The organism is Actinomadura kijaniata NBRC 14229 (assembly GCF_001552175.1).
In the GTDB taxonomy this organism is placed as follows: Bacteria; Actinomycetota; Actinomycetes; order Streptosporangiales; family Streptosporangiaceae; genus Spirillospora; species Spirillospora kijaniata.
Genome location: NZ_BCQR01000045.1, coordinates 1 through 55,147, shown reverse-complemented (window position 1 = coordinate 55,147; position 55,147 = coordinate 1). Strand labels below are relative to the sequence as shown.

The window sequence follows — 55,147 nt, the reverse complement described above, 5'->3', positions numbered from 1 at the left end:
CGCGTCCGGTGCCCGGCGCAGTCCGCGTGGTCGGCGTCGGTGCACCTGCCGCGCGGCCACAGCATCACCGGAACGGCCAGGTCGAGCGCGGCTTTCAGGTGCGCGCGGCCCGGCGACGACCCGTACACCAGCAGGCCCAGGTGGTCATGGGCCTCCAGCAGGTCGCGGAAGGCGCCCGGCGCGGGCGGGCGGCAGTCCACCTGGTAGGGGTTGCCGGGGTCGCGCAGCCGCTTCCAGCGGCGCCGCGCCTGGTCGCGCAGGAACGGCTCGGGCCGCAGCCGCGTCACGTCCCGCACGACCACCGGGTAGCCGCGCATCCGCAGCCGCCGGCCCCGGTTGAGGTACCAGTCCTCGAACGGCTTGCCCAGCCAGTTCGCCGGGACCGCGAACTCGATCATCCAGTCGAGGTCGGGCCGGTCGTCGACGACGGGGCCGATGGCCTCGACGCTCCGCTCGACCGCCTGCCGCACGTCCTTCTCGGCGGAGACCCGCACGGTGTCCCCGGAGGGGCCGGGCGCGCCGTCGATCCAGGTCTGCACGGTGACGTCGTGGCCGTGGGTCATGCGCTCCAGCCGCACGATGATCGAGGCGGGCTCGGCGCGGCCGGTGCGCTCCGGCGCGGGCAGGTGCCGTCGCCGCCATCCGGCCAGCCGTGGGACGTCCGGGGACAACGCCGCCAGGTAACGCGCGAGGCGTTCCTCGTCGAACCCCTCGGCGATGTACCGGGCGGCGTCCCACGCCGACCGCAGCGGCCGGGTCGGCGGCAGGTCCAGCACGCGCGCGGCGGCGGCCGGGTCGGCGGGCAGCCCGGCCAGGGCCCGGCGCAGCTCGCGGCGGGCCGTCGCGTCCAGCCATGTCAGCGGCAGGTGGTCGTCGAGCTCCTCCCAGTACCGGCGCAGCGTCCCGATCGGCAGCATGCGGCCGACGGCGCCGCGCCTGCGCTCGTCGTCGGGATCGTCGGGGTCGGCGTCGGTGAGCATCCCGACGACCCGGCCGCTGTAGGGGTCGTAGACCGCGCCGCCGCTGTAACCGGCCTCGAGCCGGTCGCCGTACTGGGCACGGACCTGCCACCACTCCCGGTGCTGCACCATGTCGGAGGCGGTCCGCACGGTCGCGTACCGGATCTGCCGGTCGGAGCCGGGGAACCCGTAGACGCGCAGGTCGCTGTGCCAGGTTCGCGGGTCGAGCAGCGCGTCGGGCGCGGCCATCTCCGCCGGGTCCGGCCCCACCTCGTGGGGGAGCTCCAGGACCGCCACGTCGCCGGGGTCGTTCTGCCGCGTCCAGTCGCCGCACCGGCGGACCCGGGCCGTCAGCGGCGGCAGATCGGCGAGGCCGACCCGGGCCTCCGCACATCCCTGCACGACATGAGCGCAGGTCAGCAGCTTGCTCGGGGTGACCAGGAACGCGGCCCCCCGGCTGGGACCGGCCTCGACCCAGGCGTGCCATTCCCCTCCGCCCATGCGCGGTCAGGCCCCGTTCCCGGCCTCATTCCCGGTGGCCCCGGCGCCGCTGCCGGTCTCGACCTCGACCTGCTGGACGGGCGCGCCCCAGGTGAGCTTCACCTTCATCTGCCCCTCCATGGAGGTCTTGGCGATGACGGCCCCGGCGGCGGCGTTGAACTTCACGCCGAACTCCAGCTCGATCTGGTCGGGCCGGTCCATCCCCTCGCGCAGCCCCAGCAACGCGGTCTGGGCGGCGGCGCGCACGCCCCGCATGGCGTCCTCGAGCCTGCCCTTGGCCTCGAACAGGACGTCGTCGATCCGGGAGACCCCCACGAACCCCGGCTCGTTCGCCGACAACTCGACGACGACCGGCCCCTGGTCGGTCTCCCAGCGCACCAGCTTGCCCACGCGGCCCCCTCCCGTTCCGCAGCAATCTAACAAGATCGCCAACAACGCGGGTGACAACGGTCGCGCTGGCCGTTGACGGTCAGTCGCGGACGGAGCGGGGCAATACCCTCGGGCGAGGGCGCGCGAGATCCGCACGCCCTCCCCGTGCTCGGAGACCGGGATGGACGACGCCTACCGCGAACTGGACGGCCACGACGCCTACGAACTGCTCGGCGTTCCCGACGACGCCGACGAACGGGCGATCCGCCGGGCGTTCGCCCTCCGGGTCCGCGCCGTCCACCCCGACGCCAGCCCGGAACCGGCGGCCCACACCGAGGCGGGCCGCCGCCTCCACCTGCTGAAGACCGCCCGCGACGTCCTGCTGCGGGACCGCGAGGCCTACGACCGGCAGCGCGCCGTCCGCCCCGCCGCCGGCGCGGCCGCCCCCAAGCCCTCGGGGACGTTCCGGCCCAGCAAGGGCGGGGGAGTGCTGCTGGTCGTGCTCGTCGGGTACCTGTTCGCGCTGGCCGCCTGCGTGTCGGCGGTCACCGCCTACGCGTGGAAGCAGGAGCCTTCGATCCCCCGGGGCCTGGTCGGGACGTGGGAGGGCAGGCTGGAAGACGCGGGCGCCGCGACCGGCGGCCGGGTCCGCTTCACGTTCAAGGCCGGTGAGGGGCACGGCACCGCCGTCTACCTGGACGCCGGCTGCACCAGCACCCTGACCCCGCGCGACGGGGACGACTCCTACGTGGAGTTCCGCGAGGTCGTCAACGCGCCCGCCCGCGGCTGCCGGGGCGACACCGTCGGGATCACCATCGGGGCCGAGTCCCTGGGGGTGATGTTCGGCCCCGAAGACCCCAGGGCGCGCGCGACCCTGGGCCGCGCAGTCCCGTGACCGCGCCGTCCCGTGACCGCGCGCGGAACGCCGGGTCAGGAGCCCGCGCGGTCGGCGTTCGCCAGGATCGCGTCGCGGAGCCAGGCCGACAGGCCCGCGGCCGCGCGGTCGATCGTCTCGGTGAAGCGCTCGTCGGTCACGTACAGCTCCGCCAGACCCCGGTGGATCTCGTAGGTGCAGTCGTAGAACCAGGTCGAGATGTGCCGGCGGTGCTCCTCGGCCAGGTCCATCGCGGCCGGGTCGCCCGGCGCGACGCCCGACCGCATGGCCTCGACCATCCGCCCGGTCAGCCCGGCGGCCTCGTCCTTGAAGCGCACCCAGTCCCGCTTGGTGTAGGAGGAGACGCGGCGCTGCGACTCGGCCCAGCCGTCGCCGCCGCCCCAGCGCCGTTCGGCCTCCTCGGCGTGGCGGGACGGGTCGTCGTCGCCGAAGACCTCGAATCTCTCCTCCGGCGTGAGGGTGATGCCCATGAGGTGTGCCTCCATGGTGTGTTCCAGTGTGGTGACCATCCGCTGGAGCCGTGCGATCCGTTCGGTCAGCAGCGCGTGCTGGTGCCGGAACAGCGTCAGGGTGTCGCCACCCCGGGCGTCGAGGATGGTCCTGATCTCGTCGAGGCCGAAGCCGAGCTCCCGGTAGCCGAGGATCTGCTGCAACCGCTCCAGGTCGGCGTCGTCGTACCGGCGGTAGCCGGTGCCGGTGCGCCCGCTGGGCGCCAGCAGCCCGATCTCGTCGTAGTGGTGCAGGGTCCGAACGGTGACACCGGTCATCCGCGCCACCGTTCCCACCGAGTAGCCCTTCGTCATCGTCCTCACGACTGGAACGTATTTCCTCACGTCACGTGAGGGTCAACCCGCTTTCCCGGACCGGAGGCGCCGCGCTCAGGGGCGGTGCTTCAGGCGGCCCTCGGTGGCCAGGGCGTCGGCGCGTTCGTTGCCGGGGTCCCCGGCGTGGCCCTTCACCCAGAACCACTCGACGCGGTGCCGCCGCGTCGCCTCGTCCAGGCGCCGCCACAGGTCGTCGTTCTTGACGGGCTTGCGGTCGGCGGTCCGCCAGCCGTTGCGCTTCCAGGAGCGCATCCACTGGGTGATGCCCTGCCGCACGTAGGTGGAGTCGGTGTGGACCTGGACGAACGAGGGCCGCGTCAGGTGCTCCAGCGCCTGGATGGCGGCCATGAGCTCCATCCGGTTGTTGGTGGTGTCGGATTCCCCGCCGCACAGTTCCCTGACGTGCTCCCCGTACCGCAGCACGACGCCCCAGCCTCCGGGCCCCGGATTGGGGCTGCACCCGCCGTCGGTGTGCACGACGACCGGCGTGACCGACGCCGGGACCGACGCCGCCGGTGGCTCGTCGACCTCGAACAACCCGTTCATTGACTCTCCCGCCTCGCCCGACACCGACACCCCAGTGTGCCGAACGCCGGGACCGTGACGGACGAGGGTCTCCCCACCGGCGCGCCCCTCCCCGCGCTGGTGGGGAGACGGCCTCGCGGGCTGTGTTTTCAACCCGCGAGGCTCTGAGTAGGCGCTGTGCCCGAGCCGTTCGCTACCCGTGTTCCAGAAGAGCACGGCGGACGCGGAGGTGCCATTCGCGTGCGCTCCCTGGACAAGCCGATGCGTTCGGTGTCTACAGTGGTGGGACGGTCGCGGTTCGTGACCGGGAGGCGCGGTTCCCGGAGCCGGGGACCGCCCGGACACCAGGTGGGTGGTGTGGCACGCGCAACGGGCGGGACGCCCGACGTCCGTCGGCACGACTTCCGCAGCGGGGACCCCGAGGTCGTGCACGACCATCTGAGATCCGTCCACACCGACCACTCGTGTCTTTTCTCCGGGGAGGTCGACGGGTTCGAGTGCCGTTCCACGATGGTCGAGGAGGACCGGTTCGGCGTCGGCCTGCTGTGGCACTCGGCGGCCCGGAGGATCGTCGTCGAGCCCTATCCCCTGCTGACGGTGCTGCACTGCCTCGACGGGATGATGGGCATGTCGCCGTGGCCGGGGGACGTGGAGGTCGCCATCCGGCCCGGGCAGTCGATGCTGTGCGGCCGGGTCTCGCGCGCCGCGGTGCGCTGGAAGGCCTGCACCCTGGGGGCGGTGCTGCTGTCCCCGGCGGCGGTCGTGGCGGAGGTCGGCGCGCTCGCCGGCGTCGGCCTCGACGATCTGCGGATGGAGACGACGCGGCCGGTGTCGGCGGCCCGCGAACGCCACTGGGGCTCGGTGGTCCGGCACGTGAGCGACGGCTTCCTGCGCAACCCCGAGATCCGCGACAGCGAGCTGAGCCGCACCGCGATGTTCCACCTGCTGGCGCTGACGTTCGTGGACACGTTCCCGGTGCCCGGGCGCGAGCGGTTCGCCGACCACGGGCAGGGGCCGCTGGTGGTGCGGCGGGCGGTGGAGTTCATCGAGGAGCACGCCGGGGACGACATCACCCTGGTCGAGATCGCGGCGGCGGCCGGGGTCGGGGTGCGGGCGTTGCAGCAGGGCATGCGGCGCCACCGCGACACCACGCCGCTGGCGTTCCTGCGCGAGGTGCGGATGGGGCACGCGCACCGCGAGCTGTTGCGGGCCGTCTCCGACGACGGGAGCACGGTCGCGGGGATCGCGACGCGCTGGGGCTTCCCCCACGCCGGCCGCTTCTCCGCGCTCTACCGGGAGCGTTACGGCGCGTCACCGGGCGACACCCGGCGCGAGGAGTCGTCGGCCCCGTCCTGACGACCCGCCGCCGACGGCGCGCCGGACCCTCCTCACCGGCGGCCCGCTTCGCCGCGTACCATCGGATTGATTACTGAGAGTTGTCAATCGTGACGTATGGTGTCCGCCGCTGGCCGGAATGCGGTCGTCCGCGTCGGGGTATGCGCCCGTTCCGGCCGGAGCATCGGAGCCGGACCGTCGGAGCCGGATCGTCGGAGGGGGACACATGGACGCGCACGGGGCGACGGCGGTCTTGGCGGCCCAGGTCACCGACGTCGACCTGGGAGCCGCGCGGATGCAGATGGCGCTGTCGCTGGGCTGGCACATCGTGCTGGCCTGCCTGGGCGTCGGCATGCCGCTGATCACGCTGCTGGCGGAGTGGCGCGGGCACCGCACCGGCGACGTCCACTACCGGCTGCTGGCGCGGCGGTGGGCGCGGGCCATGGGCGTGCTGTTCGCGGTCGGGGCCGTCTCGGGGACGATCCTGTCCTTCGAGATGGGGCTGCTGTGGCCGGGCCTGATGGGAACGTACGGGGAGGTCATCGGGCTGCCGTTCGCGATGGAGGGCATCGCGTTCTTCATCGAGGCGATCTTTCTGGGGATCTACCTGTACGCCTGGGACCGGCTGCCGCCCGTCCGGCACATGCTGACCGGGGTCCCGATCGTGCTGGCGGGCGTGGCCAGCGCCTTCTTCGTCGTGACCGCCAACGCCTGGATGCAGGTGCCCACCGGCTTCGCCACCCGGGACGGCAGGGTCGTCGCCGTCGACCCGTGGGCGGCGATGTTCAACCCGGCGACGCCGCCGCAGACCGTCCACATGATCCTGGCGGCGTTCATGGTCGCCGGGTTCGCGACCGCGAGCGTGTACGCGGTGGCGTGGCTGCGCGGGCGGCGCGACCGCTACCACCGGCTGGGGTTCCTGCTGCCGTTCACCGTCGCCGCCGTGATCACGCCCGTGCAGATCGGCGTGGGGGACTGGGCCGCGCACTTCGTCGCCGACAACCAGCCGGTCAAGCTCGCCGCGATGGAGGGCGTCTTCCGCACCGGACGCGGCGTCCCGATGCACATCGGCGGCATCGCGGTGGACGGCGAGATGCGCTACGCCCTGGAGATCCCCCACGGCCTGTCGCTGCTGGCCCACTTCGATCCGAACGCTGAGGTCAAGGGCCTGGACCAGGTGCCGCCCGCCGACCGGCCGCCGGTGAACGTCGTGCACTGGGCGTTCCAGGTCATGGTCGGGATGGGGTTCGCGCTGCTGGGGCTGGTGGTGTGGCTGGCCGTGCACTGGTGGCGGCGCAGGGACCTGCCGCGCACCCCGTGGTTCTGGCGGGCGTCGGCGCTGTCGGGACTGGCGGCGGTGCTGGCGCTGGAGGCCGGGTGGGTCGTCACCGAGGTCGGGCGGCAGCCGTGGATCGTGTTCGGCGTGCTGCGCACGCGCGACGCCGTCAACCCCGCGCCCGGCCTGGTCTGGGGGTTCGTGCTGGTCAGCGCCGTGTATGCGGTGCTGACGGTCGCGACCGTGTACGTACTGCGCCGGATGGTGCGCGACAAGCCCGTTCCCGTCGCGCCGCAGGAGAGCGACGTGACCGAGTCCAAGGTGGTGTGACCGGTGGCCCTGCACGACGTCACGATGGCGGTGCTGTGGATCGGGCTGACCGCGTACGTGCTGTTCGGCGGCGCGGACTTCGGCGGCGGCATCTGGGACCTGCTCGCCGGGAACGCCGAACGCGGCCGTCCCCAGCGCGACCTGGTCGAGCACTCCATCGGCCCGGTCTGGGAGACCAACCACGTCTGGCTGATCTTCGTGATCGTGCTGACCTGGACGGGCGTGCCGTCGGTGTTCGCCGCCGTGTCCTCCACGCTCTACATCCCGCTGACCCTGGTCGCGCTGGGGATCATCGCGCGGGGGTCGGCGTTCGCGTTCCGGAAGGTCAGCACGGGGCTGTGGCGGCGTCGGCTGTTCGGGGCGGTGTTCGCGTTCTCGTCGCTGGTGACGCCGTTCTTCCTGGGGACGGTCGCGGGCGCGCTCGCGTCCGGCCGGGTGCCGCCGGGCATCGCCGCCGGGAACCTGCTCACCAGCTGGCTGAACCCGACGTCCCTGGTCAGCGGGGCCCTGGCGGTCGGCGTGTCGGCCTACCTGGCGGCGGTGTACCTGACCCGCGACGCCGAACGCGCCGGGTCCCCCGAGCTGGTGGCGCGGTTCCGCACCCGCGCGCTGGCCACCGGCGGGGTCGTCGGGGCGCTGTCGGTGCTGGGCCTGTGGGTGCTCGCCCTCGACGCCCCGGACCTGTTCCGGGAGCTGACGCGCGGGTCGGCGCTGCCGCTGCTGATCCTGTCGGTGGGGATGGGGATCGCCTCGCTGGTGCTGCTGTGGCTGCGCAGGTTCCGTTCCGTGCGGGTGACGGCGGCGCTGGCGGTCACCGGGCTGCTGTGGGGGTGGGGCCTCGGCCAGTACCCGCGCCTGCTGCCCGGCGTGGACATCGACGACGCGGCGGCCACCGACGCGGTGCTGGGCGCGTCGCTGGCCGCGCTCGCGGTGGGGGCGGTGCTGCTGCTGCCGTCGCTGTGGTGGCTGTACGCGACGTTCCAGCGTGATCACACGGGCGGCGCCAGCGCGAAGTAGCGCTCCAGCGCGGCCGGGTCCCCGCGGACCTCCATCCGCTCCGCCGGGACCCGGCCCCACAGGAACAGCGCCAGGTCCGACGCGCTCCCGACGACCTCCACGTCCCCGCCGTTCCGGTCGCCGTCCCCGGAGCCGTCCCGGCCGAGGCGCACGTCGTCGCCGTCGAAGCGCACCGTCCACGCCTCGGGCCCGTCGTTCCGCCGGAACCGGTACGTCTCGCCCTCCCCGGCCGGGGCCTTCCGCCATTCCCGCCGCGCCGGCACCATGACCTCGAACGTCTGCGGCACCATGTCGGCCGCCAGCTCGCCGTCGAGGGGAGGGGCGGCGCCGACGGCGTTCTCCGCGTCCCACCGGTGCACGGCCGCCTCGATGGCCTGCATGCGCTGCCAGAACCCGACGCTCTGCTCCTGAGACCACGTCCAGACCCGCACGTCGGGGGCGGCGCCCGCGAACAGCTCCGCCAGCTCCGCCGCGCCCTCGGCGAACCAGTCGACCACCTCGGCGAGCAGCGGGCCGTGGTTGGGGGTGTCGCGGGGGTCGGGCCAGTGCGCGTGGTCCTCGGGCAGGCCGAACAGGGCCGTGTCGGTGAACTCGGGCGGCGAGTCCCGCCGGTCCCGGACGATCGCGGCGACCCACCGGTGCACCCATCCGAGATGGACGACCAGGTCGGACACGGTCCACTCGGGACAGGAGGGGACCAGCGGCGCGTCCCCCCTCCCGGCCAGGGGCCGCACGGCGGCCTCGAACGCTTCCACTTCGCGGCGGAAATGAGCGGTGTGGTCCATGCCCCCACTGTGTCATCCGTCTCCTGACACCGTGCAAGGGGAATTGTTCAGACTGTGCCGATGAGTTCGGACGCGCGTTCCGGTCTCCATCCGGAGAGCGGTCCGACGTCTGGAGGTCCCATGTCCCTGCCCGACATCGTTTCCCGGGAGGAGTGGGTCCGGGCGCGCAAGGAGCTCCTCGCCAAGGAGAAGGAGTTCACCCGGGCCCGCGACGCGCTCAACGCCGAGCGCCGCCGCCTCCCCATGGTGAGGATCGACAAGGAGTACGTCTTCGAGGGGCCGCGCGGCAGGGCGACGCTGCTCGACCTGTTCGAGGGCCGCAGGCAGCTGTACGTCTACCACGCCATGTGGGATCCGGAGTGGGAACGCGCCTGCCGTAGCTGCTCGTCCACGCTCGCCGAGGTCTCCGTCGGGCTCCTGCGGCACCTGCGCGACCGGGCCACCACCTACGCGGTGGTCTCCCGCGCCCCGTTCGGCAGGATCGAGCCGTTCCGGGAGGAGATGGGCTGGCCGTTCCCCTGGTACTCCTCGTTCGGCGGCGACTTCAACGTCGACTTCCACGTGACGCTGGACGAGTCGGCCGCGCCGATCGAGTACAACTACCGGACCCGGGAGGAGTTCGCCGCGGCGGGCCGGGACTGGTTCACCGACCAGCCCATGGAGCTGCACGGCGCGAGCTGCTTCCTGCGCGACGGCGACACGGTGTACCACACGTACTCGGCCTACGCGCGGGGCACCGAGGCGGTCGGCGGCTCCTACTACCACCTGGACCTGACCGCGCTCGGCCGCCAGGAGCCCTGGGAGGAGCCCGAGGGCCGCGCCTCCGGCGGCATGCGGGCCGGACAGCGCCTGCCCTACCCCGACGAGTACGACGACGAGTTCGCCGGACGCTGACCGTCAGCGTTCCGGGGCGTCCGGGGCGCTGTTCTGGAGCAGGCGCGTGGCGTCGCGCTGGCGGGCGGCGGCCTCGGTGAGGAAGTCCACGATCGCGGCCAGTTCGGTGTCGCTGTACCGGGTGACCAGCTCGTTCAGCGACGCCACGTAGTGGTCGAAGAGCGGGGCGAGGTCGGCCATCCGGTCGGGGACGCCCTCGACGAGCACGCTGCGCTTGTCGGCCGGGTTGGGCGTGCGCCGCGCGAAGCCCTTGCGTTCCAGCCGGTCGACCAGCCCGGTCACCGACGCGGGCGCGAGGCCCGCGTGGGCCGCCAGCTGCCGGGCGGTCAGCGGGCCGAAGCGTTCCAGCAGGTCCAGCGCCTTCTCCTCGGTCGCGGTCAGGCCCTGGCGGGCGGCCAGCGCGGTGTGGAACATCACCGCGGCGGCGCTCAGCTCCCGGCCGGCGGTCATCAGCCGCGCGATCAGCTCTTCCCGGTCGGTCATGCGGCCAGCCTATCTATTTAGTTCGGGTGAACGAAACACTTGACGGGGGCGTGCGGTCCGCATATGTTTCGTTCGTCCGAACGAAATACTTTTCACCGGGAGGTTTCCCGATGCGCGTTCTGATCATCGGCGGCGGGGTCGCCGGCACCGTCGCCGCGCTGGCCGCCCACCGGGCGGGGCTGGAGCCCGAGCTGTTCGAGGCCTACGACCACAGCGCCGGGCTCGACCACGGCGTGTTCCTGACCGTGGCGGTCAACGGCCTGGACGCGCTGCGCGCGGTGGACGCCCACCACGTGGCGCTGGACGCGGGCTTCCCGACCGGCCGGATCCGGTTCCAGAGCGGCACCGGCAAGCACCTGGGCTCGATGGAGATCGGGCCGGTGCTGGACGACGGCACCGTCACCCACACCCTGCGCCGCTCCGACCTGTACGGCGGCCTGTACGACCTGGTGGTCAAGCGCGGCATCCCGGTCCACCACGGCAAGCGCCTCACCGGCGCGGAGAGGCTGCCCGGCGGCGGCGTCCGGGCCCGGTTCGCCGACGGCACCACCGCCGACGGCGCCGTCCTGGTCGGGGCGGACGGCGTGCACTCGGTCACCCGCGGCCTCATCGACGCCGCCAACCCCCGCCCCCGCTACAGCGGCCTCGGCAACACCGGCGGCTTCGCCCCCGCGGCCGGCGTCGACCTCGACGCCGCACCCGGGGACTACGTGATGATCTGGGGCCGCGACTGCTTCTTCGGCTACACCATCGCCCCCGACGGGCAGATCTGGTGGTTCGCCAACCCGCCCGCGCGGCGCGAGCCGTCCCGCGAGGAACTGCGCCGCCTCACCGGCCGGGAGATCAGGGACGATCTCGCCGCGCGGCTGGCCCCCGACCGCACACCCGGCGCGCGGATCGTCGCGGCCACCGCCGGCGAGATCGGCATGACCAACCAGTACGACCTGCCGACGGTCCCGACCTGGCACGACGGTTCCATGGTGGTGATCGGCGACGCGGCCCACGCGGTCTCGCCCGCCTCCGGCCAGGGCGCCTCGCTGGCGGCCGAGGACGCGGTGATCCTCGTGCGGTGCCTGCGCGACCTGCCCACCGTTCCGGCCGCCCTGGAACGCTACGAGGCCCTGCGCCGTTCCCGCGTCGAACGGATCGTGAAGTGGGGCGCGCGGATGAACAACACCAAGAAGCAGGGGGTCGTCGGGCGGACGCTGCGCGACCTGGCCCTGCCGGTCATCCTCCGCAGGGCCGACGGCCCCGACGCGATGGCGAAGATGGCCTGGATGTACCACCACCACATCGACTGGCACGCCACCGCCGCGTCCTGACCCGGGGCTCGACTGGCCCGGTCAAAGCTTGTCCGAACTGCGGTTATCCTGGCTGGCGCCCATCGCCCGCGAGCGTGCCGCCCCGAGAGTGCCAAGGAGCCTCCGCCCGGCGGCCCCGGGCGGCTCTCCGGTCCCGCGGCCTCCAGCCGCCACCGGCGAGCGAACCGACCTCCCGGCCCTCCACGCCCCTCCCACCCCCGCCCCCCAGCGCGTGCCGAGGCCCGGGCCCGCACAGGGGGACGAGCATGAGAACCAAGCCCATCGCCGCGCTCGCGACGGCGGCGCTGGCCGCCGCCGCGCTGACCGCGTGCCAGACCGCCGACGGCCGCACCACCGGGGCCGGGACCACCGGGGCCGGGACCACCGCCGGACGCGGCCTGGCCGGCGACCCCGGGCCGCGCAGGCTCCAGCCCGGCGAGAAGCCGCCGCAGTTCGTGGTGTTCTCCTGGGACGGGGCCGGGGCGGGCGACGACCGGCAGTTCCCGCGCTTCCTGGAGCTGGCCCGGAAGCACCGGGCGACGATGACGTTCTTCCTGAGCGGCCTGTACATGCTGCCCGAGTCCAAGCGGACGCTGTACAGGCCGCCGCACCGCGCGCCCGGCTCCTCGGCGATCCCGTTCCTGTCCGACAACGGCGTCCGCGCCACGATCCGGCTGGTCGACCGCGCCCACCGCGACGGCCACGAGATCGGCACCCACTTCAACGGCCACTTCTGCGGCCCCGGCGGCGTCGGGTCCTGGACGGTCGCGGACTGGCGCAGCGAGATCGCCCAGGCGGGCTCGTTCGTGCGGAACTGGAAGGCCAACACCGGCTTCACCGACCTGCCGGACCTGTCGTTCGACTACGACCGGGAGCTGGCCGGCGGCCGGACCCCCTGCCTGGAGGGCCAGCCCAACCTGCTGCGCGCCGCCGCCAAGCTCGGCTGGAAGTACGACGCCAGCTCGCCCGGCGGCCTCCAGGTGTGGCCCGGAAAGACGCGCGGTGTGTGGAACCTGCCGTTGCAGTCCCTGCCGTACCCCGGCAAGCGGTTCGGGGTGCTGTCGATGGACTACAACATCATGGCCAACCAGCCCGGCAACGTGCGGGCCGATCCCGCCCTCCAGGCCCGCTACCAGCGCGAGGCCACCAACGCCTACATGGCGGGCTTCGCCCGCGCCTACAACGGCAACCGCGCCCCGCTGTTCATCGGCAACCACTTCGAGCAGTGGAACAACGGCATCTACATGAACGCCGTCGCCGACGTCCTGGAGCGGATGGCGGCCAAGCCGGACGTGAGGCTGGTGTCGTTCAGGCAACTGGTGGAGTGGCTGGACGCCCAGGACCCGGCGGTGCTGGCGAAGCTGCGCACACTCGGCGTCGGCGCGGCCCCGGCGGGCGGCTGGAAGGCGTTCACGGCCCCCCGGTCGCAGGCGGCCCCGTGACGCGGCCGCCGCGTCAGCCGAGGTGACGGCGCGCCTCGCGGGCCCGCTCCCCGGCGTCCGGCGGGGGACGCAGCCGGACGCCCGCGTCGGTGAGCATGCTCAGGTCCAGCTCCCACACGACCGCCGACCGCTGGCTCCACAGCTCGAATGCCGCCTCCACGTGCAACCGCGCGTCCGCCTCCGACAGCCCCGTCACCTCGCACAGGTGCGCGAACGCCTCCCCGCCCCGGCCGCTGACCTCGGCGAACCCCATGTGCGTGGCCAGATGGCAGTCGCTGCACACGCACACCAGCCGCCGCAGCGCCTGCACCCGCGCCGCCGGGTCGTAGGCCCACCGTTCGTGCGCCTCCAGCCAGCGCCGGGTGGCGCGGTCCTCGCCGCGACCGCAGATCTCGCAGCGCCGCCCCGCCCGCCCGGTGATCATCCGGCGGAGGCGTTCCCAGTCGCGCTCGTCCACGCAGGACCGCACGTTCGTGAACCAGCAGCTCGCCGGGACCAGGTCCACGAACAGCCCGGACCCGAACGACCGGTCCTCGCCCGGCAGCAGCTCGGGCACCTCCGGCAGCGGCAGCCACGGCTCCAGCCCCGCCATCCCGGCGCGCGGCGCGTACCACCGGCGCGCGGCCGGATCCCACCGCGCCCCGGCCGCCTTCGCCGCGTCCTTCCGCGAGTAGGGGACATCGAGCCAGATGCGCGCGGAGACCATGCGCCCCATTCCACCAGCGCTGTCAACGCGGCGTTTTCCGCTCCCCGCCCGCGTGCCGCTACGCTCGCGCGATGCACATCGATCTTGTGACGATCGTCGTGGCGGACTACGACCCCGCCATCGCGTTCTTCACGGAGGTCCTCGGCTTCGAGCTCGCCGAGGACGTCCCCTCCCTCACCAACGACGGCCGCCCGAAGCGCTGGGTCGTGGTCCGGCCCCCGGGCGGCGGCACCGGGCTGCTGCTCGCCAAGGCCGACGGCGAACGCCAGCGGGCCGTGGTCGGCGACCAGGCGGCGGGCCGCGTCGGCTTCTTCCTGCGCGTGGACGACTTCGACAAGTCCTACGCCCGCATGCGGGAACACGGCGTCACGTTCGTCACCGAGCCCCGCGAGGAGCCCTACGGGCGCCTGGCGGTGTTCCTGGACATCGCGGGCAACCGCTGGGACCTGCTCGGCCCCCACCCCGACCACGCGCGGGGATAGCACCGTCCCCACCCCGGGGCGCGCGACGGCCCGGCCTGTGACGCGCGCCACCGGCCAGATCTCCGGGAACCCGCGCCCGGTGCCCCGCACCGGGCGCGTACGTCCCGGCCCCACGTCCTGCGGGTTCCGCCGCACGACGGGCGATGCGTCGTGTCAACGGGGGGTCAGGTGGGTGTGTCCTGCCGACACGCTGACAGAAGCGCATCTAACGCCTAAAATCGTCACTGTGACGTCAACCTGTCATCGGTGACGTCGGCGACTCGTTTCGCCGCCCCGGCTCTCGGCGGCATCCTCCGCATCGACACGCGGGGTGCGGAAGGGCCTCGGGCCCCAGAACGACCACCCGCCGCACGACCTGCGCCCGGGTGCCTCCCCCCGTACGAACCCCGAAGGGGACGACCATGACGTCATTCGACGTGACCGACCGTCCGTGGCATGAGCACCTCGTCCTGACGGTGACCGGCGAGGTGGACCTGGACACCGCCCCGGCCCTGCGCACGGCCCTGCACGGGGCCATCGCCGCCGCCCCCGCCGGGATCATCGTGGACGTGGGCGGGCTGACGTTCATCGACGCCAGCGGCCTGAACGCCCTGGCGGTCGCCGCGAACCGGAGCGCCCACCTGCCGGGCCGCCTGAAGCTGGCCGCCCCGCCGCCGAGGCTGGACACGCTGCTGAAGGTGACGGGCCTGAGCGACCACCTCCCGGTCCACCCGACCTACCCGCTGCGCCCGGTCTGATCACGCGTACCGGGACCCGCCGACCGGACCGCACCCGGTGCCCCGGGGAGGGCCGCCGGACGCGCGGTCATCGCGGGCACGAAGGCACCCTCCTTCGGGGAGGACTCGTCCTCGAACCCCTCGATGTCGAAATCCACCCGCCGTGTCATGACCGGAACGGTCAGCGTCCCGCTTCCTGCGGGTTGGTGGTACGTTCGGCGTTCTGCCGGGGATTTCGGGGGAGAGCGATGCGCGGGGCGTTGGCGGCACTGGTCGTTCTGCTGCCGTTGGCGGCCGCCTGCGAGGACGGCGGCACCGGCTCCGCCCGGCCGCCGGCGCCGGTGACCCGGCCGCAGCCCACCTGCCCGCCGTCGGGCGTGGAGATCCGCAAGGGGACCGGCGACGCCGCGATGGGCCTGCGCACCCTCAACATCGACCTCGTCAACTGCGGCAACGCCCCGATCACCCTGAACGGCCACCCGCGCGTCACCCTGCTGGACGCCGTCGGGAAGCCGGTGCCCGCGACGGTCCGGAAGGGGTCGGGCGGCGTGTCGACCGTGGAGGCGTTCGACAAGCCGCCCACCGCGCTCACCGTGCGGCCCGGCGGCACGGCCACGGCGAGCATCCTGTGGCGGAACCTCGTCACCGACAGCACGCGACCCGCCGTCACCGCGCCCTCGGTGACCGTGGTCCCGAAACCGGGGATGCCCGCCGTACGGGTGGACGGCATGGCCGTGGACCTCGGCACCACCACCAAGGTCGGCGTCAGCCCCTGGCGCCTCCCCTGACCGGACCGCCCCTCACTCGCGCCGCACCAGCGCCCGCAGGCTGATCGCCACGCCGACCGCGCACCAGCAGAGCAGCACGACCAGGTCGCGGCCACCGGCCTCGTAGACCTCGGACGCCAGCCCGGCCCGCAGCAGGTCCGCCCCCGGCCGCACGGGCAGCACGTCGTGCAGCGCGCGGAACCAGTCGGGCAGCCGGCCCGCCGGGAAGGTGACCGGCGAGAAGAGCAGGACGAAGAACACCAGCACCTGGCTGACCAGCTGGGCCAGCACGGGCCGGAGCACCACGGCGACCGCGTACCCGACGGCCGTTGCGGTGACCGTCACCAGCAGCGCGGCGCCGACCAGCAGCGGCCAGCGGAACGACAGCTCCAGGTCGTAGCGCAGCCACCCCACGAGCACCGCGACCCCCACCGCGGGCACGCAGACCACGACCCACACCGTCAGGTCGGCGAGGAAGAGCAGCGGACGCGCCACCGGCAGCGCGCGCATGTAGGTGAAGGTGCCGTCGAGCCTCGCCCGCGCCACCCCCTGCGGCACGATGGCCAGGCCGACGGTCAGCAGCAGCACGGTCGGCGCCCCCGTCGCCAGGAACATCGCCGTCGAGGGATCGATGGAGGGGATGAGCAGGCCGAAACCGATGACGATGCCGACCGCCAGCAGCGCCTGCACCACCACGATGAGCGGCAGCAGCCCGCCGATCTGCGCCAGCTGCCACGACAGCAGCGTCCGGTAGGCCGCCCACGGGCCGAGGGAGGGGTCAGACACCGCCGACCACCTCGTCGGCCTCGGACCTCGGGCCCGCGGTCGCCGCGAGGTAGGCGTCCTCCAGCGTGGCCGGGGCGAGCGCGTACCCGTCGAGACCTCCCCGCTCCCGGTGCGACGCCGCCCAGGAGACCGCGGCCGCCGCGGCGTCCGGGGGGATGGTGAGCAGGACGCGCCGACCGGAACGGACACGGCGCCGCACCGGGACGGGCACCGCATCGGACGGATCCGGGCCGTCCGGCGCGAGATGCAGCTCCAGGCGCAGGCCGTCGTCACCGCGCAACCGGGCCGGCGTGCCGGCGGCCACCACCCGTCCGGCGTCGAGCACGACCAGCTCGTCGACCACCCGTTCCGCCTCCACCACGTTGTGGGTCACCAGCAGGACGCCCGAACCCTGGTCGGCGACCCGGCGCACCGCCGCCCACAGCGCACGGCGGCGCACGGCGTCGACGTCGTTGCTCGGCTCGTCGAGGATCACCAGCGGCGCGCCGCCCACGACGGCCATCGCGAACCCGACGAGCCGCCGCACGCCCCCGGACAGGCCACGCCCCTCGGGCAGCGCGCGCCGTTCCGCCCACGCCTCGATGTCGAGGTCCGCCACCAGCCGCCGGGCCGCCTCGCGAGCCCGCGCCGCGTCCAGCCCGCGCAGCCGGGCGGCCACCCTGATGGCCGCCGTCGGCGTGAGCCCGTCGATCGGCACATGGGCCTGCGGCTGCAACGCCACCATGCGGCGGGCCGCGGCCGGACGCGCCACCGTGTCGACCCCGGCGACGGTGATGCGCCCGGCGTCGGGACGCAGCAGCCCGACCACCTGCGAGACGAGCGTGGTCTTGCCCGCGCCGTTGTGGCCCAGCAGGCCGACCACCTCCCCGGACCGCACGCGCAGCGACACGTCGTCGTTCGCGACGACCGCACCGAACCGCCGCGTGAGCCGACTGACCTCCAGCACAGCAGTCATCCACACCTCCCGAAATACAACCTGTATCCAGATACTATATGCATCCAAATACAACCTGTATCCCAATACCGGCTGCATGCGCCCCTTAGAATCGGGTCGTGGACGATCACCCGGCCGGGCCGCCCTCGCGCGGCGAACGCCAGCAGCAGACGCGCGCCGCGCTCGTCGTCGCCGCCCGCGACGTGTTCGCCCGCGACGGCTACCACGGGGCCAGCCTCGGCGAGATCGCGCGCATCGCCGGGTACACCAGGGGCGCCGTCTACTCGAACTTCGCCAGCAAGGCCGAGCTCTTCCTCGCGGTGATGGACGCCAACCTCCACCTCGTCGGCCGGCGGACCTGGGACCCCTTCGACCCGGTGACCACCGGCACCGACACCGGCGTCACCGAGGTGATCCGCGGTATCGCCCTGGCCACGCTGGAGTTCATCGCGGTCGCCGCCCGCGACGACCGCCTCAGCGAGGCGCTGGCCGACCGCGTCCAGGTGCTCCTGGACCTCTACACGCGCATCGCCGCCGAGGCGCGCGCGGACGACGAGCCACTGGCCGCCGCCGAGGTGGGCGCCCTGCTCGCGGCCCTCGACCAGGGCGTGACCCTCCTGGGACTGTCCGGGATCGCGACCATCGACCAGCGGATGATGCGCATCGGCCTGCGCCGCCTGATCGACCCCGCCCGCGCGGCGACCCAGCCCCCCACCGACGAACCAGGCGGCCCGGCCGCCCTACACGACCAGGAAATCCACCACCGAATAGCCACCGCCCACCAAGACCCCGCCTAACAACAACACCCGTTGACCGCAAGGCGGGATGCGCGCCGTGCTCGCCCTTGGGGCGGTTCGGTGGCAGTGAAGCGCGCGGGGAGTGCCGGTACAGACCTGGCGGGCCCGTTCGCCCTCGCCCTGCGGCGCACCTCATCCGAACGCGCTTCCGAGCAAGCGGTCACGCGGGCGAAGACGGCGTCCGTTGAGCGGTCTGGCCGCCAGAGTCGGACTCGTCCCCGGCGACGGGGAGCCGAAGGACTGTGTGGCACCGGGGACGTCCGGGCTCGGCAGGGTCCTGCTGCCAGGCTTCACCGACGACGGACTGAGGGCGGACACCGCGACGAACGCCGGACGCCCGGCGGGTCAGCTCAGGGGGCGATCAGGAGCTGTCGCCTGCGGCCGGTGTGGCTGACCGTGAGGAACTCACGTCACTCGAGGACGGTGACGGTGGGCAGCGTTCCTTGCAGAGTGGCTCCTACGGATTCAGGTGAGATCGCCTTGCCGTCTCGCTCGACCAGAGTGAAGCGAGGCGGGTGATAGGGGGAGAGCAAGTACCGGCCGGGCCGGAGACTTCGAGAGCTTGGGACGGTGAAGGTGCGGTAGTCGGTCCACCGGCTCAGGAAGCCGCACACCTCCCTGTTGTAGGGCTGTGCTTCTCCGGTCACCTTCCTCGTCGTGGTCACAACGAGGTTCTTGTCGGACGGCGGGATCGCGGTGCTCTCTTTCGGCGCAGGGTAGAAAGCGGCCTGTCCCTGGTCCTTGGAGCCGCTGGGGCTTCTCGCCCCGCCGATGTAGTAGTTGTAGCCCCCATTGGCGTCTGGCCGGTTGTGCTTCTCTCCGAAGCACTGACGTGAGCCGCCCGGCAGATACTTCACTCCCTGGAGCGTCCTGGCCTGGAACCTGATCGTCATCTGGACCTTGGTCCCGGCACGAACGCGAGCAGGTGTGACCGCGATGTCAAGGTGGATGTAGGGCGTCTCGGAAGCGGGCATGTTGGGTTGGCCGAGGAGTGCACCGGGTTGAGTGAACGATGCCCGGACCGAACTGCGGGCTTCGCCACCGACTTCCGGAGAGGACGGCAGAAGCAGCGCGATCGCGACTACGGCGGCCGTTCCCGCGCCTGCGATCCCAGTGGCCCCCTTGGCTCCGCCGACCTTGGCCAGAACACCCTTGCCTGCGACTGCTCCTGCCTTTCCGCCTTCAAGGGCGGCCACCCCCTGGCCTGCCGACGCCGCTCCCGAACCGACCGCGGAAGATCCCGGTGTGAGGACGGAGGCACCGAGCATCACCGCAGGCGCGGCAGTGCCCAGTGCGGCTGCGATCGCACCGAGGGCGACGAGACCGCGCCGTTCCCATTCGGGGCCGTAGGTTCGAACTGCGATCGCTTCCAGCTTCGCGACGAAGTCGTTCGCGTCCCAGAGCCGTTCGCCGGGGTCTTTGGCCATCCCTCGCGCCACGAGAAGACGCAGTTGCTCAGGAATGCGGTCGAGTGGGACAGGGGCGGTCGTGTGTTGCTCGCGCAACCCTTCGAGAGTGATGCTCTGGTAGGGCTTCTGCCCGGTGACGCACTCAACGAAGACACATGTGGCCGCGTAAACGTCGGTAGCGGGCGTCGCCGGATGACCCGTCCACTGTTCGGGAGCCATGTAGGCGGGGGTGCCGACCACTCCGCCCTGGCCGCTGAGAACGGCGATGCCAAAGTCGATCAGCTTGCTCTGTCCGTCGTCCTGGACCAGCACGTTGCCCGGTTTGTAGTCGCGATGGACGATGCCGACGGCGTGCGCCGCTGCGAGGCCGAGCAGGGAGCCTTTGAGGATGCTCAGCGAGGCTTCGGGAGCGAGAGGGGCACCGCGATCGTCCAACACCCTGCGCAGTGAACGGCCAGGGACCGCCTCCATCACGATCGCCGCGCCGGCGGATGTGGTGAAGTAGCCCAGTAGGCGAGCCACATGCGGGTTGGACACACGTTCCAGCAACGCGGCTTCGTTTCGGAACGCGTCGAGTGTTCGGGGGTCGCCCATCAGCGCGGGTGACAGGTACTTGATTGCGACGTGTTGTCCAGAGCCTTCGTGGCGGGCCAGCACCACCTGGCCTTGGCCGCCTGCGCCCAACTCCTTGAGTTCGACGTAGCCGGGGAGGCGCCACTCTGCCCGCCTCATCCGAGCTTCTGAAGCTGCTTCTTCAGTACTTCGGTCGCGCGTCTGCTGGTGGGATCGCCGGATTCCTTGGGCTCTGTTCGCTCATAGTAGATCGAAGATACGAGCAGATTGCCGTACGAAGCATAGTCGTACATCAAGTGAAGGATGTTGTACTTGCTTGTGGCCGACGGGTACTGCTGTCTTTCGGTTCCTCTGCCGTGCACCCAGTTCCCGACGTTGCCGGTATCGAACTTCCAGGTGTCTTTGTGGGAGAAGAGAGTGAAGTTCTCCCGTATCCTCTTGGCGGCGACATTCCGCTTGGCCGGGCAGGATTCGGCCTTGTCCTGTAGAGCTACGTAGGCCTTCTTCGCTTCGTCTGGGCTCCCGTAGAGGGCAATCGTTTGGACGTAAGCGATCTCGCCTTTTCCTCTTGTCGCGTTGTTGAACTGGCGAGTGACCGTCTTTGGCGATCCAGGAAGCTTCGCTCCTGACAGGGAGCACATGGGGGCCCGGCCGTCTTTGGTCACATCAGCCACGGCCCGAATCTCGCGGACGTTCGGGCCGATCTCCTTCGGTGAGAGCAAGCGCTGCTCCACCTGTTCTGTCGAGTAGCTCGGCTGTGGAGCGGGCGTGGGTACGGCGGAGGTGGCTTGAGGCCGGGACGGCTTCTTCTCGTCCTTGCCGCTGCATCCGGTGAGAGCCAGGGCGGAGGTGAGCAGCGCGAGAGTCAGCTTCCGGCCCGTCGGCCCGCTGGCGAAGGAGGTCATTGCCGAGTATTGGCCTGAATTTCGCTCACGACGAGCGGGGTCGCCGCCGAGTCCATCGACAGGTCTTCGAGCGTGCCCGTGGAGGATTCGCATCCGGCGCCGTCGCAGGTCCAAGTGACTTCCCATATGATCTTCGCGGTGATCTGATAGGCGCCACCGGGCTGACCGGCGGAAGAGCGCTTGTACGTGTAGCCGCACGACCTGCCGTCCTTGCTGCCTCCGTCGTCGCACTTGAGTGACGTTTCGCCGAGTTGCCACTCGACTGACTTCGGGGTCGCCGTGGCCTGCACGACCTGGGTGCCTGCTCTGACCGGTTCGGAATGCACCGTGACGAAATTGTCGACCCAGAGCCCCGTTCTCATCCGGACATAGGTCTTCTTGTCGGGGGACGTGTGCACGACCGGCCTGGGAAGGGCGGTCAATGTGCGGGCCCACTCGGCCAGCATGCCGGTGTCCGGCTCGGGGGGCGGTTGGGCACCGTCACCTCCGCCGAGGCCCAGGCCTTGATCGTCCGTTGGGAGGGTCGGGATCTCGCCCCCTCCTCCGCCGTTGTTTCCGTTTCCGCTGCCACTTCCACCGCCGGAACCGCCACCACTCCCGACGCTGCAATCGAATTTTCCGCCGGGGAGTTTGCGGCAGGGAGCGGCGTCGGCGGGGATGGCGGTGAGAAGAGCTGCCACCAGGCCCATGGTCACCGGCAGGGCGGTTCGGGTGAGGTGGCGTCGTGCTGGGGTTCGGGAGGTTGTTGTGGGGGTGTGCGACGCGGTGGGGGTCAGCATTTCTTGTCCCGGATGGTGTCGGAGACTTTCCAGGTGCCGTTGTCGTAGCGGACGGCCGTTCGGTGGAGGTGAGCCTCGCCGGGGCCGCCCTCCACGCGCTGGCCGGTCCTGGCGTTGAAGCGGTACGCGGCCAGGGTGCGCATGCAGTCGACTACGTAGACCGTCAGGCCGTCCTTGGCTCGGGCGTAGACCTTGGCGTTCGAGATGTTCGTGAAGCGCCAGATCTGGTTCTGGGCCTTCATGCGTTCGACGTCCTTGGTGACGTGGGTCAGGAGCGGGTCCGTCGCCACCGTGGACAGTTCGGTGGGGTCGTTGCGTTCGTAGACGCGTTTGTAGACCTGCTGGTACTCGCGGTACCGCGTCAGAACGGCCTGGTCGACCTGGGGCGTGGGCAGTGCGGACGGGTGTGACGGGTCGGTGGCCGGGTCGGCGGTGCCGGCCGGGGTGGCGGGGGCTCCGTTGTCGGCGGCGTCGCGGGGGCGGAACGTGCCCGAGTTCGCGTCGGTCCCGCCGCAGGCGGTCGTCGTCGCCAGGAGGGTGCCGGTCAGGAGGCAGGCCGTCGCGCGGAGTGTCCTCGTCGTGGCAGGGCGGGGCGCGGGGTGTGGGGGGTGTACCGACCGGGCGCGCATTGCCATCCCTGACTCGTTCGGCCGACAGCGTGGCGGAGTACGCGCGAAAGCTTACAGAGGTGGATGATGCGGGAAAAGAGATTCGTTGCGGAAAGGTTCCGTCTGGCGGGGGACGGGCGGTGTCGGCGGTTTGCCGGGGCTGGGGACGGAACGCGGGCAGGTGCGGTGTCGTTGCTGGTTGCTGGCGTTATGAGCGTGGGGCGTACATGATGACCGCGACTCCGACGAGGCAGAACGCCGTGCCGACGAGGTCCCAGCGGTCGGGGCGGTAGCCGTCCAGCGCCATGCCCCACGCCAGGGAGCCCGCCACGAACACCCCGCCGTAGGCGGCCAGGATGCGGCCGAAGTGCGCGTCGGGCTGGAGGGTGGCGACGAAGCCGTAGAGGCCGAGGGCGATGATCCCGGCGCCGATCCATCCGGCGCCCCGGTGCTCGCGGACGCCCTGCCAGACCAGCCAGGCTCCGCCGATCTCGGCGAGCGCGGCCAGGGCGAACAGCAGCAGGGAACGCGCGACGGTCATGGGCGATCACGTTAGCGGCCGCCGGGGGCGCGGTTGACCTCAAGAATGGTTGAGGTTGCATGCTGGTCGTGTTGTCGATCAATGAGGAAGAGGGCGTGGCATGCGTGCGGTGTGGTTGACGAAGTTCGGCGGGCCCGAGGTGCTGGTCGCCAGGGAGACGCCGGAGCCCGAGGCCGGGCCCGGGCAGGTGCTGGTGGACGTGGCGTTCGCGAACATCACGTTCGTGGAGACGCAGTTCCGGTCCGGGAAGCCGGGGCCGTTCAAGGGGGAGCCTCCGTTGATCCCGGGGAACGGTGTCGGGGGCGTCGTCGCCGCGGTGGGCGAGGGCGTCGATCCGGGGCTGGTCGGGCGGCGGGTCGTGACCGGGACCGGCGGGTCCGGCGGGTACGCCGAGCGGGTCGCGGTGGACGCCGCGGGGCTGTTCGAGGTGCCGGAGGGGCTGGCGCTCGACACGGCCGTGGCGGTGCTGGCGGACGGGCGGACCGCGACGTGGCTGTTCGACGGTCTCGGGGTCAAGGAGGGTGAACGCGTCCTGGTCGAGGCGGCGGCCGGGGGTGTCGGGTCGCTGCTGGTGCAGATCGCCAAGAACGCCGGGGCCGTCGTGGTCGCGGCCGTCGGCGGGGAGCGCAAGGCCGGGGTCGCCCGGGAGCTGGGGGCCGACGTCGTCGTGGACTACCGGCGGCCGGGGTGGGCCGACGAGGCCGGGGACGTGGACGTGGTGTTCGACGGGGTCGGCGGAGAGATCGGGCGGGCCGCGTTCGGGACGCTGCGGCCGGGCGGACGGATGGTCAGCTACGGGCTGGCCAGCGGGGAGTGGGCCGGGATCTCCGAGGAGCGGGCCGCGGAGCGCGGGGTCGAGCTGGTCCAGCCCGCGGCCACGCCCGAGCTGATGCGGCAGGCGACCGAACGGGTCCTCGCCGACGCCGCGGGGGGCCGGGTGCGGCCGCTGGTCGGGCAGCGGTTCCCCCTGGAGCGGGCCGCCGACGCGCACGCGGCCATCGAGTCGCGGGCGACGGTGGGCAAGACGCTGCTGGAGGTCTGACCCGCGGGCCGGAGGTTTTCCCCGGCGGTCAGCGGCAACACCACCACCGCACCGCTGGAGGAGGGACCGTGATGGCGGACGGCAGGGTCGTGGTGGTGACCGGGGCCAGCGGCGGGGTCGGGCGGGCCGCGGCGCGGGAGTTCGCGCTGCGCGGGTACCGGGTCGGGCTGCTGGCCCGCGGGGAGGCCGGGCTGAAGGCCGCCGCCGAGGACGTCGCGGCGGCCGGGGGCCGGGCGCTGGCGGTGCCGGTGGACGTGGCCGACTTCGCGGCGCTGCGGGAGGCCGGGGCGCGGGTCGAACGGGAGCTCGGGCCCGTCGACGTGTGGGTGAACACCGCGTTCAGCACGGTGTTCGGGGAGTTCATGGACATCGAGCCGGAGGAGTTCCGGCGGGTCACCGAGGTGACCTACCTCGGGTTCGTGCACGGGACGCGGGTCGCGCTGGAGCTGATGGCGGAACGGGACCGGGGCGTCATCGTGCAGACGGGGTCGGCGCTGGCCAAGCGGGGGATCCCGTTGCAGTCGGCCTACTGCGGGGCCAAGCACGCGATCCAGGGGTTCCACGAGTCGGTGCGGGTCGAGCTGCTGCACCGGGGGAGCGGCGTCCGGACGACCATGGTCCAGCTTCCCGCGGTGAACACGCCGCAGTTCACGTGGGGCAAGGCGCGCATGCCGCGGCGGGCGCGGCCGGTGTCGCCGATCTACCAGCCGGAGGTCGCGGCCGGGGCGCTGGTGTACGCGGCCGAGCACCCCCACCGGCGGGAGTACTGGGTCGGCGGGAGCACGGTGGCGACGCTGGTGGGGCAGCGGCTCGCGCCCGCGCTGCTGGACCGGTACCTGGCCCGGACCGGCTACGGGTCGCAGCAGGGCGACGAGCCCGCCGACCCCGACCAGCCGGTGAACCTGTGGCGGCCCGTGGACGGCGAGGGCGGCCCGGACTTCGGGGCGCACGGGCGGTTCGACGAGAAGGCGCATCCGCGCAGCGTCCAGTGGTGGGCGTCGCGGCACCGGTGGGCGTTGACGGCGGGCGGTCTCGCGGTGGCCGCCGGATGGGCGGTGGGGGCGCGACGACGGGGAGGGTGATCCGCACCGGCGGCGGCGGTCCGCGGTTCATGCCACTGATCGCGGGCTTCTTTCGGTGTTCGCGGGGCTGAATGGTCCCGGAGCTGGTGGGTAGGCGGGGTGGACGGGCACCGCCGGACACGCAGCGCGCATGCGACGAACACGGAAAGGGGTGTTGACGATGAGCGCCACGGTCGCCGACCACCTGCTGGAACGGTTGCGCGAATGGGGGGTCGAGACGGTATTCGGCTACCCGGGGGACGGGATCAACGGTCTCCTCGCCGCCTGGGGCAGGGCCGGAGACCGGCCGCGGTTCGTGCAGGCGCGGCACGAGGAGATGAGCGCGTTCGAGGCGGTCGGGTACGCCAAGTTCACCGGGAGGGTGGGCGTGTGCGCGGCGACGTCCGGGCCCGGGGCGATCCACCTGCTGAACGGCCTCTACGACGCCAAGCTCGACCACGTCCCGGTCGTCGCGATCGTGGGCCAGACCGACCGCAGCGCGATGGGCGGCTCCTACCAGCAGGAGGTGGACCTGCTGTCGCTGTTCAAGGACGTCGCCAGTGAATACGTGCAGATGGTGACCGTTCCCGAGCAGCTGCCGAACGTCCTGGACCGCGCGATCCGGATCGCGGTCGCGCGGCGGGCCCCCACCGCCGTGATCATCCCGGCGGACGTGCAGGAGCTGGAGTACAGCCCGCCCGGGCACGCGTTCAAGATGGTGCCCTCGTCGAGGCCGGGGGTGGACTGGCCGCGGATAGCGCCGGACGGGGAGGCGGTGCGGCGGGCGGCGGAGGTCCTCAACGCCGGGCGGCGCGTCGCGATGCTGGTGGGGACCGGGGCGCGCGGCGCGCGGGCCGAGGTGGAGCGGGTCGCGGACCTGCTGGGCGCGGGCGTCGCCAAGGCGCTGCTCGGCAAGGACGCGCTGCCCGACGACCTGCCGTGGGTGACCGGGTCGATCGGGCTGCTGGGCACCCGGCCGAGCTATGAGCTGATGCGCGACTGCGACACGCTGCTGACGGTCGGGTCGAGCTTCCCGTACACGCAGTTCCTGCCGGAGCTCGACCAGGCGCGGGGCGTGCAGGTCGACATCGACCCGACGATGATCGGGATGCGGTACCCCTACGAGGTCAACCTCGTCGGGGACGCGGCGGCGACGCTGCGGGCGCTGATCCCGCTGCTGGAACGCAAGACCGACCGGGAGTGGCGGGAGACCGTCGAGTCGAACGTCGGGCGGTGGTGGGAGACCATGCGCCGGGAGGCCCTGGTGGACGCCGACCCGGTCAACCCGATGCTGCTGTTCCACGAGCTGTCGGACCGGCTGCCCGAACGGGCGATCGTCACGGCCGACTCGGGGTCGGCGGCGAACTGGTACGCGCGCAACCTCAGGTTCCGCGCCGACACGCGGGGGTCGCTGTCGGGCACGCTGGCGACGATGGGGCCGGGCATCCCGTACGGGATCGGCGCGAAGGCCGGGCTGCCGGACCGGCCGGTGATCGTGTTCGAGGGCGACGGGGCCATGCAGATGAACGGGCTGGCCGAGCTGCTCACCGTCCGGCGCCACTGGCAGGAGTGGGAGGACCCCCGGTTCGTGGTGGCGGTCCTGCACAACAACGACCTCAACCAGGTCACCTGGGAGATGCGGGCGATGCAGGGGGTGCCGAAGTTCCCGCAGTCGCAGACGCTGCCGGACATGGACTACGCGGCGTTCGCCTCGGCGATCGGACTGGAGGGGATCGTGGTGGACAAGCCGGACCAGGTGGGGCCCGCCTGGGACCGGGCGCTGGCCGCCGACCGGCCGGTGCTGCTGGACGTGCACTGCGATCCGGACGTCCCGCCGATCCCACCGCATGCGACGTTCGACCAGGTGAAGGACGCGGCGCAGGCGTTGCTGAAGGGTGACGAGGACCGCTGGGGCGTGCTCCGGGAGGGCATCCGGGCCAAGGCCCAGGAGTTCCTGCCGCACCGGGGGAAGAAGTGAGCGCTGCCGGTGACCCGCTGGTGCGGTCGGTCCAGGCGGCGGCGTACACCGTGCCGACCGACCGGCCCGAGGGGGACGGGACGCTGGAGTGGGACGCCACGGACGTGGTGGTCGTGCGGGCCGAGGCCGAGGGGACGGTCGGCCTCGGCTGGGCCTACGGGGGGTCCGCCTGCGCGGCGGTCGTGGCCACGAAGCTCGCGGACGTGGTGCGCGGGCTGCCCGCGCTGGACGTGGCGGGCGCGTGGCAGGCGATGGTGCGCGCGATGCGCGACGACGCGCGGCAGGGCATCGCCGGGTGCGCGATCTCGGCGGTGGACGTGGCGCTGTGGGACCTGAAGGCGCGGCTGCTGGAGGTGCCGCTGCACCGGCTGCTCGGCGGGGTGCGCGAGAGCGTCCCGGTGTACGGCAGCGGCGGGTTCACGACCGATGACGACCAGCGGCTCGTCGCGCAGGTCGAGGAGTGGGTCGGCGCGCTCGGCATCCCCCGCGTGAAGATCAGGGTCGGGGAGGACTGGGGGACGGCCGTCGACCGGGACCTGGAGCGCATGCGGCTGGTGCGGGAGGTCGCCGGGGACGAGGTCGCCCTGTACATGGACGCGAACGGCGCCTACTCGCGCAAGCAGGCCGTCCGGGTGGCGCGGGCGGCGTGGGACCTGGACGTCGGATGGTTCGAGGAGCCGGTGTCGTCGGACGACCTGGAGGGGCTGCGGGTCGTGCGGGACGCGGTGGACGCGGACGTGACGGCCGGGGAGCACGGGTACGACCTGGCGTACTTCCAGCGGATGTGCGAGGTCGTGGACTGCCTCCAGGCGGACGCGTCGCGGTGCGGCGGGATCAGCGAGTGGCAGCGGGTGGCGGCGGTCGCGGCGGCCCGCGGGCTGGAGGTGTCGGGGCACTGCGCGCCGCACCTGCACGCGGTGGTGGGCGCGGCGACGCCGAACCTGCGGCACCTGGAGTGGTTCCACGACCACGTGCGGGTCGAGTCGCTGTTCTTCGACGGCGTGCTGGAGCCGGAGGGCGGGGAGGTGCGGCCCCGCGGGGACGCGGTGGGGCACGGGCTGACGTTCCGGGAGGCCGACGCCGAGCGCTTCCGGGTGCGGTGAGGACGCGGCGGCCTCCGGCGCCCCGCGTGCGCCGATGACTGCGGAAGGTGACGCGGTTCATGGGCGCGACGGTGCGGGAGGTCGTCGGGGACGTGGTGGCCGAGGCGGCCCCGGAGGAGCAGCCGCTCCTGCGGGGTCTGTACGGGCTCGACGACGCGGGGGTGCGGCGGGCGCTCCGGCGGCGGACCGCGCGGCGCAGGCCGGTGGGGTTCGGGGTGACCGAGGCCGTCGTGCTGGTCACGCCCATGGTGTGGATGGTCGTGGAGGGGGCCGTCGGGCACGCGGCGGGGGAGGCCGTCGGCCGGGCCGGGCGGGCCGGGCTGCTGCGGATGCCCGAGGTCGTGCTGGACGCGTCGGCGGACACGCGGGGGGCGGTGACGTTCCGGCGCGCGAGGCGGCACACGGTCTGCCTGGACGCGGGCCTGGTGAAGACACTGCGCACGGGGTCGCCGGGCGGCGCGCCGGCGTTCTGGGGGGCGGACCCCTCCTTCCGCTGGGAGTGGGACGTGGTCGGCGGGCGCGGGGCGGGCGGCCGGGAGGACGTTCTGGGAGCCGCGCGGTTCGACGCGGTGGTGCTGCACGAGTTCGCGCACGTCCGCAACGGGGACGTGACCCTGTTCTACGCGGCCGAGGAGATCGTGATCGCCGACGGGCCGGCCGGGGCGCTGGCCGTCACGGTCATGGGCGGCGCAGCTTTTCCTGGCCGACGGCCTGTCCCGCGGCCGCGCCCACTTCTGGAACCGCCGGGAGTGACGCCGGCCGCGCCGGGGGCGGGTCGGCGGGGTTCGGGTGCGTGCGCGCGCCCGGTCGGTGCGATGATGTCGCGGGAACGAATCGATCGCGGCCGACGCTCGTGTCGGCCGTGAAGCGGGCGACGGCGGAACGAGGAAGCCGGTGGAAATCCGGCGCGGTCCCGCCACTGTGATCGGCGAGCGGATCCCGAACGCGCCACCGCCCCCGTCAGGGGGTGGGAAGGCCGGGACGAGCGACGACCCGAGAGCCAGGAGACTCACGCCGTCGCCACCTCGACGAGTCCGGGGCGGATCTCCCCGGGGAGGAGTGTGGAACGGCTGTGTCTGCTGTGCGGACGCCGGGGCGTCGCGCCCTGGCCGCGCTGGTCGCCCTGATCGCGCTGGGAACGAGCACCGGGTGCGGGGGTGGCGGCCCGGCACGGAGCGACACCGGGAGGACCGCGGCCGGGTTCCCCGTGCGGATCGACAACTGCGGCGTCACCACGACCTACCGGCGGCCGCCGACGCGCGCGGTGACGTTGAACCAGCACACCACCGAGATCATGCTCGCGCTCGGGCTGGAGCGGTCGATGGTCGGCACCGCCTACCTCGACGACCGGATCCTGCCCGAGTACCGGGGCGCCTACGGGCGGATCAAGGTGCTGGCCGGGGAGTACCCCTCCTACGAGACGCTGCTGGCGGCCGAGCCGGACTTCGTCTACGGCGGGTTCACCAGCGCGTTCGCCGACAAGGACGGGCGCGGGCGCGGGACGCTGGCCAAGGCCGGGATCAACAGCCACCTGAGCGTCGAGTCCTGCCCGAACGGGCCGGTGACCGTCGAGACGGTGGACGCCGAGATCCGCGCCATCGCCCAGATCTTCGGGGTGCGCGACCGCGGCGAGCAGGTCGTCGCGCGGATGCGCACGACGCTGGAGGGCGTGCGGAAGCGCGTCGCGGGGGTGCGCCCGCCCAAGGTGTTCGTCTACGACAGCGGCGACAAGACCGCCTTCACCGCCGGGGGCGGGGGCGTCGGCAGCGACCTGATCCGGCGGGCCGGGGGCACCAACGTCTTCGGCGACCTGCCCAAGGCGTTCGGGGACGTGTCGTTCGAGCAGGTCGCCGAGCGGGCCCCCGACGTGGTCGTCATCTACGACTACGGGAGGACGACCGTCGAGGAGAAGAAGCGGTTCCTGCTGGGGAACCCGGCGCTGAAGGACGTTCCGGCGATCCGGGACCGGCGGTTCGCGGTGCTGCCGCTGTCGTCGACCGTGCTGGGCGTCCGGGTGCCGGGGGCGGTGGAGTCGCTGGCCCGCCAGCTGCACCCCGAACGCTTCCGGTGACCGGGGCGGGGGCGCGGCGGGCGCCGTACCCGCTGGTCCTGGCCGGTCTGGCGGCGCTCGTCGTGGCCGTGGCAACGCTGGGCGTCGCGGTCGGGTCGGTCCGGATCCCGGTGGGCGACGTGTGGGGCGTCCTGCTGCACCGGCTGCACCCCGCGCTCGCCGAGCCGACCTGGCCCGCGGTGCGCGAGACGATCGTGCTGGACGTGCGGCTGCCGCGCGTGCTGATGAGCGCCGTCGTCGGGGCGGGGCTGGCGGTGTGCGGGATGGCGTTGCAGGCGCTGGTGCGCAACCCGCTGGCCGACCCGATGCTGCTGGGGATCTCCTCGGGCGCGACGGTCGGGGCCGTGCTGGTGGTGACCGCGCACGTGACGGTGCTGGGGGCGTTCTCGCTGCCGTCGGCGGCGTTCCTCGGGGCGCTGGCCGCGCTGATGCTGGTGTACTTCCTGGCGCGCGTCGGCGGGCGGATGACGACGGTGCGGCTGGTGCTGTCGGGGGTGGCGACGGCGGAGGTGCTGTCGGCGGTGACCGGGTACCTGGTGGTCACCTCCGACGACCCGCACGCGGCCGAGTCGGCGCTGCGGTGGATGCTGGGCGGGCTGGCCGGGACCACCTGGGGGATGGTCGCGGTCCCGGCGGCCGCGGTGCTGGCCGGGACGGTCGCGCTGGCCGGGACGGCGCGGTGGCTGAACCTGCTGCTGGCGGGCGAGGAGGCCGCCACCGCGCTGGGGCTGGACGTGCACCGGTTCCGGACCGTGATGTTCGTGCTGGTCGCGCTGGTGGTCGGGACGATGGTGGCGGTGAGCGGCGCCATCGGCTTCGTCGGGCTGATCATGCCGCATGTGGTGCGGCTGCTGGTGGGCGCCGACCACCGGCGGGCGCTGCCGGTGGCCGCGCTGCTGGGGGCCGCGTTCCTGATCGTCGCCGACCTGGTGGCGCGGACGGTGATCGCTCCGGAGGAGGTGCCGGTGGGGATCCTGACGGCGCTGGTCGGCGGGCCGTTCTTCCTGTGGCTGATGCGGAGGCGGACGGCGTGAGCGCGGACGCGGGGACGCTGCGGGTCGAGGACGTCTCGGTGGCCGCCGGAGGGCGGACGCTGGTGGACGGGGTGACGCTGGAGGCCGCCGCCGGGGAGGTCGTCGGGCTGGTCGGGCCGAACGGGGCGGGCAAGACGACGCTGCTGCGCACGCTGTACCGGTCGGTGCGGCCGTCGTCGGGGCGGGTGCTGCTGGACGGCGAGGACGTCCGGCGGATGCCCGGCAGGCGGCTGGCGCGGCGGCTGGCGGTGGTGGCGCAGGAGAACCCGGGCGAGTTCGCGCTCACCGTCTACGAGGTCGCGGCGATGGGGCGGACGCCGTACAAGCGGGCGTTCCAGGGCGACGACGCCGGGGACCGCGCGGCGGTGACCGAGGCGCTGGCGGAGATGGGGGTCGCGGAGCTGGCGGCGGCGCCGTTCGACCGGCTGTCGGGCGGGGAGCGGCAGCGGGTGCTGATCGCGCGGGCGCTGGCGCAGCGGACCGGGACGCTGGTGCTGGACGAGCCGACGAACCACCTGGACCCGCGGCACCGGCTGGACGCGTTGCGGCTGGTACGGCGGCGGGGCGTGACGGCGGTGGCGGCGCTGCACGACCTGAACCTGGCGGCGGCGTTCTGCGACCGGATCTGCGTGCTGGACCGGGGACGGCTGGTGGCGTCGGGGGCGCCGGGCGAGGTGCTGACGGCCGGGCTGCTGGCCGAGGTGTACGGGGTGGAGGCGGAGGTGGCCGAGCATCCGCGCCTGGGGACCGTGCAGGTGACCTTCCTGCCATGAGCGTCCCGGCGGAAGCGGCCCTGGCGGACGTCGCGGGGCTCGGGGGTTTCTTCGCGGTGACGGTCGGCGGGGACGGCGCGGGCTGGCACCCGGTGGGGGAGTCGTACGCGCGCGGGCTGGCGGACCTGGTGGCGGAGCGGCACGCCCGGTACGGGGCGGAGGAACGGGTCGCGGCGTCGATCGCGCAGCTGGGTCACGCGGCGCGGCTGTGGTCGCCGGTGCTGGCGTGCGCGCTCGCCCACGGGATCGTCCTGGACCTGGCGGACCTGGAACGCGCCGACGACGGGCCGCGGTTGCGCCTGCCGGTCGCCCGGGGACGGCCGGCCGGGGGACGCCTGGTGGAGGACCTGTACGAGCTGGTGGTGGTGCGGCACCTGGAGGCGCTGGCGGCGGGGCTGCGGGTGAAGGTCGCGCCCGGCCTGCTGCACGGGAACGCGGCGTCGGCGCTGGCGGAGGCGGGGCGCGCGTTGGCGCGGGCCCGCCCGTGGCTGCGCGCCGACGCGTCGCGGCTGGTGGGCGGGCTGCTGGAGACGGGGCGGCTGGCGGGCACCGGGCGGCTGACGGGGCCCGGTCTGGGGTTCCGGCGGCGGAGCTGCTGCCTGTACTACCGGGCGCCCGGCGGCGAGAAGTGCGGCGACTGCGGCCTGGCCAGGTAGACCAGCTGCCCGGGGACGGCGCGGTGGCGGGTCATCGCCAGCTTGCGCATGACCCGTTCGGACGCCCTGTTGGCCGGGGCGCAGCGGGCCACCACCAGGGCGATCCTGACGCGCGTGAACGCCTCGGCCAGGACCGCCCCGGCCGCCTCGGGGGCGGTGCCCCGGCCCCAGGCGTCGGCGACCGCCCACCAGCCGATCTCCAGGGCCGGGTCGTCGATGCCGGGCAGGGCGTCGTCCAGCCAGCTCAGGGAGACCACGCCCAGGAACGTCGCGTCGGCGGCGTCCAGGACCGCGCGCCAGCCGAAGCCGTGCCGGGACCAGTGGTCGAGGGCGCGGCGGTGGCGTTCGGCGGCGCGGGCGCGGGTCCAGGGGCGCTGGCCGGGATGGCGCGCGACCCGCGGGTCGCCGGTCATCGCGGCGAGGTCGGCGGCGAAGTCGTCCCGCCAGGCGGGCAGGAGCAGCCGTTCGGTGCGCAACGGGAGCGTGGCCACGTCGTTCACCCGACCGAGGCTAACCGCGTCCGGGGCCCGCTCCCGGGGATTGCGTCAGCAGACCCCGCGACGGTGGCCCCGCGCGGACCTCACGGCCTGGCGGTCTTCCGCAGGAACGTGTCCAGCGCCGCCTCGTAGCCCCGCGGGTCCACGTTCCAGCCGTCGGTGTGGTCGGACTTCATCGACACGTGCGTGACCAGCCCGCGGGGGGCCCTGCGGGCGAACTCCTCGGACGGGGCGTTGTCCACCATCTCGTCCTCGGTCACGGTGTACATCAGGACCGGGACCTTCAGGCGCGCGGCGTACCGGCGCTGGTCGAAGTCCTTCAGGTCGATGCCGGTCCGCAACTGGAGGATCTGCTTGGCGGCCCACGTGACCGGGGAGGGCAGGCCGCGGTCGGCGCCCTGCTTGTCGAGGGTGGCGCCCCAGTCCATCACCGGCGAGTCCAGCACCACGCCCTGGACGCCCTCGGGGACGGCGCGCAGGGTGCGCATCACCATCGCGCCGCCCATCGACCAGCCGTACAGGATCACGCTCGTCGCGCCCCGCGAACGCGCGTAGGCGATGGCGGAGGCCACCTCGTTCCACTCGGTGTGGCCCAGGTTGTTGCGGCCGTCGGGGCTGGCGGGGGCGCCGGTGTCGTTGCGGTAGGCGATCGACAGCATCGGCAGGCCGGTGCGCTGCACGGCCCGCATCGCGCGGAACGTCTCGGCGCGGTCGGCGTTGTGGCCGTGGACGGCGATCACCCAGGGGCGGTTCAGTCCCGCGCCGGGCAGCAGCCAGGCGGGCATCGGGCCGAGCTTGGAGGGGTAGGTGACCTGCTCGAACTCCAGGCCGAGGGCCGTTTTGGGGTCGCCCGCGTAGACCCAGTGGTCGATCACGGCGCGCGTTCCCTTGACCGGGGTGCCCTGGACGGCCCGGTCGATCCTCCGGGTGACGGTGGTGGCCGTCGCCGCGGTGACCTGGCCCAGGATCGCCCGGCCGCCGGACCACTCCAGGCCCCACACGCCGGGGCGGAGGGTGCCGGGGTCGCGGGGGAGGGTGACGGTGCCGTTCCCGGCGTCCAGGATCGTCAGGTCGTACTCGCGGCCGTGCTCCACCTCGGTCGCCACGCCCGAGAAGTACCAGCCGACGCCCGCGACCGCCGCGACGGCCAGGACGGCCAGCGCGACGACCGCCGCGACCAGTCGGCGGACCAGGCGTCGGCGGCGCGGGGCCGGCGCGGGGGCGGTGGGGGCGTCGGTTTCGGTGGCCACGGGACCTGACGTTATTCGAGGCGGGGGCGGGGCGGGTAATCGAGGGGTTATCCGGCGAGCTCGGCGCGGGCGTCCATGAGGGCGAAGCCCAGCAGGTTCAGGCCGCGCCACTGGGACGGGCGCTCGGCGCGGGGGTCGTCCTCGGCCAGGCCGATCCCCCAGACCCGGTCCACCGGGCTGGCCTCCACCAGGACCCTTCCGTCGGTGGCCACGAGGTACTCGCGCAGGTCGTCGTGGGCGGAGAACTTGGCGACGTTGCCCCGCACGACGATGTCGTAGCGGTGCTCCTCCCAGGCCCGCTCGTCGAAGCCCCTGATCTTGCGGCCGAACGCCTTGGCCCGGGCCGGGTCCGGCTTGGCGAGGATCTCGGTCAGGGCGTCCTCGTCGCCGAACAGCCGCGCCTTCTCGGCCATCATGTAGTGCTCGGCCGTGGCGTAGCGGACACCGTCGACGGTGAACGGGGAGGGCCACCACTGGCTCAGGCAGCCCTTGCGCTGCTTGCCACCCCAGAACAGGACGAACTTGGGCAGCGTGCCGCGCTTCTCCAGCGTGATCAGGTCTTCGGTGCGCATGCCTACGAGCCTGGCGAACGTTGTGCCGGTTTGGCAAAGGTATTGGTCGGTGTCATCTGTCGTGCTCTTTGGAGAGGTTCTGGTGGCTCTGCGGGTTCGAGTGGTCGCGTTTCGGGTGGATCGATAGCCTTCGGGGCGTTGCGGACGGTCCAAAAGGGGGCGACTCTCGGTGGTGGCGGAGCAGAACGGGCTCATCGAGGAGCTGGAGAGACGGATCGCGCGTCTCGTGCGTTCCGCCGCGCCCCCGGAGTGGACGCGCGCCGACCTGCACTGCCGGGCGAACGTCGCGACCCGCGAGGCGTCGCTGAGCGCGCACCTCGGGGAGTCGCGGATCGCGGTCGTGGAGGGCGTCCCGGAGGAGCTGGGCGGCCTGCTGGACGAGCTGCGGCGGGCCTGCTACCGGTCGGAGGAGGGGACCTGGTTCTCGGTCGTCTTCTTCGTGGAGCCGTCGGGGTTCCAGGTCCTCTACAACCGGCAGTTCGATCCGGGGTGGGAGCCCCCGATCCCCGAGGAGTGGTGGCGGCGGGACCAGGTCGTCATGCCCCGGGACGTCGCCCACGTGCCCGGATGGCTGCGGGACCGGATGGAGGGGCGGGAGCCGTCGCCCGGCGCCGGTGACGTCCCCGCGCTGGGACCGGTCGAGCAGGCGGAGGTGCTCTCGGAGGGGCTGGCCGGGCTGGTCGCGGACCAGGCCCCGCCGCTGTGGGAGAAGGTCTTCGGGTACTACCAGGCGGCGGGCGGGCACGTGGAGCTGCCGCCGCTAATGGTGGCCCTGGCCGGCGGGCGCATGGAGATGTGGACGCCGCCCCCGTCCGTCGCGACCCTGCTGGAACGGCTGCGGGGAGGAACGCACGCGTTCCAGGGGGACACCTGGTCGCGGATCGACTTCGAGGTCCTGTACGAGCACGGCGGCGTGCGGTGCCGGGCGGGCTTCGTCTACGACGAGGAACCCGCCTGGAGCGCGGTGCCCTCGGGGGAGGACGTCCGGCGGGAGCTGGAGCGCCATCCGCGCGAACGGGTGCCCGAGTGGATGCGGCGGGTGCTGGGGGCGGCGACGGAGCCGCCCGCCGGAGGGTTCCGGAAGGCGCGGGTCTTCGACCACAGCGATCCCGAGAGCGGGCGGCCCGTGGTGACGCGCCCCGCCGTTCCGTGGCACGAGGTCGAGGACGTGGTGGCCTACCTGCGGCACGCGCCGGTGGTGCTGGGGGCGCGGTCGCTCGCGCCCGACCGGGTCGAGCCGGAGCGGGGCGAACGCGTGCCGCTGACGTTCCACACGGACGGCACCTGGGTGTGGTCGGGGGCGGTCGGCTACTACCTGGAGCAACACGGGGTCCCACCGGAGGCGGACCTGGTGGCGCACATCCGCGCGCGGGGCTTCCGCGTCCCGGAGGTGAGCGACGCGGAACGCGAGGCGGCCCGCGCGGCGGCGACGGGCGGCCGGGACGCACCCGCGCCGATGACGATCGCGGAGCCCGTACCGTCGTTCACCTCCCCCTCCGCACCGATGACGATGATGGACTCCGCGCCCGCCGCCGGTCGTGCGCCCTCAGTGGAGTTCGCGCCTGCCCCGGAGGCCGCCGCGGAGCCGGTGCCCGCGCCGATGACGATGGTGGACTCCGCGCCTGCTGCCCGTCGTGCGCCCTCGGTGGAGTTCGCGCCGCAGGCCGTCGCGGAGCCGGTGCCCGAGGCGGGTGGGGCTTCCGACGACGTGCCAGCGCCTGGCGCGATGACGATGGTGGATTCGGTGGCCGCTGCCGGTGGTGCGCCTGGGGTGGAGTTCGCGTCCGCGCCGGAGGCTGTCGTGGAGTCGGTGCCTGCGCCGATGGCGATGGTGGATTCGGCGGCCGCTGTCGGTGGTGCGCCTGCGGGGGAGTTCGCGTCCGCGCCGGAGACCATCGCGGAGCACGTTCCTGTGCCGGAAGCCGGGGGAGAGCGTGCTGCCGGCGGCGGGCCCGCGGACGAGCCCGTGGCCGGGGAGGGACGTGGGGGCGCGGACGGTTCCGGTGGTGACTTCAAGGTCGCGCCCGTTCCCGCGCCCGCCACCACCGTCGCGGAGGGGCTGTCCACCGCCGTGTCGCTCGGCGCGGTGCCCGAGACCCTCGTCGACGACGGGGAGCCCCTGGGGAAGCCCACCCCCACCAAGGTGTGGCTGACGCGGTTGGACCGCAAGCTTGAGGAACTGGGCGTCGATCCGGCCCGCTACCGGGTCAGGGGGACCGCCGAGGACGCCTGGTGCCTGGTGGTGGAGGACGGGCGGTGGGTCGTCTTCTACCTCCAGGACGGCGAACGGCACCACGCGACGGCGTTCGAGGAGCCCGGCCAAGCCGTCTCCTACCTGCTGGGCAGCGTGTTGCTGCGGCGTCCGGGATCCCCCGAGCCGAAGGAGCCGTCGCCGGCGCCCGAGGAGGAGGAACGGATCGGGTCCCTGCCCGGAGAGCCGCCGCTCAGCCTCTTCCGGGAACGGCGGATCGTCGAGCTGCCCGCCGGAACGCGCGTGGACCGCCACGGCAGCCCCGCCGGGAACGTCGTGTACATCGCCCGCACGCCGTTCCCGCACCGCTCGCTGCCCCCGGACTGGGAGGAGCGGCCCTACCACGTGTACCGGACCGAGCAGCCGCTGCGGGTGTTGACCGGGACGGCCGTGCCCTGGTTCGGCCAGCCGGGCGGCGGCGTCGCGTACGTGCTGCCGTGTTCGGTGGCCGAGCTGCTGGCCGACGGGTTCCTCGTCGAGGGCGAGGCTCCCTGACCTCGGGCGGTGAGTTCCGGGGGCGCGCGGAGTCCATTTCGGGAGAGACCGCGAACGTGGAGGACGCATGACCCCGAATATCGGAAGCATCCTGCTGGCGAGCACCGATCCCGCCCGCCTGCGGGCCTGGTACGAGCGCGCCTTCGACGTGCGGGCGGACGGGGACGGGTTCCTGCTCCTGGGCGAGGTGGGGGTGCTCGTCGACGGCCGCGAGGACGTGGCCGAACGTGCCGCCGAGCCGGAGCGGGTGATCATCAATCTGCACGTCGCCGACGCGCGGGCCGTGGCGCGGCGGCTCGACGCGCTGGGCGTGGAGTGGGCCGCCGAGCCGGAGTACCGGGAGGGGGCCGGGGCGTGGTTCGCGACGCTGCGCGACCCCGACGGCAACCTCGTGCAGATCATCGAGCTGACGCCGGAGTACTGGACCGCCCGCCGCGCACGGCTGGGAACCGGGAGCGTCGGCCCGCTGGCCGGGGCGTCGGTCGCGGGGCGGCTTCCGGCGCAGGACCTCGACCGGGCCCGCCGGTTCTACCGGGAGAAGCTGGGGCTGGAGCCCGTCGAGACGCGGCCGGGCGGCCTGCGCTACCGGTTCCCGGGCGGCGAGTTCGCGCTGTTCGCGTCCGCCGGGAAGCCCTCCGGCGAGCACACCCAGCTGTCCTGGCACGTCGACGATCTCGACCGGACCGTCGCCGAGCTGCGCGAGCGCGGCGTGGAGTTCGAGGAGTACGACCTGCCCGGCCTGCGCACCGTCGACGGGATCGCCGAGGTCGAGGGCGACTACCCCTCACGCGGCGGGGTCGGTGAGCGTGCCGTGTGGTTCCGCGACAGCGAGGGGAACCTGCTCGGCATCGGCCAGTCGCTTCCCGCGTCCGGGCGGTGAGGGGCGAGGCGTGGGCGCGCCGGACGGCGCGCCCACGCCGGAGCGTCAGAAGCGACGCGGCTTCGCCGGGCCGCGGCTGCTGCCGCGGGCCTCGGTGAAGTCCGGGGCCACCGCCGGGCAGGTCGCCCCGAGACGCGGGGTCTTCCCGCTCAGCAGGTAGGCGTCCACCGTCTTGCGGGAGCACGGGCTCAGCATGTACGCGCCGTGGCCCGAGCCGCGGTAGGTCAGCAGCGAGGTGCGCGGGATGCGCAGCGTCGTGCTCACCGCCCACGGGTAGACCGTCACCGGGTCGGCCACGGCGTTCACGACCAGCGACGGCGGGGCGTTCCGCACCCGGTAGGGGCGCTGCGGGTCCTTCGCGGCCGGACGGCCGAGGCAGGCGGTGATCGCCTCCCAGCCCAGCGGGTTCAGCCGGACGTGCGGCGCGGCCCGGCGGGTCTCGGCGCGGACCGCCGCGAGCGCCTTGTGGTCGCGGATCGGGAACGACCAGTCCGCGCACAGGATGCCCGCGAACCTCCCGTCGACCGCGACGGCCTCGGCGGTGCCCGTCTTGATCTGGCGGACCTTCTGGCGGGACAGCTCGCGCAGCTCCTCGCCCAGCTGCGCCCAGGAGATCGGGTCGTAGGACGACACCCGGACCATCTGGGCGAGGTCGGTGGCCTCCAGGCGTTCCTTCGGGTCGCCGATCTCGTGGAGGGTGCCCTTGTCGGCGCGGGCCATCAGGCCGTCCAGGACCTTGACGGCGTCCTTGCCGCGCAGCGCGCAGTGCTTGGACGTGCGGCACCACCGCGCGAACTGGCCGTAGGCCGCCTCCAGCCCGCGCGCCTCGTCCACGGAGAAGCGGGCGGCGGTGTTCACCGTGTGGTCCATGGCGCTGTCGAGCGCCAGGCCGCGCAGGCGGGTGGGGAACAGCTCGGCGTACCGCTGGCCGAGCCACGTCCCGTAGGACACGCCGTAGAACGACACCTTCTTCGCGCCGAGCGCCGCGCGGATCGCGTCCATGTCGCGGGCGACGCTCCCGGCGCCGAGGAAGTCGTACAGCGCCCCGGTCTTCGCGCGGCACGCCTTGTACAGGGCGGCCTGGTACTTCTTCAGCTTGTCGAACTCGGCCTGGTTGCGCGGGTACGCGCGCGGGGCCTTGCCGACCTTGCCGCACTTCACCGCGCGGCTGCCGCCGGTGCCGCGCGGGTCGAAGCCCACGATGTCGTAACGCTGCCGGACCTGCTTGGACAGGCCCGCGCGGTCCAGCGCGAACTCGACGCCCGAGCCGCCGGGGCCGCCCGGGTTGACCAGCAGGACGCCGATGCGCTTCTTGGGATCGGTGGCCTTGGCGCGGGCGACGGCGAGCTTGACGCTGCCGCGCTTGGGGTTGGACCAGTCGATGGGGACGGTGAGCGTTCCGCACTGCACGGTGCGGTCGTCGGGACACCTGCGCCAGGAGATCTTCTGGGCGGCGGTGGTGACGGAGGCGGTGGCGGGGGACTGCGGCCGTTCCGGCTGGCGCGGTGCGGCCTGCGCCGGGCCCTGGACCAGGAACGCGGCGGTCAGCGCGACGCCGCCGAACAGGACTCCGGCGGTTCGGCCCATACGGGTCACGTGGGGGGACTCCCTGTTGTCGCGGGGTTCACGGGGTCAGGGGAGATTGTCGTGACGACAGATCACGAAAGCGTCATCTTCTAGGATGAATTTCCGGGTCCGCCGATCCCCGAGGAGGGCGTATGAACCGGCGCAGGATCGCCGTCCTGGCAGGCGCGGTCGCGATGGCGGCGGGCGCCGTCGTCGTGGGCCTGGCGACCGCGGGGCAGGCCGACCGCGAACGGCGCGGCTCCGACGAGCCGGCGGACGGCGCCGCCGTCGTGCACGAGGTGCGCGAGAGGCCCGAGGACGTCGCGGAGTACTGGACCGAGGAGCGCATGCGGAACGCCAAGCCCGCGGACATGCCCGAGGGGCCGACCGGCGGCGGCCGCCCCTGACCCCTTCCGAACGCGGAACGCCCCCACGGGAACCCGTCCCGTGGGGGCGTTCGCGTGCCCGGTGAGTCAGCCGGAGATCTTCTTGTAGACGCTCACCGCGGCCGAGCCGTGGTAGGGGGAGTACATGTTCAGGTTCTTCAGGTTGTGCATGCTGTTGACGCCGAAGATGAGGCCCAGGCCGTTCTTCTTCATCCCGGCGATCCACGGGCCGCCGCTGGCGCCGTTGCCCATGGTGCACTTCAGGCCGAGGCCGGTGCTGCCACCGCCGTAGTTGACGGCAAAGGTCTTGCCGGAGCAGTACCAGAGGCGGTTGCTGTTCATCGGCTTCTTGGACGGCAGGGCGCGGGCCGGGTAGCCGAAGCTGTAGGACGAGTACTTGCGGCCCTTGTAGTTGAACGCGTAGCCCTGGCTGCCGGTGTAGTACTGGATGCCCTTGCCCCGGTACTTCTTCACCGTGAAGGCCGCGATGTCGTAACGTGCGTCGCCCTTGGTCTTCCAGCCCGACAGCGCCACGATGCTGTCGGCGTACCACTTGCCGTAGGACTTGCCGTCCTTGTAGTCCGGGCGGAACAGGAAGTTGCGGTAGTAACCCTTCTCGCCGCCCTTGCCCTTGTGGACGCAGTGCCCGGCGGTCCAGACCGTCCGCTTGTTCTTGGCGGTGATGACCGCGGCGCTGCAGGAGTACTTGTTGCCCTTCTCGTCGGCGAAGAACAGCTTGCCGACCGTGCGCGCCGGGGGCTTGCCGTGCCGGGTCCACTGCCGGGCGGTGGTGACGGCCTTGGCGGAGACGCCCGCGCTCTGCGCGCTGAGCGGCTCGGCGGAGTCCTCGGGCAGCGCCGGCGCGCCCTGGAGGGACGGGCCGTCGTTCAACGCCTTGATCTGGGGTGCGGCGGCCGGGAAGGCGGCGGCCCGGGGCTGGCGGTGCTCGGCCGCGCGGATGGCGGCCGGGGTCCAGAACCTCTCCACCGCCGTGGAGTCCTGCGGGAGCTTGAAGATCTCCGCGCGGGCGTCGGGGTCGGCCGTGGTCTGCGCGCCGACGGAGGCGGCCTGCTCGGGCTTGGAGTCGGACGTGGCGGCGACGGCGACGCCGCTCGCCACCGCGACGGCGCCGAGCGCGGAACCCGCGATGAGGAGACGAGGCGAGGGGAGACGCAACCTGCTGCTGCCTTCCGGGAGGGAACGATCGGTTCTTTCGATCGGGAAAGCAAAGCAGGATGGGGCGAAAGGGGCAAGGGTGATAGATGGTGACTAATGCCTCTTAGTCCCCTTGTGTCGGATTTTGATGGTCTTTCGGGGTGTCATGGGGTCGTTCCGGTCTGGATCTCGGAGACGCGGAGGGCGACCGTTCCGGAGGCGGGCAGCGGGTCGAACGAGCCGCCGGGAGCATCGCACGCGCCACGGCAGGTCCAGGCGACGGCGTAGTGGACGGTCGCGGTGACGGTGAACGGGCCGGGCGTCGCGCGGGCGAAGGCGTGGGCGCAGGAGGCGCCGGTGGCGCGGCGGGTGTAGGGAACGCCGGGTCCGTCGCAGGTGAGGGTGGTCTCGCCGAGGTCCCAGGTGACGTGGGTGGGGCGGCCGGTGATGGTGACGGTCTGGCCGTCCACGGCGACGGAGGCGGACCGCGTCCGCCAGGAGGCCCCGTCGATCCACAGGTGGGTGGGGAACCTGACCCAGGTGCGGCCCCGCGGGCTCGTGCGGGGACGCGGGGGAGGCAGCGCGATCGCGTCGCGCGCCATCTCGGCGACCGCGGCGGTGGGGGTCCTGGCGGGGGCGGGGACGGAGACGGTGATGCAGTGGTCCGCCCCGCCGGTCGGGGCGCACATGGGCGTGATGGTGTCGCCTCGCGAACCCCCCGGGGCGGGCCGCTCGCCACGGGCCCCTCCGGCCCGCGGCGCGGCTGCCCGGCCCGGAGAGGAGGCGCTGATGCCGCACAGCCACCCCGCCCCTGGCGTGCAGGAGGCGTCGGCGGGCGCGAGCACGGCACGGGGCGCACGCCCCGCCGCGTTCCCGGACGAGGCGAGAGCCGTCGTGTGCGGCGAGGCGGACGCGGTGGCGAGGAAGGGCGTCGTCAGGAGGACGAGGGACGGCGTCAGGCGTGGTGTCGGCATCGGGGTCCTGGGGCGAGGGGCGCGGCGTGGGCGGGTGGCCGGGGTGGTCAGCAGCGGGCGTTCCGGGGGATCGTCAGGGCGGCGACCTTCCAGATGCCGTGGGCCTTGGTCAGGGTCGCGTGGACGAGGTGACGGCGCGGACGGGGCGCCGGGCCGACGCGTTCGCCGGTGCGGGCGCGGTAGGTCCAGGGGCCCGACGCGGTGACGCAGTCCACGATCTCGGCGGTGCCCGCGCCGTGGCCCGGGCCCTCGCGGAGGGCCGTCAGGGTGGGGCGGGGAACGGCGTGGCCGCGCTGGACCACGCCCGCGCGGTGGTTGCGGCGGACCCGGTCCAGGAGGCGGGCGGCGGCCGGGCCGGTGGCGACCGCGGGGACGCGGCGCGGGTCGCCGGTCTCCAGCGTGTACTCGATGACCTCGTGGAACAGGCGGTAGCGGCCCAGCGGCGAGCCGTCGCCGCGCGGGGTGGAGACCGGGGACGCCGGACGCGGCGGTGCGGTGGCCTCACCGGGACGGAACGCGCCGGACGGCGTGGCCCCCGCCATCGCGCAGCCCCCGGCCAGGAGCAGCACCGTCAGTAGAACGCCGATCTTGTGCTTCGCCATCCGTGTCCGCCCGTGTCCCGTCCGTCGTCGGTGCACGTTAGCGACGCGGAACCGGCCGGGAAGGGCGGTCGGGAGAACGTCCGGGTGTGGCCGCCGGTCGGTGGTTCGCCTGGTTGGGGGGTGTTAGGCGGTGCCGATGGCGGCGACCACGTCCAGGCCGAGGAGGAGGTCGACGTGGACGAACGTCTCCAGCTTCGCGCCCGGCGGGACGTCGCCGGACTCGGCCAGGCGGTCGAGGACCGCCAGGGCCCCGGGGGTGTCCAGATCGGCGGCCAGGGCGCTCTCCGCCTCCGCCGCCGAGGGGCGGTGCATCGGGCGGCCGGGGGAGATCGCCCAGTCGGCCACCAGGCGGCGGTACCGCGCCAGGCGGGCGGCGGCGGACCGGAGCGTCTCGGGAGTGAGGGCGACGGGGACCCGGTAGGGGGCCTCCAGGAACGCCAGGCGTGTGGCCAGGGGGTCCGGGCCCGGGGCGCCGGTCTCGTTGGGGACCAGCAGCGCGCCGGGGGCGGGGGCCGGGGAGATCAGGACGTCGGCGGTGTCCGGCGCGAGGCTCTCGGGGGCGCGGACGTTGTAGTCCGACGGGTCCGCCGGGAGGCGGGCCGCGGCGGTCAGGCGGACGCGGTGGCGGCGGCGTTCGGCCACCCGGCGCAGGACGTCGGCCACGACCAGCGGGCGCAGCCCCGCCCCCGGGGCCAGGTGCACGTGCACCGCCCGGGACGTCAGGGCGTGCGGGCCCACGCGGAGCGTCATGGGGCGCCGCCGTTGAGGGGCGGGCCCTCGGGCATCGGGGCCGTGCCGTCGGGCTTGCGGACCGCCGCGAAGCGCAGCCGGACGTAGTCGGCGACCCAGCCGGACTCGCGGCGCAGGGCCGGGGCCGCCAGCTCGTTGACCCGTTCCAGGAGGGGGTCCACCAGCTCCGGCGGGACGTCGGCCAGGGCGCTGCGGGCGTAGACGCGGACCCAGTCGGCCGCGCCGTCCGGCCCCTCGACCATGCGGGTGGGGCGGTCGGCGTGCTCCAGCAGGCGCACGGTGAACCCACCGTCCTCCAGCCGCGTGGCGTACTCGGCGGGGCTCGGGAAGTACCAGGGCAGGTCGGGTTCGCCCAGGCCGAAGACGCGCCAGGCGGTCTGCATGGCGACGATCAGCTCGGCGCAGTTGCCCGCGCCGCCGAGCTCGCCGACAAACCGGCCGCCGGGCCGCAGCGCGGCGTGCACCTGCGCGATCACCGAGTCGGGGTCGCGGGTCATCCAGTGCAGGGCGGCGTTGGAGGCCACCGCGTCGTAGGGCATCGCGGTGGTGAACGTGTGCGCGTCCCCCACCGCGAACGACAGGCCCGGGTACAGCGCCGTGGCCTGCGCGATCATCTCCGGGGCGGCGTCGATGCCCAGCACCTCGGCTCCGCGCTCGGCGATCTCCGCGGTGAACGTGCCGGTCCCGCACCCCAGGTCGATGATCTTCTCGCCGGGCTGCGGGTCGAGCAGGTCGACCAGCGGTGCGCCGTGCGCGGAGACGTACCCGAAGGCGGAGTCGTACGTCGTCACGGCCCAATTCACTGTGGCAATTTATCCGAACAAATCCCGGGGGCGTCACCGGTGTCCAGCATCTGACATCGTTAGGTGATCTGTCTCACGTCCCCGGGGCGAGGGCGCGGGCCCGGTCGGCGCGACCCGCGCCGAGTCGGTACCGTCGAGGCATGAGCGGGGAGAACACGGCGCGGACCGAGGTCCGGATCGTGGGCGCGGAGCGCCCGGACGGCCTGGAGTTGCGCACCCTCGGTCTGGCCGTGCGCGGGCTTCCCGAGCTGCGCGTCACCGGTCTGCCGCCCTACCTGGGGCAGGGCTGGGCGCGGGTGCTGGGGCTGGTCGCCCAGCGGCTGGCCGCAAGCGGCCGCCGCGCCCCCACCGAGCTGGAGCTCGCCGAGGACGTCACCGTGCTGCTGGCCGTGGACAGGAGCGGCGTGGCGGTGCTGCCCCCGCTGGGCTTCCGCGGCCCGGTGAACGACTGGCGGCGCGACCTGCTGGTCCGGCTCTTCCCGGAGGCGTCCTCCTGACCCGGACGCTGACCCCGACGCGCTGACCTCCGAGGGCCCGCGCGTCTCCCCGTGACCGGCCGCCCACGGGCCGTGACCCCGGCGCTGGGAGCACCGCGCCCCTCGACCCGGCCACCGCCGGAGGAGGTCACCCCGCGGTGAACGCCCCGGAACCCCGGGATCCACGAAGGTCGCGGTCCGGTGACGAACGGTGGCAGGGGGCGTGCGGGTGCGGGAGGATGCCGGGGCGGTCGGGCTTGATGCGGCTTGGAGAGGATCGTCCGGGATGACCACTGAGGCGGAACGGCAGGACACGACGGCGGCGTACGAGGTGCGTCCGCCGCGGGGCATGCTGTGGTGGGCGCTGCCGGGGCTGGTGGTCTCGGTCGCGCTCGCGCTGTCGTTCCTGGTCTACGACGGCTACGGCGTGATCACCATGGGGCTCGCCGGGCTGGTGGGCGTGCTGTACTTCGGGCGGCTGTGCAGCCTGCTGCTGCGCGGGCGCACCGTGGCCGACGCCAAGGGGCTGGTCCACGGCCGGCACGGCTCGCTCCAACTGATCCTCTGGAAGCAGGTCAAGGAGCTGAGGACGCTGTCCACGCCGTTCGGGCGGCGGGTCATGGTCGTCCGCAAGGGCGGGACGGCGGGCGTCGTCGCGCTGGCCGCGCCCCGCGAGGGGCTCCTCGGCCGCACTCCCGACTTCGACCGGGCCCTCGCCGACCTCACCGCGCGCTGCAGGGGCAGGAAGGTCCGGGTCCAGGCGGTCAAGGGCGTCGGGCCCGTCGGCGTGGTGGGGTGGACGCTGGGCCTGCTGCTGGCGGTGCAGCTGGTGGAGTTCCCCTGGCAGGAGACCTGGTGGCCGGGGAACAAGGAGGCGGGCACGCTGCCGCGGGCCTGCCGGGTCGTGGACGAGGGCACCGTGCGGGGCCTGGTGCCGGGGGCGGTGAACGACGACCGGTTCCACGACGACGGCGACCCGTTCCAGACGTCGGCGTGCCACTGGGGCGTCGCCGGGCGCAAGGAGGGGCTGGAGCTGCGGCTCCAGCGGTACTCGCGCGAGGGCGGCAGCGGCGGCACCGCCAACGCCCGCGACCGCATGCGGACCTTCCTGCTGCTCGCCGACTCCCGTCCGGTGCGCGGGGTGGGCGAGCAGGCCTGGCAGATCACCGAGCCCGGCGGCGCGGAGCAGGCCGCGCCCGACGGCCTGCGGCGCGTCCAGCTGCTCGGGCGCCGCCACAACGTCGTGGTGCTGGTCGACTACACCGCGCGGAACCGCCCCGCCGACGAGATGGAGCGGGCGGTGGCGGACCTGGCGCGGCGGGCGCTGGGCCAGGTGAGGTTCGGCTGAGACGGCTTCCTAGAATCGGCTTCTAAATCGCGAGTAAGGGGCCGCTGGTGTCGTACACCGAGATCGAGTACAGCGTTGCGGACGGGGTCGCCACGATCACCCTCAACCGGCCGCACCGCATGAACGCCTACACCTACACCATGCGCAACGAGATGCTCGACGCGTTCGACCGGATCGACGCCGACGACGCCGTGCGCGCGGTCGTGGTGACGGGCGCGGGCAAGGCGTTCTGCGCCGGCGCGGACCTGGGCGGGGGCGGCGCCACCTTCGACCAGGAGAAGTCGAAGGAGATGTTCGCGGGCGAGCAGGACGTGCTGGAGGACGGCACCCCGCGCGACGGCGGCGGCACCGTCGCGCTGCGCATCGCCCGCTGCCTCAAGCCGGTCATCGGGGCGTTCAACGGCGCGGCCGTCGGCGTCGGCGTGACGATGACGCTGCCGATGGACGTGCGGCTGGCCAGCGAGAAGGCGAAGTTCGGGTTCGTGTTCGCGCGCCGCGGCATCGTCACCGAGGCGGCCTCGTCGTGGTTCCTGCCGCGCCTGGTCGGGATCGCGCAGGCGATGGAGTGGGCGGCGACGGGCCGGGTGTTCGACGCGCGGGAGGCCCTGGACGGCCGCCTGGTGTCGCGCGTGTACGCCCCCGACGAGCTGCTCCCGGCCGCCTACGCGCTGGCCCGCGAGATCGCCGACAACACCTCGGCGGTGTCGGTCGCCGCCATCCGCCGCCTGATGTGGTCGGGCCTGTCGGCCCCGTCGCCGTGGGACGCGCACGTCGCCGACTCCCGGCTGATGGCCGCGCTCGGCGGCGCGCCGGACGCCAACGAGGGCGTCACGTCGTTCCTGGAGAAGCGGCCGGCGGAGTTCCCGATGCGGATCTCCACCGACCTGCCGCCCCAGGTCCCCGACTGGCCCCTGCGCTGACCGCGCCCGGTCAGGCCGCGTACCGCCAGAGGTCGCGCAGCACCGACGGCGGCGTCGGGCTCGTCAGCGCCTGCTGGGTGAGCACGATCGCCGCCGTCCCGGTCGCCGGGACGAGGTGGGCCGCCGTGCCGCTGCCGCCGACCCAGCCGTAGCGGCCCGGGACGTTCCACGGGTCGATCCGCGCGACGTCCACCGACCCGCCGAACCCCCAGCCCTGGCCCTCCAGGAACGGCTCGCCCTCCTTGCGCTGGGTCCCGGTCAGGTGGTCGGCCGTCATGAGCCGCACCGACGCGGCCGACAGGACGCGGCGGCCCCGGAAGGCGCCCTCGTCCAGCAGCATCCGGTGGAACGCCAGCAGGTCGTCGGCGGTCGAGACCAGCCCGCTCCCGCCGGAGGGGAACGCGGGCGGGCGCGCCCACCGGCCGTCGCGCGCGTCGACCACCTCGCGGCCGTCCTCGCCGGTGCCGTAGAGCACGGTGAAGCGGTCGAGCTTCGCGGCGGGCACGTCGAAACCGGTGTCGTCCATGCCGAGCGGCGCGAACAGCCGCTCGCGGAGGAACTCGGGGAACGGCCGCCCCGCCACGCGGGCGACCAGCACGCCCAGGATGTCGGAGCAGGTGTGGTACAGCCACGCCTCACCCGGCCGGCACAGCAGGGGGATCTTCGCCAGCGCCGCCGTCCACTCGTCCGGCGGCGGGTAGTCGTGCGGGAGCAGCGGGTCGCGCTGCACGGTCTGGAACAGCTCGGCCACCGCCGGGAACGCGAAGTCGGCGGCGAACCCGTACCCCGCGCGGAACGTCAGCAGGTCCTCCACCGTGATCGGCCGTTCGGCGGGGACCGTGTCGGTCACCGGAGACGACGGGGACCGGACGACCCGGGGCGCGGCCAGCTCCGGCAGCCACCGGTCCACCGGGTCGGGCAGCGCCAGCAGGCCGTCGTCGACCAGCAGCATCGTCGCGGCCGCGGTGATCGGCTTGGTGAGCGAGGCGATCCGGAAGATCGAGTCGCGGGCCATCGGGAGATCGTCCGCCAGATCGGCGTGGCCCACCGCCGCCGCCTCGGCGCGGCCCCCGCGGAACACCAGGGCCACCGCCCCGGGCACCGTGCCGTCGTCCACCCGGACCCGCAGGACGGAACGCAGATCGCTGCTCATCGACTTCCTTTCCACCGTCGTGACCACGGGGTGGACCGGCGCGGGGCCCCGAAATCATCGGCGGCTTTGCCGTTCCCGGACGTGTCCTTGGCGGGGCGGCGGCACCCGGCCGGGAATGGATCTTGTGCGAAGCCTGGGCATGCCTATACGGACCAAGGGGTACGAAGCGCGCACGGCAACACTTTCGGGGGTAAGTGGTGCGTGTGACCAGGGGGACGGTACTCGCGATGGCCGCGACGACGGCCATGGTGGCGGGCTGCGGAGGCATGCGGGCGGGGCAGATCGTCGCGGCGCGGAGCAGCGTGCCGGCGGCGGCGCGGCCGTCCACGCCGACGCCGACGCCCACCCCGCCGCCGCCCCGCGCGATCGACTGCGCGCGGACGCCGTGCGTGGCGCTGACGTTCGACGACGGGCCGGGCGAGCACACCGGGCGGCTGCTGGACGACCTGCGCGGGGAGGGGGCGCGCGCGACGTTCTTCCTGCTGGGCCAGAACGTCGGCCCCCACCGCGACCTGGTCCGGCGCATGGCCCTGGAGGGCCACGAGGTCGCCAACCACAGCTGGTCGCACCCGCAGCTCACCGGGATGTCACCGGACGCCGTGCGGTCCCAGGTCCGCCGCACCAACGAGGCGGTCCGGGAGGCGTCGGGGGTGACGCCCACCCTGTTCCGCCCGCCCTACGGGGCCACCGACGGGAAGGTCGCGCGCGCCGTCGGCATGCCGCAGATCATGTGGAGCGTCGACACGCTCGACTGGCGGGACCGCAGCGCCGCCCGCGTCGCCCGGATCGGCGTCCGCGAGCCGGGGAAGGGCGGCATCGTGCTGCTCCACGACATCCACCCGACGACCGTCGAGGCGGTGCCGCGCATGCTGGCGGGGTTGAAGAAGCGAGGGTTCACGCTCGTCACGGTGTCGGAGATGTTCCACGGCAAGCAGCTCAGGCCGGGGCACAGGTACGAGCACCGCTGAGCGTCACAGCTCCAGCTCCGGTTTGAGCCGCGCCATCGACCAGCGGCGCTGGAGATGGACCGCCAGGACCAGCAGCGCCAGCGCGCCCGCCAGGTAGCCGGTCAGCACCAGCGCGTCGGCGACGACGTGCGAGGTCTGGCCGCCGGAGATCGTCGCCCGCATCGGCGCCACGAAGTAGGTCATCGGGACCACGTCGTGGATCGCGCGGAACGGCTGCGGCAGCGTCTCCACCGGGTACAGCCCGCCGCACGACACCAGCTGCACCATCAGCATGACCAGGGCGAGCGCGTCGCCGACCGCGCCGAACGCCAGCCGCAGCACGTGCACGATCGCGCTGAACGCCGCCACGCCCAGCAGCATCAGCAGCACGGTCCCGGCCGCGTTCACCGCGTTCAGGCCGAGCGCGACGGTGAGGACGCCGAACAGCACCAGCGCCGCGAGCGCGCCCATGAACAGCACCGGCAGCCAGGCGGCGAACGCGACGGTGACCGAGCTCGCGCGCGACGCCAGCAGGCGCCCCGACACCGGCCGCAGCATCAGGAACGCCACGATCCCGAACACCCACAGCGCGATGGCGATGAAGAACGGCGCCAGCCCGCGCCCGTAGTACTTGGCGGGATGGGCGTTGGTGGTCCTCACGTCCACCGGGTTCGCGAGCTTCTCGGCGGTGTCGGCGGGGTCCTCGACGGTGGGGATGCGGTCCTCGGCCGACTTCAGGCCCGAGGCGAGGTCCTTGGACCCGCCCAGCAGCTCGGCGTTGCCGGAGTCGAGTTCCCGCGCGCCCGACAGCAGCTCGCCCGCGCCGTCGTCCACCTGGCGCGCGCCCGACAGGAGCTTGGCGTTGCCCGCGTCGAGCTCGCGCGCGCCCGCCAGGAGCTTCCCGCCGCCCGCGTTGAGGGCCCGCGCGCCGGAGAGCAGTTCGGCGTTGCCCGCGTCGAGCCGGCGGGCCCCGGCGAGCAGCCGGGTGGTGCCGGAGTGGAGCTGGTCCGCGCCGCCCACCAGCCGGGTCGCGCCCGCGTCGAGGCGGCGGGCGCCCGCCGCGACCCGCGCGGCGCCCCGGTCCAGGGTCCGCAGGTCGCGGGAGGCCTTCGCCAGCCGTTCCCGCAGGCCGGGAACCCTCCGCTGGAAGCGCCCGACGTCGGCGGCGATCCGCTGGGCGACGGCGTCGGCGCGGTCGGCGCGGCGGGCGACGCGGCGCACCCCCTCGGCGACCAGCTCGGTGATCTCCAGGGCCTCGCGGAACAGCGGGTCGTCGCGCAGCACGGGGTACCGCTCGGCCAGCAGGTTCAGACGGGCGAGCAGGGTCCGGTCCAGGCGCCGGGCGGAGGTGACGGCGGCGGGCAGGTCGCGGCGGTCGGCGGCCTCGGGGAACGCGTTCGCCAGCGCCCACACCCGCGTCTCGGTGTGCCCGTCCACCCAGGTCAGCGAGGCGTCGAGCGCCCGGTACTCGACGCTGCCGGCGATGGCGGGACGGGCGGCGACCGCGCCCCGCATCCACCGCCGGATGGCCCTGGTGTCGTGGACGGCGCGGTCGGCGACGGCGGCGGTCGTCGCGGTCACGCCGGCGGCCTCCGTGGTCAGCGCCGCCGCGAGCGCGGTCAGGTCCGGCAGCGCCCTGGAGGCCCGGTCGAGCAGCGGGACGGCGGTGCCGGTCACCCGGTGCACGCCCTGGGACACCTGCTCGGCGCCGGGCGCCAGCCGCGCGGTGCCCCGCTGGAGGGTGGTCAGCCCGTTCGCCAGCGTTCCGGCCCCCCGGTCGGCGGCGGCCAGCCCGTCCACCAGCGCGGCCGAGCCGGTCTTGGCCTGGCCGAGGCCGTCGGCGAGCGCGGTGGTGCCGGTGCGGGCCTGCTCCAGGCCGTTCACCAGCGCGGCCGAGCCGGTCTTGGCCTGGCCGAGGCCGTCGGCGAGCGCGGAAGTGCCGGTCTTGGCCTGCTCCAGGCCGGTGGCGAGCCGGGACGACCCGTCCTTGGCCCGTCCCAGCCCGTCGCGCAGTTTCCCGGCCCCGTCGGCCGCCTCGGTGATGCCCTGGTGCAGCTCGTCGAGCTGGCCGAACGCCGCCTGGAAGTACGCCGACACCGCCGCCGCCGAGATCTGCCGCTGCAACTCCGACTGGATGGTCTCGGCCATGATCCCGACAAGGAAGTTGTTGGCGTCGTCGAGCCGGATCTCCATCGCGGCCCGCCGCGGGCTGCCGGTCGCGCCGCTGGTCAGCTTGGCGGAGAAGTCGCGCGGCACGGTGATCACCGCGTAGTAGCGGCCGTCGCGCAGCCCGTCGGCGGCCTCCGGGGCGGTCGTGAACCGCCAGCCGAGCAGCGGCTCGCGCTTCAGCTCGGTCACGAAGTCGCCGCCGGCGTGGATGGTGCGGTCCTCCACCTCGACCGGCTCGTCCTGGTTGACCACCGCCACCGGCACCTGGTCGATCTTGGAGTAGGGGTCCCAGTTGGACCACAGGTAGATCCCGCCGTACAGCAGCGGCACCAGCAGCAGGAACCCCAGCCCCGCCCGCTGCATCGGCGTCCGGAACCGCAGCAGCTCGTAGGCCGCCAGCCGCAGCGCGCGCATCAGCCCCGTCCCCCCAACGCGACCAGCCGGTCGGCCAGACCGGCGGCGGGGGAGGGCTCGGTGGCGGCGGCCAGCACGACCGGGCCGCTGTCGGCGGCGCTCCGGGCGGCCTCCCACAGCGCGCGCTGCGCGGCCAGGTCCGCGCCGTCGTCCAGGTCGTCCAGCACCAGCGCCTCCGGCGCCTCCAGCAGCGCCAGCGCCAGCGCCAGCCGGGTCGCGTCGGCCGCGGCAAGCTCCGCCACGACCGTCGCGCCCGGCACGTCCAGGCCCACGGTCCCGGCGGCCTCGTCGAACGCCGCCGCCGGGCTCCCGGCCGCCAGGGCGCGTTCCCGCACGTGGTCGCGGACGCGCAGGTCGGGTTCCAGCTCGGCGGCTCCGGTGGCCCGCGCGACCGCCACCCGGCCGCGCACCCGCGCCGCGCCGCCCGGCAGCGCGATCCCGCACACCCGCAGCGTTCCCGACGAGGGCCTCATCCGCCCCGCCACCGTCAGCAGCAGCGAGGTGCGGCCGCTGCCGCCCGGACCGGTGACCGCGACCAGTTCCCCCGGCGCGGCCCGCAGCGTCACCCCGGCGAAGACCGGACCCCGCCGGGTGCGCAGCCCCAGGTCCTCGGCCTCGACCACCGGCTCGACCTCAGGTTCGGTCGTCGGCTCGTCCCGCGTCGGCTCCATCGCCACCCCCCAGGACACACTGGGGAGGAGCGGGCGGATTCCGGCGGCGGCGCGGGCGGGGCCACCGCACTCATCGCCAAGCCTTTAACCGGGACTGGAAACGACCCCGGTCCGCTCCGGCGGTCGGGTGCGGCTCGCCCGGAGAACCGCGGTGAGCTGGGCGGACGCCCCCACGGGAACGAGCCGCACCCCCGGCGCCGGTCAGCCGACGCCGTAGGCGCGGATCACCGTCTGGTCGACGACACCGGGCACCCGGACGCGCAGCGACACATGACCCGACGGCGGGTTGGGGAAGGACGCCCGCCAGCCGTCGTCGTGCGCGGTCAGCGCGACCGGCCGCCAGCTCTTCCCGTCGTCGGCGGAGGTCCACAGGGACGGCGCGGCGCCGGCCCGCCCCAGCGGGCCGTCGGGGACCAGCGACAGGACCTGGGTGCTTCCCGGCCGGGCGCGGTTGCTCGCGTCCAGGTCCGTGCGGTACCGGATCACGGGCAGCGGAACGTCGGCCTTCGGGTCGGTGACGGTGACGTTCCAGGCGATGTGCTGCCGGATCCCCAGGTCCGACCAGGACGCCGCCCGCCTGCCGTCCACCGTGACGGTGTGCGGACCGGGCCGGGCCGGTTCCCAGCCGTCCAGCAGGCCCGGGATGGTGCTGGTGGCGACGACCTCTCCGGCCGCGTTCCGCACCGTGGTGTCGCCGGTGGTGGCCGACACGCCGAGCGGCCCGTCGGCGTCCCAGGAGGTCAGGACCGGCACCTCGACGAGGTTCTGGCCGTCGCGGTCGGCGACGAACCTGCCCGCCGCGGGTCCCTGCGGAGCGGTGTGCCAGCTCATCGCGTGGGTCCCCGCCCGGAACCGCTCGCCCGTCCGGAACTGGAGGTCGTACTCCTCGAAGGAGCAGTCCGGGGTGGTGACGGCCGCGTCCAGGTTCCAGGCCACGTCGGGGGAGTAGTACTCGGTCCGCTCGGCGGGGACCCGACCGGGCGACTCGTACAGGCCCACCTCGGTGCCGATGCCCCAGTCGACCGCCGCGTGGGTCCCCGTGCAGCCCGGTCTCCCCTGCGCGGTGTAGCGGGTGCGCACGGCGGCCAGGTCACCGGCACGGACCCGCACGCTCGGATCGGCCGGAATCCCCTGGGCCCTGGACGCGATGTTGTAGACGTAGGGGCTTCCCTGCTCCTGCCCGTTCCGGGTGAGCCGTGCCTGCACGTGGTAGCCCAGGTCCCCGCCGGGGGCGGCCGGGGACACGTGGACCTCGTCGCCGTCCGCGATGGTCATCCCTCGGACGTCCGCCCCGACGCGCTGCGAGATCAGGACGGCGGTGCTCCTCGCGGCGGCGTCCGCGCGGTCCGCGGTCACCCGGGCCGGCCGCGTCCGGCGGCCGTCCAGCGTCAGCGACAGGTCGCCGGTCACCGACACCTTCGGCAGGTAGATCAGCGTGGTCGACGCCCGGCCGTCGGCCCTCCTGTCGTAGATCTTGGTGTAGACGATGTGGTCGCCCTTCGGCAGCGAGCCCTCGGCGTGCCCGTTCTCCACGTCGAACCCGAACGGCATGCTCCCGTCCAGCGGCCAGATGTACAGGCGGCTGTTCCGCTCGGTCGTCGGCGTGGACCCGTCGCGGTCGAGCACCTTCACCTTGAGGGTGGGCTCGCCGTCGGCCCGCGCCGTGCGGGGCCGACGCAGTTTGGACTCGTGCGGCAGTCCGGTGCGGACCGTGCCCCGCCGGAACGTCCCGCGGCCGCCGTCCCCGGCCTTCGGCGGGTTCGCCGACGGGTTCGCCGACGGGGCCGGTCGCGGGGGCCGTTCGGGCGGCGCGGCCTGCGCCTGCTGTGCCGTTCCCGCCATCACCAGGGCCGCCGCCCCGATACCGGCCACCATCCTTCTGATGGTCATGCCACTCCTTGGTCTCCGGAGGATCCGCGGCCGGCGCGGTGAGACGGCCGGCCGCTCGCCGGTACTTCACCGGAGCCCCCGTCCGCTTTCCCGGCACGACCGCCGACGCGGGGTTCCGGGAGCGGGGACGGGCAGGAGATCGTCGCGTGCGTCGATCCGGGGTGGTCAGGCGCTGTCGCGGCCACGGCGCCGAGCCGCCGGAAGCCGTCCTGGCGCTGGTGGGGGCGGCCCGGAGGTGGCGCCCGGACGCTCGCCGTGACCCCAGGGCCTGTTCCAAGTGGACCCCGGCCACGCACGCGAGCGCGTGACCTGGCCTGCGGG

54 protein-coding genes and 1 riboswitch (1 of these 55 cut by a window edge) are annotated in these 55,147 nt (G+C 73.7%); of the genes, 27 read left to right on the top strand and 27 right to left on the bottom strand.

The genetic code is table 11. The annotated features are described in order from the left end of the window. Both AKI01S_RS16310 and AKI01S_RS16305 read right to left on the bottom strand, forming a co-directional pair. Window positions 1-1,460 carry the 5' portion of a VMAP-C domain-containing protein gene (locus tag AKI01S_RS16310; protein ID WP_067817610.1) on the bottom strand. It extends 187 nt beyond the left edge of the window, so the window shows 1,460 of its 1,647 coding nt (coding positions 1-1,460); the start codon lies at window positions 1,458-1,460; the stop codon falls past the left edge of the window. A gap of 6 nt (window positions 1,461-1,466) precedes the next feature. Continuing rightward, window positions 1,467-1,850: a CU044_2847 family protein gene (locus AKI01S_RS16305; RefSeq protein ID WP_067817607.1), complete on the bottom strand. Its 384-nt coding sequence runs from the start codon at window positions 1,848-1,850 to the stop codon at window positions 1,467-1,469. Between the two features lie 160 nt (window positions 1,851-2,010). Here AKI01S_RS16305 and AKI01S_RS16300 point away from each other — a divergent pair, with 160 nt between their 5' ends. Continuing rightward, window positions 2,011-2,724 carry a J domain-containing protein gene (locus AKI01S_RS16300; protein WP_067817605.1) on the top strand — a complete coding sequence of 238 codons (714 nt, stop codon included), beginning with the start codon at window positions 2,011-2,013 and terminating at the stop codon, window positions 2,722-2,724. Between the two features lie 35 nt (window positions 2,725-2,759). Here AKI01S_RS16300 and AKI01S_RS16295 read toward each other — a convergent pair whose 3' ends face one another. Continuing rightward, on the bottom strand, window positions 2,760-3,527 hold the full coding sequence (locus tag AKI01S_RS16295) for a MerR family transcriptional regulator (RefSeq protein WP_067817602.1): 768 nt from the start codon (window positions 3,525-3,527) through the stop codon (window positions 2,760-2,762). Window positions 3,528-3,602: 75 nt separating this feature from the next. Further along, a complete protein-coding gene (rnhA, locus tag AKI01S_RS16290) occupies window positions 3,603-4,094 on the bottom strand; it encodes a ribonuclease HI (protein ID WP_067817599.1) in 492 nt (163 codons plus the stop codon). 336 nt (window positions 4,095-4,430) lie between these two features. Here rnhA and AKI01S_RS16285 point away from each other — a divergent pair, with 336 nt between their 5' ends. The 3 genes from AKI01S_RS16285 to AKI01S_RS16275 all read left to right on the top strand — a co-directional run bounded on the left by AKI01S_RS16285 (window position 4,431) and on the right by AKI01S_RS16275 (window position 8,031). Then, window positions 4,431-5,429 (top strand): AraC family transcriptional regulator, encoded by a 999-nt coding sequence (locus tag AKI01S_RS16285; protein ID WP_067817596.1) that lies wholly within the window; start codon window positions 4,431-4,433, stop codon window positions 5,427-5,429. A gap of 205 nt (window positions 5,430-5,634) precedes the next feature. Beyond that, window positions 5,635-7,014, top strand: coding sequence for a cytochrome ubiquinol oxidase subunit I (locus AKI01S_RS16280; RefSeq protein ID WP_067817593.1), 1,380 nt, complete (start codon window positions 5,635-5,637; stop codon window positions 7,012-7,014). Window positions 7,015-7,017: 3 nt separating this feature from the next. Further along, window positions 7,018-8,031, top strand: a complete 1,014-nt coding sequence (locus AKI01S_RS16275) for a cytochrome d ubiquinol oxidase subunit II (RefSeq protein ID WP_245681644.1) — start codon at window positions 7,018-7,020, stop codon at window positions 8,029-8,031. Here the strand turns inward: AKI01S_RS16275 and AKI01S_RS16270 are convergent. Beyond that, on the bottom strand, window positions 8,004-8,816 hold the full coding sequence (locus AKI01S_RS16270; protein WP_067817590.1) for a maleylpyruvate isomerase family mycothiol-dependent enzyme: 813 nt from the start codon (window positions 8,814-8,816) through the stop codon (window positions 8,004-8,006). The genes AKI01S_RS16275 and AKI01S_RS16270 overlap by 28 nt on opposite strands. 120 nt (window positions 8,817-8,936) lie before the next feature. Between AKI01S_RS16270 and AKI01S_RS16265 the strand changes: the two genes are divergently transcribed. Beyond that, window positions 8,937-9,710, top strand: a complete 774-nt coding sequence (locus tag AKI01S_RS16265) for a DUF899 domain-containing protein (protein WP_067817586.1) — start codon at window positions 8,937-8,939, stop codon at window positions 9,708-9,710. Window positions 9,711-9,713: 3 nt separating this feature from the next. Here the strand turns inward: AKI01S_RS16265 and AKI01S_RS16260 are convergent, their stop codons facing one another. Continuing rightward, a complete protein-coding gene (locus tag AKI01S_RS16260; RefSeq protein WP_067817583.1) occupies window positions 9,714-10,193 on the bottom strand; it encodes a MarR family winged helix-turn-helix transcriptional regulator in 480 nt (159 codons plus the stop codon). Window positions 10,194-10,303: 110 nt separating this feature from the next. Between AKI01S_RS16260 and AKI01S_RS16255 the strand changes: the two genes are divergently transcribed. Continuing rightward, window positions 10,304-11,515: an FAD-dependent oxidoreductase gene (locus AKI01S_RS16255; RefSeq protein WP_067817580.1), complete on the top strand. Its 1,212-nt coding sequence runs from the start codon at window positions 10,304-10,306 to the stop codon at window positions 11,513-11,515. A gap of 245 nt (window positions 11,516-11,760) precedes the next feature. Then, the gene (locus AKI01S_RS16250) at window positions 11,761-12,936 is read left to right on the top strand and encodes a polysaccharide deacetylase family protein (RefSeq protein ID WP_067817577.1); all 1,176 of its coding nucleotides are present in this window, start codon (window positions 11,761-11,763) and stop codon (window positions 12,934-12,936) included. Window positions 12,937-12,949: 13 nt separating this feature from the next. Here AKI01S_RS16250 and AKI01S_RS16245 read toward each other — a convergent pair whose 3' ends face one another. Further along, a complete protein-coding gene (locus tag AKI01S_RS16245; protein ID WP_067817574.1) occupies window positions 12,950-13,642 on the bottom strand; it encodes a DUF5710 domain-containing protein in 693 nt (230 codons plus the stop codon). A 71-nt stretch (window positions 13,643-13,713) separates the two neighbouring features. Here AKI01S_RS16245 and AKI01S_RS16240 point away from each other — a divergent pair, with 71 nt between their 5' ends. The 3 genes from AKI01S_RS16240 to AKI01S_RS16230 all read left to right on the top strand — a co-directional run bounded on the left by AKI01S_RS16240 (window position 13,714) and on the right by AKI01S_RS16230 (window position 15,628). Beyond that, window positions 13,714-14,124: a VOC family protein gene (locus AKI01S_RS16240; protein ID WP_067817571.1), complete on the top strand. Its 411-nt coding sequence runs from the start codon at window positions 13,714-13,716 to the stop codon at window positions 14,122-14,124. A gap of 401 nt (window positions 14,125-14,525) precedes the next feature. Then, complete coding sequence (locus tag AKI01S_RS16235) at window positions 14,526-14,861, top strand: STAS domain-containing protein (protein WP_067817568.1); 336 nt, start codon at window positions 14,526-14,528, stop codon at window positions 14,859-14,861. Between the two features lie 227 nt (window positions 14,862-15,088). After that, window positions 15,089-15,628 (top strand): DUF4232 domain-containing protein, encoded by a 540-nt coding sequence (locus tag AKI01S_RS16230; RefSeq protein ID WP_067817565.1) that lies wholly within the window; start codon window positions 15,089-15,091, stop codon window positions 15,626-15,628. Window positions 15,629-15,640: 12 nt separating this feature from the next. Here the strand turns inward: AKI01S_RS16230 and AKI01S_RS16225 are convergent, their stop codons facing one another. Then, window positions 15,641-16,393 carry an ABC transporter permease gene (locus tag AKI01S_RS16225; protein ID WP_067817562.1) on the bottom strand — a complete coding sequence of 251 codons (753 nt, stop codon included), beginning with the start codon at window positions 16,391-16,393 and terminating at the stop codon, window positions 15,641-15,643. Beyond that, window positions 16,386-17,348, bottom strand: a complete 963-nt coding sequence (locus tag AKI01S_RS16220) for an ABC transporter ATP-binding protein (RefSeq protein WP_067817559.1) — start codon at window positions 17,346-17,348, stop codon at window positions 16,386-16,388. Before AKI01S_RS16220 ends, AKI01S_RS16225 begins: the two co-directional genes overlap by 8 nt. A 98-nt stretch (window positions 17,349-17,446) precedes the next feature. Here AKI01S_RS16220 and AKI01S_RS16215 point away from each other — a divergent pair, with 98 nt between their 5' ends. Further along, window positions 17,447-18,124 carry a TetR/AcrR family transcriptional regulator gene (locus AKI01S_RS16215; protein WP_067817556.1) on the top strand — a complete coding sequence of 226 codons (678 nt, stop codon included), beginning with the start codon at window positions 17,447-17,449 and terminating at the stop codon, window positions 18,122-18,124. Between the two features lie 410 nt (window positions 18,125-18,534). Here the strand turns inward: AKI01S_RS16215 and AKI01S_RS52825 are convergent, their stop codons facing one another. The 5 genes from AKI01S_RS52825 to AKI01S_RS16190 all read right to left on the bottom strand — a co-directional run bounded on the left by AKI01S_RS52825 (window position 18,535) and on the right by AKI01S_RS16190 (window position 22,939). Then, window positions 18,535-20,265, bottom strand: a complete 1,731-nt coding sequence (locus AKI01S_RS52825) for a serine/threonine-protein kinase (protein WP_067817552.1) — start codon at window positions 20,263-20,265, stop codon at window positions 18,535-18,537. After that, entirely contained in the window at window positions 20,262-21,011 is a 750-nt protein-coding gene (locus tag AKI01S_RS50565) for a hypothetical protein (RefSeq protein WP_157419871.1), read from the bottom strand. The genes AKI01S_RS52825 and AKI01S_RS50565 overlap by 4 nt, the downstream gene beginning before the upstream one ends. After that, complete coding sequence (locus tag AKI01S_RS16200) at window positions 21,008-21,691, bottom strand: hypothetical protein (protein WP_157419870.1); 684 nt, start codon at window positions 21,689-21,691, stop codon at window positions 21,008-21,010. The genes AKI01S_RS50565 and AKI01S_RS16200 overlap by 4 nt, the downstream gene beginning before the upstream one ends. A gap of 92 nt (window positions 21,692-21,783) precedes the next feature. Then, window positions 21,784-22,425 (bottom strand): hypothetical protein, encoded by a 642-nt coding sequence (locus AKI01S_RS50560; protein WP_157419869.1) that lies wholly within the window; start codon window positions 22,423-22,425, stop codon window positions 21,784-21,786. Between the two features lie 181 nt (window positions 22,426-22,606). Next, window positions 22,607-22,939, bottom strand: a complete 333-nt coding sequence (locus tag AKI01S_RS16190; RefSeq protein WP_067817540.1) for a YnfA family protein — start codon at window positions 22,937-22,939, stop codon at window positions 22,607-22,609. A gap of 100 nt (window positions 22,940-23,039) precedes the next feature. Here AKI01S_RS16190 and AKI01S_RS16185 point away from each other — a divergent pair, with 100 nt between their 5' ends. The 9 genes from AKI01S_RS16185 (at window position 23,040) to AKI01S_RS16145 (ending at window position 32,657) form a co-directional block, all read left to right on the top strand. Beyond that, window positions 23,040-23,981 carry a zinc-binding dehydrogenase gene (locus AKI01S_RS16185; protein WP_067817535.1) on the top strand — a complete coding sequence of 314 codons (942 nt, stop codon included), beginning with the start codon at window positions 23,040-23,042 and terminating at the stop codon, window positions 23,979-23,981. A gap of 71 nt (window positions 23,982-24,052) precedes the next feature. After that, complete coding sequence (locus AKI01S_RS16180) at window positions 24,053-25,063, top strand: SDR family oxidoreductase (RefSeq protein ID WP_067817532.1); 1,011 nt, start codon at window positions 24,053-24,055, stop codon at window positions 25,061-25,063. A gap of 160 nt (window positions 25,064-25,223) precedes the next feature. Next, complete coding sequence (locus AKI01S_RS16175) at window positions 25,224-27,020, top strand: thiamine pyrophosphate-requiring protein (protein WP_067817529.1); 1,797 nt, start codon at window positions 25,224-25,226, stop codon at window positions 27,018-27,020. After that, window positions 27,017-28,123: an enolase C-terminal domain-like protein gene (locus tag AKI01S_RS16170; RefSeq protein WP_067817526.1), complete on the top strand. Its 1,107-nt coding sequence runs from the start codon at window positions 27,017-27,019 to the stop codon at window positions 28,121-28,123. Before AKI01S_RS16175 ends, AKI01S_RS16170 begins: the two co-directional genes overlap by 4 nt. 59 nt (window positions 28,124-28,182) lie before the next feature. Beyond that, entirely contained in the window at window positions 28,183-28,989 is an 807-nt protein-coding gene (locus tag AKI01S_RS16165; RefSeq protein ID WP_157419868.1) for a hypothetical protein, read from the top strand. After that, window positions 28,958-29,153, top strand: a riboswitch (cobalamin riboswitch). Its footprint overlaps the gene before it by 32 nt. A gap of 42 nt (window positions 29,154-29,195) precedes the next feature. Further along, window positions 29,196-30,194, top strand: a complete 999-nt coding sequence (locus AKI01S_RS52820) for an ABC transporter substrate-binding protein (protein WP_245681643.1) — start codon at window positions 29,196-29,198, stop codon at window positions 30,192-30,194. Then, complete coding sequence (locus AKI01S_RS16155) at window positions 30,191-31,228, top strand: FecCD family ABC transporter permease (protein ID WP_067817521.1); 1,038 nt, start codon at window positions 30,191-30,193, stop codon at window positions 31,226-31,228. Before AKI01S_RS52820 ends, AKI01S_RS16155 begins: the two co-directional genes overlap by 4 nt. Next, window positions 31,225-32,001 (top strand): ABC transporter ATP-binding protein, encoded by a 777-nt coding sequence (locus AKI01S_RS16150; protein WP_067817518.1) that lies wholly within the window; start codon window positions 31,225-31,227, stop codon window positions 31,999-32,001. The genes AKI01S_RS16155 and AKI01S_RS16150 overlap by 4 nt, the downstream gene beginning before the upstream one ends. Further along, window positions 31,998-32,657: a (2Fe-2S)-binding protein gene (locus tag AKI01S_RS16145; RefSeq protein ID WP_067817515.1), complete on the top strand. Its 660-nt coding sequence runs from the start codon at window positions 31,998-32,000 to the stop codon at window positions 32,655-32,657. The genes AKI01S_RS16150 and AKI01S_RS16145 overlap by 4 nt, the downstream gene beginning before the upstream one ends. Here AKI01S_RS16145 and AKI01S_RS16140 read toward each other — a convergent pair. From AKI01S_RS16140 to ybiA, 3 genes are all read right to left on the bottom strand, one after another. After that, complete coding sequence (locus tag AKI01S_RS16140) at window positions 32,606-33,157, bottom strand: GNAT family N-acetyltransferase (protein WP_067817512.1); 552 nt, start codon at window positions 33,155-33,157, stop codon at window positions 32,606-32,608. The two genes, AKI01S_RS16145 and AKI01S_RS16140, sit on opposite strands and share 52 nt — an antisense overlap. An 80-nt stretch (window positions 33,158-33,237) precedes the next feature. Further along, window positions 33,238-34,404 (bottom strand): alpha/beta hydrolase family protein, encoded by a 1,167-nt coding sequence (locus AKI01S_RS16135; protein ID WP_067817508.1) that lies wholly within the window; start codon window positions 34,402-34,404, stop codon window positions 33,238-33,240. Window positions 34,405-34,451: 47 nt separating this feature from the next. Further along, window positions 34,452-34,976 (bottom strand): riboflavin biosynthesis intermediates N-glycosidase, encoded by a 525-nt coding sequence (gene ybiA / locus AKI01S_RS16130; RefSeq protein WP_067817498.1) that lies wholly within the window; start codon window positions 34,974-34,976, stop codon window positions 34,452-34,454. A gap of 172 nt (window positions 34,977-35,148) precedes the next feature. On the opposite strand from ybiA, the gene AKI01S_RS52815 reads away from it, so the two are divergent. Together AKI01S_RS52815 and AKI01S_RS54665 are read left to right on the top strand one after the other, a co-directional pair. Further along, on the top strand, window positions 35,149-37,722 hold the full coding sequence (locus AKI01S_RS52815) for a glycohydrolase toxin TNT-related protein (protein WP_218009699.1): 2,574 nt from the start codon (window positions 35,149-35,151) through the stop codon (window positions 37,720-37,722). A 67-nt stretch (window positions 37,723-37,789) separates the two neighbouring features. Beyond that, on the top strand, window positions 37,790-38,602 hold the full coding sequence (locus tag AKI01S_RS54665; protein WP_369688725.1) for a VOC family protein: 813 nt from the start codon (window positions 37,790-37,792) through the stop codon (window positions 38,600-38,602). Window positions 38,603-38,647: 45 nt separating this feature from the next. Here AKI01S_RS54665 and AKI01S_RS16115 read toward each other — a convergent pair whose 3' ends face one another. Continuing rightward, window positions 38,648-40,189, bottom strand: coding sequence for an alpha/beta hydrolase (locus AKI01S_RS16115; RefSeq protein WP_083999673.1), 1,542 nt, complete (start codon window positions 40,187-40,189; stop codon window positions 38,648-38,650). Window positions 40,190-40,320: 131 nt separating this feature from the next. Between AKI01S_RS16115 and AKI01S_RS16110 the strand changes: the two genes are divergently transcribed. Then, complete coding sequence (locus AKI01S_RS16110) at window positions 40,321-40,575, top strand: hypothetical protein (protein WP_067817494.1); 255 nt, start codon at window positions 40,321-40,323, stop codon at window positions 40,573-40,575. Window positions 40,576-40,641: 66 nt separating this feature from the next. Here the strand turns inward: AKI01S_RS16110 and AKI01S_RS16105 are convergent, their stop codons facing one another. The 5 genes from AKI01S_RS16105 to AKI01S_RS16085 form a co-directional block, all read right to left on the bottom strand. Continuing rightward, the gene (locus AKI01S_RS16105; RefSeq protein WP_157419865.1) at window positions 40,642-41,730 is read right to left on the bottom strand and encodes a trypsin-like serine peptidase; all 1,089 of its coding nucleotides are present in this window, start codon (window positions 41,728-41,730) and stop codon (window positions 40,642-40,644) included. 143 nt (window positions 41,731-41,873) lie between these two features. Beyond that, the gene (locus AKI01S_RS16100) at window positions 41,874-42,398 is read right to left on the bottom strand and encodes a hypothetical protein (RefSeq protein WP_067817489.1); all 525 of its coding nucleotides are present in this window, start codon (window positions 42,396-42,398) and stop codon (window positions 41,874-41,876) included. Between the two features lie 332 nt (window positions 42,399-42,730). Beyond that, window positions 42,731-43,285, bottom strand: coding sequence for a hypothetical protein (locus AKI01S_RS16095; RefSeq protein WP_067817487.1), 555 nt, complete (start codon window positions 43,283-43,285; stop codon window positions 42,731-42,733). Between the two features lie 123 nt (window positions 43,286-43,408). Then, complete coding sequence (locus tag AKI01S_RS16090) at window positions 43,409-44,035, bottom strand: hypothetical protein (protein WP_067817484.1); 627 nt, start codon at window positions 44,033-44,035, stop codon at window positions 43,409-43,411. Next, on the bottom strand, window positions 44,032-44,826 hold the full coding sequence (locus tag AKI01S_RS16085; protein ID WP_245681642.1) for a class I SAM-dependent methyltransferase: 795 nt from the start codon (window positions 44,824-44,826) through the stop codon (window positions 44,032-44,034). Before AKI01S_RS16085 ends, AKI01S_RS16090 begins: the two co-directional genes overlap by 4 nt. A gap of 152 nt (window positions 44,827-44,978) precedes the next feature. Between AKI01S_RS16085 and AKI01S_RS16080 the strand changes: the two genes are divergently transcribed. From AKI01S_RS16080 to AKI01S_RS16070, 3 genes are all read left to right on the top strand, one after another. Further along, window positions 44,979-45,335 carry a hypothetical protein gene (locus tag AKI01S_RS16080; protein ID WP_067817476.1) on the top strand — a complete coding sequence of 119 codons (357 nt, stop codon included), beginning with the start codon at window positions 44,979-44,981 and terminating at the stop codon, window positions 45,333-45,335. 265 nt (window positions 45,336-45,600) lie between these two features. Further along, window positions 45,601-46,662 (top strand): hypothetical protein, encoded by a 1,062-nt coding sequence (locus AKI01S_RS16075; protein WP_067817474.1) that lies wholly within the window; start codon window positions 45,601-45,603, stop codon window positions 46,660-46,662. Between the two features lie 47 nt (window positions 46,663-46,709). Then, entirely contained in the window at window positions 46,710-47,582 is an 873-nt protein-coding gene (locus AKI01S_RS16070; protein WP_067817472.1) for a crotonase/enoyl-CoA hydratase family protein, read from the top strand. Between the two features lie 10 nt (window positions 47,583-47,592). On the opposite strand, the gene AKI01S_RS16065 is transcribed toward AKI01S_RS16070, so the two are convergent. Further along, entirely contained in the window at window positions 47,593-48,735 is a 1,143-nt protein-coding gene (locus tag AKI01S_RS16065) for a serine hydrolase domain-containing protein (RefSeq protein WP_067817465.1), read from the bottom strand. A gap of 227 nt (window positions 48,736-48,962) precedes the next feature. Here AKI01S_RS16065 and AKI01S_RS16060 point away from each other — a divergent pair, with 227 nt between their 5' ends. Next, complete coding sequence (locus AKI01S_RS16060) at window positions 48,963-49,703, top strand: polysaccharide deacetylase family protein (protein WP_157419864.1); 741 nt, start codon at window positions 48,963-48,965, stop codon at window positions 49,701-49,703. Window positions 49,704-49,706: 3 nt separating this feature from the next. Here AKI01S_RS16060 and AKI01S_RS16055 read toward each other — a convergent pair whose 3' ends face one another. The 3 genes from AKI01S_RS16055 to AKI01S_RS16045 all read right to left on the bottom strand — a co-directional run bounded on the left by AKI01S_RS16055 (window position 49,707) and on the right by AKI01S_RS16045 (window position 54,826). Then, window positions 49,707-52,265, bottom strand: coding sequence for a YhgE/Pip family protein (locus AKI01S_RS16055; protein WP_067817462.1), 2,559 nt, complete (start codon window positions 52,263-52,265; stop codon window positions 49,707-49,709). Next, window positions 52,265-52,936 (bottom strand): ATP-binding cassette domain-containing protein, encoded by a 672-nt coding sequence (locus AKI01S_RS16050; protein WP_157419863.1) that lies wholly within the window; start codon window positions 52,934-52,936, stop codon window positions 52,265-52,267. The genes AKI01S_RS16055 and AKI01S_RS16050 overlap by 1 nt, the downstream gene beginning before the upstream one ends. A gap of 201 nt (window positions 52,937-53,137) precedes the next feature. Further along, on the bottom strand, window positions 53,138-54,826 hold the full coding sequence (locus AKI01S_RS16045) for a hypothetical protein (RefSeq protein WP_067817456.1): 1,689 nt from the start codon (window positions 54,824-54,826) through the stop codon (window positions 53,138-53,140). Between the last annotated feature and the right edge of the window lie 321 nt (window positions 54,827-55,147).

Bases quoted from the DNA above. Each gene is read 5' to 3' on its own strand.
- AKI01S_RS16095 (WP_067817487.1), bottom strand. From the start codon at position 43,285: ATGGCGAAGCACAAGATCGGCGTTCTACTGACGGTGCTGCTCCTGGCC.
- AKI01S_RS16185 (WP_067817535.1), top strand. From the start codon at position 23,040: ATGCGTGCGGTGTGGTTGACGAAGTTCGGCGGGCCCGAGGTGCTGGTC.
- ybiA (WP_067817498.1), bottom strand. From the start codon at position 34,976: ATGCGCACCGAAGACCTGATCACGCTGGAGAAGCGCGGCACGCTGCCC.
- rnhA (WP_067817599.1), bottom strand. From the start codon at position 4,094: ATGAACGGGTTGTTCGAGGTCGACGAGCCACCGGCGGCGTCGGTCCCG.
- AKI01S_RS16260 (WP_067817583.1), bottom strand. From the start codon at position 10,193: ATGACCGACCGGGAAGAGCTGATCGCGCGGCTGATGACCGCCGGCCGG.
- AKI01S_RS16165 (WP_157419868.1), top strand. From the start codon at position 28,183: ATGGGCGCGACGGTGCGGGAGGTCGTCGGGGACGTGGTGGCCGAGGCG.
- AKI01S_RS54665 (WP_369688725.1), top strand. From the start codon at position 37,790: ATGACCCCGAATATCGGAAGCATCCTGCTGGCGAGCACCGATCCCGCC.
- AKI01S_RS16220 (WP_067817559.1), bottom strand. From the start codon at position 17,348: ATGACTGCTGTGCTGGAGGTCAGTCGGCTCACGCGGCGGTTCGGTGCG.
- AKI01S_RS16180 (WP_067817532.1), top strand. From the start codon at position 24,053: ATGGCGGACGGCAGGGTCGTGGTGGTGACCGGGGCCAGCGGCGGGGTC.
- AKI01S_RS16280 (WP_067817593.1), top strand. From the start codon at position 5,635: ATGGACGCGCACGGGGCGACGGCGGTCTTGGCGGCCCAGGTCACCGAC.
- AKI01S_RS16055 (WP_067817462.1), bottom strand. From the start codon at position 52,265: ATGCGCGCGCTGCGGCTGGCGGCCTACGAGCTGCTGCGGTTCCGGACG.
- AKI01S_RS16060 (WP_157419864.1), top strand. From the start codon at position 48,963: ATGGCCGCGACGACGGCCATGGTGGCGGGCTGCGGAGGCATGCGGGCG.
- AKI01S_RS16100 (WP_067817489.1), bottom strand. From the start codon at position 42,398: ATGTGCGCCCCGACCGGCGGGGCGGACCACTGCATCACCGTCTCCGTC.
- AKI01S_RS16075 (WP_067817474.1), top strand. From the start codon at position 45,601: ATGACCACTGAGGCGGAACGGCAGGACACGACGGCGGCGTACGAGGTG.
- AKI01S_RS16250 (WP_067817577.1), top strand. From the start codon at position 11,761: ATGAGAACCAAGCCCATCGCCGCGCTCGCGACGGCGGCGCTGGCCGCC.
- AKI01S_RS16240 (WP_067817571.1), top strand. From the start codon at position 13,714: ATGCACATCGATCTTGTGACGATCGTCGTGGCGGACTACGACCCCGCC.
- AKI01S_RS16090 (WP_067817484.1), bottom strand. From the start codon at position 44,035: ATGACGCTCCGCGTGGGCCCGCACGCCCTGACGTCCCGGGCGGTGCAC.
- AKI01S_RS16265 (WP_067817586.1), top strand. From the start codon at position 8,937: ATGTCCCTGCCCGACATCGTTTCCCGGGAGGAGTGGGTCCGGGCGCGC.
- AKI01S_RS16235 (WP_067817568.1), top strand. From the start codon at position 14,526: ATGACGTCATTCGACGTGACCGACCGTCCGTGGCATGAGCACCTCGTC.
- AKI01S_RS16045 (WP_067817456.1), bottom strand. From the start codon at position 54,826: ATGACCATCAGAAGGATGGTGGCCGGTATCGGGGCGGCGGCCCTGGTG.
- AKI01S_RS16230 (WP_067817565.1), top strand. From the start codon at position 15,089: ATGCGCGGGGCGTTGGCGGCACTGGTCGTTCTGCTGCCGTTGGCGGCC.
- AKI01S_RS50565 (WP_157419871.1), bottom strand. From the start codon at position 21,011: ATGACCTCCTTCGCCAGCGGGCCGACGGGCCGGAAGCTGACTCTCGCG.
- AKI01S_RS16050 (WP_157419863.1), bottom strand. From the start codon at position 52,936: ATGGAGCCGACGCGGGACGAGCCGACGACCGAACCTGAGGTCGAGCCG.
- AKI01S_RS16300 (WP_067817605.1), top strand. From the start codon at position 2,011: ATGGACGACGCCTACCGCGAACTGGACGGCCACGACGCCTACGAACTG.
- AKI01S_RS16295 (WP_067817602.1), bottom strand. From the start codon at position 3,527: ATGACGAAGGGCTACTCGGTGGGAACGGTGGCGCGGATGACCGGTGTC.
- AKI01S_RS16270 (WP_067817590.1), bottom strand. From the start codon at position 8,816: ATGGACCACACCGCTCATTTCCGCCGCGAAGTGGAAGCGTTCGAGGCC.
- AKI01S_RS50560 (WP_157419869.1), bottom strand. From the start codon at position 22,425: ATGGCAATGCGCGCCCGGTCGGTACACCCCCCACACCCCGCGCCCCGC.
- AKI01S_RS16080 (WP_067817476.1), top strand. From the start codon at position 44,979: ATGAGCGGGGAGAACACGGCGCGGACCGAGGTCCGGATCGTGGGCGCG.
- AKI01S_RS16110 (WP_067817494.1), top strand. From the start codon at position 40,321: ATGAACCGGCGCAGGATCGCCGTCCTGGCAGGCGCGGTCGCGATGGCG.
- AKI01S_RS16175 (WP_067817529.1), top strand. From the start codon at position 25,224: ATGAGCGCCACGGTCGCCGACCACCTGCTGGAACGGTTGCGCGAATGG.
- AKI01S_RS52825 (WP_067817552.1), bottom strand. From the start codon at position 20,265: ATGAGGCGGGCAGAGTGGCGCCTCCCCGGCTACGTCGAACTCAAGGAG.
- AKI01S_RS16255 (WP_067817580.1), top strand. From the start codon at position 10,304: ATGCGCGTTCTGATCATCGGCGGCGGGGTCGCCGGCACCGTCGCCGCG.
- AKI01S_RS16145 (WP_067817515.1), top strand. From the start codon at position 31,998: ATGAGCGTCCCGGCGGAAGCGGCCCTGGCGGACGTCGCGGGGCTCGGG.
- AKI01S_RS16190 (WP_067817540.1), bottom strand. From the start codon at position 22,939: ATGACCGTCGCGCGTTCCCTGCTGCTGTTCGCCCTGGCCGCGCTCGCC.
- AKI01S_RS16065 (WP_067817465.1), bottom strand. From the start codon at position 48,735: ATGAGCAGCGATCTGCGTTCCGTCCTGCGGGTCCGGGTGGACGACGGC.
- AKI01S_RS16245 (WP_067817574.1), bottom strand. From the start codon at position 13,642: ATGGTCTCCGCGCGCATCTGGCTCGATGTCCCCTACTCGCGGAAGGAC.
- AKI01S_RS16115 (WP_083999673.1), bottom strand. From the start codon at position 40,189: ATGGGCCGAACCGCCGGAGTCCTGTTCGGCGGCGTCGCGCTGACCGCC.